Source organism: Bacillus sp. 7_6_55CFAA_CT2, assembly GCF_000238655.1.
Classification (GTDB): Bacteria; Bacillota; Bacilli; order Bacillales; family Bacillaceae_G; genus Bacillus_A; species Bacillus_A cereus.
This window is the reverse complement of the sequence record NZ_JH414710.1, coordinates 1-57,671: the sequence shown is the minus strand read 5'-3', so window position 1 is coordinate 57,671 and position 57,671 is coordinate 1. Positions and strand designations below refer to the sequence as shown.

Sequence of the window (57,671 nt, the reverse complement as noted above, 5' to 3'; positions counted from 1 at the left end):
CATGTCGTTACACAACCACCATACTTTACTGTTTTTAAAGCTGTTTCTAACATACGTCCACCTACAGTATCAATAACTCCGGCGTATATCCCTTTTAACATCGGTCTTCCTGATTCATCATTCAATTCCGCGCGATGAATCACTTTTTTCGCTCCTAGACGTAGTAGCATATCTTTCTCTTCCATTTTCCCTGTCGCTCCTACTACGTTAAACCCTAACTTACTTAATATACTAACAGCTACACTGCCTACGCCGCCTGTAGCACCCGTTACTAAAACATCTCCCATATTAGGCTTGATTCCTGCCCCAATAAGCTTATATACCGACAACGCCGCAGTAAAACCTGCTGTCCCATACATCATACTTTCCTTTAATGACATTCCTTCTGGTAAAGGCACGACCCAAGATGATGGCACGCGAATATATTCTCCGAAACCACCAGAGGTATTCATACCTAAGTCATATCCCGTTACAATAACTTGATCTCCTGCTTTAATGGTAGCATCTTCACTACTCACAACTACTCCTGCAGCATCAATTCCTGGCGTATGAGGATATGTTCTCGTAACACCTTTATTACCAGTAGCTGAAAGAGCATCTTTATAATTTAATGAAGAATAATGAACTTGTATGAATACGTCTCCCTCAGGTAAACTACTTACTTCTCTCTCAACAACTTTTCTTACAAACTGATGATTTTCCTTTTCGTTCACAACGATTGCTCGGAATGATGTATGATTCATTATGCTCTCTCCTTTATCCGTCAAATTCTTCTTTATTATATAGAAGAAATAAGTAAGCTTACTCATTTCTTCTTGGCTATATTTCAACAAATCTTACTTCCCTATCACTTTCTCATAATATATATTTTCATTTCTACTAAAAGCCCTTATACTTATTCTACATCTGACAAATAATATATAGAAAATCTGACTTTTTATAAATATATTGAATTTTTACGAAATGTAAATGTTTTGTAATGTTTTTTTTCGCTAAATTTCATTATAATAAGTGGATATGAGTGTCGTATTTCAATCCAAATGAAGGAGTACAGGAAATGGAGCAAAACCCATCTTTGCAAGAAAATACACGCAATAAACCGAAAAAAAATAAGAAAAAAATAAAAATTATTATAAGCGCTATACTATTCGTTTTATTAATAGGCGGCGGTTATACTTGGTTTTTAGTAAATAAAGCATCTTCTGCTGTTCGAAATGCCGCACACGATTTAGCACGCGGTGATAAATCTGATTTACGTGATAAGGCTGTAAAACCTATTACAAACAATGTCTCTGTTTTAATAATGGGTGTCGATGAAAGCGATGTCCGTGGAAGAGAATATGGTGAAGCTATAAGAACAGACGCGCTTTTACTTGCAACATTTAATAAAGATAGCAAAACTGTTAAACTATTAAGTATCCCACGTGACACATATACTTATATTCCAATAGAAAAGAAAAAAGATAAAATTACACACGCTCATGCATTCGGTTCTGCTAAAAACGGAAAAAATGGTGGACCACAAGCAAGCATTGATGCAGTTGAAAAATTAATGAATGTTCCTGTCGATTATTTTGTAAAATTCAACTTTAAATCATTTATAAAAATCGTCGATGACTTGGGCGGTGTTGAAGTTGATGTACCAGTTGAATTTACTGAGCAAGATAGCAATGATAATGCTGAGGCTATTCATCTAGAAAAAGGTGTTCAAAAGCTAAATGGCGAAGAAGCTCTTGCTCTTGCTAGAACAAGGCACATCGATAGTGATGCAATGCGTGGACAACGTCAACAACTCGTTATCGAGGCTATTTTAAAGAAACTAACAAGTGTTGGTTCTGTAACAAAAGTTGGCAACATCATTGATGATATTAACGGACAATTCGTTACAAACTTAACATTTGATGATATGCTTTCATTCTATAAATATGGATCGGATTCGGAAATTGAGAAATTACAAATCCAAGGTGATGATTGCTACATGGCAAAAGGTGACGATACTTGTAGCAAATCTGCTGGTGGTGGTCGAACTTACTACTACAATCCAGATAAAAAAGAATTAGCTAATGTTACAAATGAACTTCGTACTCATCTTGGGCTACCTGCATATACAAAGTCTGACTCAAACTCTGATTCGAAAAAGACAAAAGAATCTAAGTCTGAAAATTCAAGTGAACGCGAATCAAATAACAATGAAGTGAAAAATAAGAACAAAAATAGCAGTGAAGATACAGAAACATCGTCTAATGACAATGAATAATATAGAAGCGGTTCTCTATGGAGGTAGAGAACCGCTTCTTTATATTCTTCCAAATACAAAAATCAGAACTTTCTAACTATCTTTTTTAATATTTTTAAATTATAATAAATAGTAGCAATCTATTCCAATTATCAGGGGGCTCATACATATGAAAGCTGCAGTAAAACATAACATCTCAGATTTTAAAGACTACTTAAAATCTAACGATATATACATGGAAGAAAATATAGATGAAAATGATGGCTCTGTTCATTTTTCAGTAGGATTAGAGACTGAAGCTGGCGCAAAGATTCAACTTATCGCTGCTTTCCAAAACGAACATCCTACGGTGGATATATACTGCTTCAATGTTGCTCACGTGCCTGATGCAACATCAACAAATGATATTTTACATGTCATCAATGAATTAAATACATCTTATCGCTTTGCAAAATTCACATTAAATAAGCAAAATGCAATTGATATTTCAACATCTCTTGCATTCTCAGAACCAAACTTTAATCCAGCACTTGTCTTTGAACATACGAGAATGCTATATAAATTAGCAAATGACGAATAATAAAAACTTAATGAAAGTTATTTGGACATAAAGTAAAACTATAATCCGTTAGGTTTACGGGCAATAAATAAAAGGATGGGCTGTAAGCAGCACCATCCTTTTATTTTGATATCATATCGATCCACATTTTAACAGCAGTGCCTACAATTAAAGTGGACAATACATATTGCAGTACTTTTTGATTTAGCCTCTTCCCGACTCGTGCTCCAAGTGGCGCAGCAAATATACTGGCAACCGCAATAATTAGAGCTGGAATGATAACTACTTGCCCAGTAACCATTTTTCCTGTAGTAATCCCTATTGAGGAAATAAACGTAATAGCGATAGATGTTGCGATCGTCATGCGCAGTGGTAATTTTAAAATAACTAGCATAATGGGAACTAAAAGGAACGAACCTCCAGCTCCTATAATGCCTGAAGCTCCCCCTACAACGAACGCTAACAAGCTTGCTAACCATTTATTATACTTCACATCTCCACTATTATTTTGTTTCGGTACAAACATCATAATAGCTGCAATTGTAGCTAATGCTGCATAAACAACATTGACTGTATGTTCCTCTAATATGTTAGCACCGAAACTCCCTATGAAGCTTCCTATTAATATACTAGCTCCCATATACATAACTAACGTTTTATTCATGTCATTACTTTTCCGGTATGCCCAAGCGCCTGCAAAAGTTGCAAAGAATACTTGTACCGCTGTAATACCGCTCACTTCATGTGATGTATAGCCAGAAAATCCCAGCAATACCGGAATGTATAAGATCATCGGATAATTAATAATCGCACCGCCAATTCCAACCATTCCTGATATAAACGATCCTATAAATCCAATTATAAAAAGTAATACGACTAAGCTCATCTTACATCCCCTCCCTTCTAGAAAGAAGATGAATTAAATGAATAAGTTTACATTCCCATCCGAAGCATCTGCTAAATAAGCTCCTACTCCTGCAAACTCTACCCCTTCCATAATCTCTTCCTCTTTTAACCCTAATAAATCTACTGTCATTTGACAAGCGACAAGTTTAATCCCCTGTTCTTTCGCCAAATCGATTAAATCTGGTAAAGGCATCGCATTATGTTTTTTCATAATACCTTTAATCATCTTTGGTCCCATACCTGCAAAATTCATTTTTGATAATCCCATCTTATCCGCACCGCGTGGCATCATTTTTCCAAACACTTTTTCTATAAAAGTTTTCTTTACCTTCACATGCTCATCTTTCCTTAAAGCATTTAATCCCCAAAAAGTATGAAAAATAGTTACCTCTTGATCATACGCCGCTGCACCATTTGCAATAATATAAGCAGCCATTGCTTTATCATAATCTCCGCTAAATAAAACGATTGTTGTTTTCTTCTGTTGTTCCATGTTGTTCTCCCTCCGATTACCTATAGGGGTATTTTATCATTTATAAAAAGGCTCAAATCATGTATCTCTGTACTATACGACTTTACCTTCCCATGCTAACATACCACCTACCATATTAATTGCTTGAAAACCGTAGCTCTCTAAAAACTGAACTGCTCGTGCACTTCTTCCGCCAGAACGACAAACGATAATATACTCTTTCTTTTTATCCAACTCATGCATACGAAACTCTAATAGTCCTAGTGGAATATTACACGCTTCTGGAATTTTCCCTTCGGCTACTTCTTCTACTTCACGTACGTCCACGATATTTACTGCTTCTTTACGTAACAATTTTTCTTCCAATTCTTTTACTGTCATTTCTTTCATTTTAAATTCCCTCCTCACAAACCATTCATACCGCCTGAAACATTGATAACGTGCTGAAATCCTAATTTCTTTAATACCTTTGCTGCTTGCTTACTTCTCATCCCGCTCTGACAAATAACAATTACTTCCTTATTTTTATCTAACTGATTTGCCTTACTCGCTAACTCATTTAGTGGGATATTTTGAAACCCTTTCATATGATTCCCTCTATACTCACCTACTGTACGTACATCGATAAATTGTTTATTCTTTTGCCCCATCATACGTTTTAAATCTTTTCCTGAAATATTTTTTACTCCTCTAACTGGTAAGAAGCGAGAAATAATAAACCACGATACAAGTACAATTAAGATTACATTCAATATTGTCTTTACATCCATAAAACTATTTAAACTCCTTCTATGCCTTTTTCCCGTCCAAATATATACTATAGCTTTGAATATGGAACCCTTTCTTTCTTAAAAAACGAACACTTAAATTCCGATCCACTTTATTATGAACAATAAGATGCAAAGGCTTATTTGGTATTTCATGATAATACCGTTTTAAATACGCATACGGTATACACATAATTCTAGAAGTGTTATCACTGTGACTCTCTGTATAATTGCGTACATCTACAACAACACTTTCCATTTTCCTTACTTGTTCTAACGAAATATATGCAACATTTAAAACCGGAATGTAACGTTTTACTAAACTTCCTAGCATCGATACTATTAGAGATATAACTATATAAGACATATATGATTATCCTCTTTACTTTCAATAATAAGCAGAGGATGTAATCTTCCACTTATTATTGAACCGCTATGCTTTCTTGATCCAGAACTTTAATTCACCAGATTCTTCCGTGTGTTTTAACACTTCATGACCGCCTTTTTGTGACCATGCTGGAATATCTTTAATCGCACCTTTATCTGTTAAGTGTACTTCTAACACTTCTCCTGATTGTAATGCTTCCATTGCTTTCTTTGTTTTTACAATTGGCATTGGACATGCTAATCCTTTTACATCTAATACTTCTTTCACTTTCATCTTATATACCTCCTATTTTTATTACATTTGAAATCGAATTAATTATGAATAGCACAACGGTTTGGACCAATCTCCATTTCACGCTCTTCGTCTTGACTTGGATTTAATCGCCCCATATTTGTTTGACGAATTTCTTGATATGCATTCGGTTGAGGTGGTAAATTCTCCGTTACAACTTTACGAAACTCTCCCTCATCCTCAATATTTAACCCTGCATTATACGCAAATAAATCTTTTAATTTAGCACTAACGATACCACTCTCGTCCATTTCACTTATTTTTGAATAATGAGCCGGTAACACAACTAAGTTTTGAGATAGTTCTTTATATCTGCTATACAAAGTAGTACGTAAATAACTTACCCAATCTTCAGCTTTCCCAGCAAGGTCTGGACGCCCAATTGAATCTACAAATAAAATATCACCTGATAATAAATAGGAATCATCTACAATAAATGACGTACTTCCAATCGTATGCCCCGGTGAGTATAATGCATCAATTTCAATTTTAGTACCCCCCACCGTAATAACAGATCCTTCAACAAGTGGTTTATATGAGAACACCACTTCCTCTGCATCTTTTGGCGGTAACCAATACGTACCACCTACTTTTTCCGCTAACTTACGTCCGCCAGAAATATGGTCTGCATGTAAATGTGTATCCATTACATTCGTAATCGTAACGCCATGCTCTTTCGCAAACTCTTCGTACGCTTCAACTGTTCTTACTGCATCAATAACTGCTGCTTCACCGTTTGAAATAACCATATATGATAAGCAACCTTTTCCAAGACGGTTAAACTGATACATACTTCCGCCATCTTTTAAATCTCCCACTTTTATAGGCTTTACATATTCACTCCAAGTCTTCATACCACCAGATAAATAGTAAATATTTTCTAATCCAGCCTCTGTTAATTGCTCTGCTACAAATATAGAAGACCCTTCTTTTGCACATACTACTAAAACATCTTTATCTTTAGGTAGTTCACTGACAATATGATCTACACCCTCTAATAAATCAAAGTACGGCACATTCATTGAAGTAACTTCTTTTCCTTCAATTTTCCAACCTTCATAATCCGCCTCATTACGAACATCTAAAATAAACAACTCTCCGAATAAAACTTTCTCTGCAACATCTTTTGCTTGTAATGCTTTAACATTCATCTCATTACCCCCGTAGGTATATTTTTATTTAAAAAATTTTATTTTTCCACATTCCCTTTCCACTCTAACATGCCTGGGATGACATTTTTCACATTTGCATAACCTTTCTCTTTCAACATGTGACAAGCTACATCACTACGGTTACCAGTTCGACAAACGACGTAAATTTGCTTCGTCTGATCTAATTCCGCACTACCAAGTTCGCCTAATGGAACTGAAATAGCCGATGGAATATGACCAAAAGCGAATTCCGCCGCTTCACGAACATCTACTATAATACACTCTTCACCACTTAATACTATCTCTTCCAATTCAGCATTCGTAATTGTATGAGGATATTTCACTATTTCATTCATTTCATGCTCATTTGCTTTTCTAACGTAATGCATCAATACATCACCTTCTTGTTTCGTCCCTATATATTGATGACCTACTTTACTCGCCCAACTTTGTATATCTACAGTAGATCCTTTATCTGTTGCCTGAACTTCAATCACTTGCCCTGACGTCAATCCTTCCATCGCCTTCTTCGTTTTCACAATCGGCATCGGACAAGCCAACCCTTTACAATCTAAACTCATATCCACTTTTATACTCATAATTGATTCCTCCACAACTTATATACATATACCTGTAGGGGTATAATAAAATGTTTTTGAAAATCTGTCAACAATTATGTCTGACAGATTATCGGCTTTTTACAAGTAATTGAACAGCTTCTTTAATTAACTCTTCATTTGAACCATTACCACTTTCAAACTGTTCACGCAAACATTGCTCTAAATTTGTCCCAACAACAAGTCCAATTGTACGATCAAGTGCAGAACGAGATGCCGTTAACTGTGTAATAACCTCTCGGCAATCTTTTCCTTCTTCCATCATACGAAGTACACCACGAACTTGACCTTCAATACGTTTCAATCTATTTTTCATATCTTGATTATATTCCATTCTATAATCACCTCATTACCATTATGTCACTATTTATAACCTATGACAATATATTATACCCTATAGGGTATTTTGTAAACCCCTATTTTTAATATTTATCTTATATGTTCACAAAACAAGAAGTGAAACCTTAGTATATAGGCTTTCATCTTCCACCAAATTTTGAAGTGGAAGATGAAAAAATATTAATATACAACACGTTCTGGTACTACTGTTCCGTATAATTTAAAGCCACCATCTAAGTTCTTTACCTTATATCCTTTTTCCATTAACATGCGCGCTGCAACATACCCTCTCATACCAAGTTGGCAAGTGATATATATTTCTTTGTCCATTGGCACTTCATCCAATCGATCACGTAATTCATCTAACGGAATATTAATAGAGCCTTTAATCATTCCTTGTTTTAGTTCATTCGGCTCCCGAACATCTATAAGATATCCACCATTGTCAACAATACGATCTATTTCATGCCATTGCACTGTGTCCACAAAACCATCTACTATATTACTTGCCACATACCCCACCATGTTTACTGGGTCTTTTGCAGAAGAATAGGGCGGGGCATATGATAATTCTAAATCCGGCAAATCGATTACAGTTAAGTTTGCCTTCATTGCCGTTGCGATAACATCAATACGCTTATCTACACCGTCACGCCCTAACGCCTGCGCTCCATAAATTTTTCCGCTTTCTTTATTAAAAATTAATTTTATTAGCACTGGCGTAGCATTCGGATAATATCCCGCATGCGAATTCGCCTGCACATGTACTACCTCATAGGGTATATTTAATCGTTTTAATATTTTCTCATTTACGCCCGTCGCAGCAACTGTTAAATCAAAAACTTTAGCCACAGAAGTTCCCATCGTACCTTTATATAAAGAATCTGTATGGCCATGAATAATATCTGCTAACATGCGACCTTGACGATTAGCTGGCCACGCTAAAGGAATCATCGTTTCTGTTTCTGTAACAAAATCTTTCACTTCAATCGCATCACCAATTGCATATATGTGCGGGTCCGACGTTTGAAAACGCTCATCTACCTTTATCGTTCCTTTAACTCCTAGTGCTAACCCTGCATCCTTCGCTAAACTACTCTCTGGTTGCACACCAATTGCTAAAATAATCATATCTGTCTTTATGATTGAACCACTTTTTAAACGTACAACAGTCCCGTGCTCTTCTAACGCATCTACACCGTCTTCTAAAACAAGCTCAACATTGTGATTTCTCATATGTTCATGTACGTATGCTGCCATTTCATAATCGATTGGTGGCATTACTTGATTCGCCATCTCTACAAGAGTAACATCAATTCCTCGTTCTCTTAAATTCTCAACCATTTCCACTCCAATAAATCCTCCACCAATAACCGTCGCATGACGTGGTTTCTTCTCATCAATATACGCTTTTATACGATCTGTATCAGATACATTTCGTAACGTAAACAACGCCTTCGCTTCTTCAATGCCCGGAATAGGTGGAACAATTGGTTTCGCCCCTGGTGAAAGAATCAAAACATCATATTCCTCGTTATATGTTTCATCTGTAGTTACATTCTTTATCGTAATTGTTTTCTCTTCTTTATTAATCTTTACAACTTCACTCAATACACGTATATCTAGATTAAAGCGCTTTGACATTCTTTCAACAGTTTGTACTAATAACTTTTGTCTTTCTGTAATAACACCGCCAATATAGTATGGTAAGCCACAATTTGCAAATGAAATATATTCACCGCGCTCCACCATAATAATTTCATCTTCTTCACTTAAACGACGAAGCCTTGCAGCTACTGATGCCCCGCCAGCAACTCCGCCTACTACAACTATCTTTCTGGACATATTTCAAACCTCCATGTTATTTATTATTTAATTTTTTCATGTATCACACAAAAACCTATACCTGTATGGGTATATAATAGAGTATGAAAAATTTAATTTCAATCAATATGTCTTTCTTTCACAAATTTGAAACAAAAAAGAACTTAGATATTTCCAAGTTCTTTTTCATATAGTTCTGTTCTATAACTTTCTTTACTATTACATCAATACCTAAAGATGGTGTAGTATGAGGGAATACTTGTTTTAGATAACTGAACTACACCTACATTTAAATTTCCAAACTCAATAGTTTCACTTGAAGTTGAATATATTTCGCTTAAAATTCTTAAATACCACAATCTAAGAAAATGAATCCAAATGGATTTACTATATTTATTCAGACCATCTTTTAATATTATTAAACACATTGTCTGTTATCCGATTTCCAAAATTCATATTTTTATTTCCTCTTGTATGAATGGCTATTATTTTGATACCTGTATCAAAATAATGATATACAGGTGATCCACTTTGCCCTTCATAAGTATCAATCTTGTATGTTAGTCTGCTAGGATTAACACCTTCAATTGGACCATAATCTCTCCACATTGTGTAACGTTCATTTCCTATTTTATCAGCTGGATATCCAGGAATCACCGCAAGTAAACCTTTTGGTGATTCTACATAGGTAGTTCTATATCCAAACCAACCCGTATAATCTCCTGGAGACCCATTTAATTTAATCGTTCCATAATCATAATTTGAATTTTCGTTATCAGTCCATCCACTTACCGAGTAAAGTTTTGTTCCTTTATAAGGTAAATACGGTGCTTGTCCTCCATTACGTCCTGGAGTTACAATAATATTTGTCGCCCATCCACCAATTTCTTTATTGTAAATACAATGTCCAGCTGTCAGCACTGTATCTTTACTAATTAGTGCTCCTGTACATCCATAAATTTCTCCACTATTATACTGAGTTGCTATATGGACTACAGCACTATACGGATATGAAGTTGTATCATTAACCCGTATTCGATCATCTATTCCTATAACAGAATAGGTAAGAATGTTAGGTGAATAATTTAACTTCGTATTTTCTAAGAAGGCTCCCCAATCTTCCCCACCATGTTTACGCCCTTCAAATGAAGGTGAAACAAGATCTTCTCCCCTTCGATCATTACTATACAAAGATTGTTCTTGAAAAAGTACACGTTCTCCCTCATTTGAAACTGATGTCCACGGTACATCTTCTGCATACACCTTCTGATTCACCAAAAATACTGTACAAAAAAGATAAAAAGAACACCAAAACTATAAAGAGCCAACCTACATCTTATAGAAATAAAGCTATCCAACATAACTTACCTCCTATACAAATGATAGCGAACAATTGAAGATCCCTTTATAAATTCTAGTTTTTCTTTTTTTAGAAGTCAATGTAATTAATAATGATTATCATTATTGATTACATTGACTTAACAAAATCAAACAATAAGTCATATTCTTTACTCTGCGTTCAAAAACCTGTCTCATTAAAGTTTCACCATATTACATAAATCCATAACCTTTTTCACAATCAACTCCGCAGTATTCTCTCCCGGTGGCATTAACAAATTTGTAACTGTTCCATACACAATAGGACTTAATTCTACTTCATATCCGCCATATGCATATTCGTCTTTTGTCGGTAAATAACCAAGATATCCGTTCATATATCCACCAAAGAAAGCCAATTCATTTTGAAGGCTCTCTTTCATTGCTAAGGCAGTTTCTGAAAAAGGTTCCATCGGTATACCTGAAAACATACCATCATTAACTTGAAACAGTTGAACTTCTAAATCTATACGTAACTTCCGAATACCTTGCCTATATTTCTCTAATACGATAGCAAGCCATTCATCCGTATTCACGCCCCACTGCTTCTCGGCTAATCGAGCCATGCTTCGTATCTCATCAATTTCAGGAATATCCTTCAACTTCATTTGCATCATACTTGAAACTGTCCTTAATTTTACAATTGGACTATATGTAACTGTTGGTAACATCGTTAATACATGTCCACTAAGTATGTAAGCCATTTGTTTTAACGCTTCCCTTGAACCGCGATATTTCGCATTCACATTTCCAGCGGCACCTTGAACAATAATAACAAGGCAGTTCACTATCTGCTCTAGAATCTCTCTCGTTATTCCAGGATAATCTGCTGATAATTCATCGCTATCACCTTTTAAAACATTCGGATGCGCAGTACAAAATACTATAATCCCAGATAGCTCCTTCGTTTCAGCATTTCTGATTGCTAACATACCAATTCGCTTATCTACAACACCATCTATATTTGTTCCCATCTTCGCTCTTCCATCAGATGTTCTCTCTCTTCGATTTACCCCAATATCACCTGTCGTAACACCCCAGCCAACTTCACATAGCTTCAAATTGTTATTCGCAGTAACAGCACCATGTACTACATTATTTGCTAAAATCATTTTATACGACTGCACTAGCGGATCATCACCGACTGTCTCTGGACCGGAATGCGTATGAGTATAAACAACCGTTATTCGCTCAAATGGAACATGAAGCCTACTTGCTACTCGCTCACGAATCATATTCGTATCTTCTACTAACATTCCAATATTATCAATACTTATAAACACAGTTTTCATTTCATCTTTTTCAAATACAAAAACTGTCCCATAAATACGCTCTTCAATATTATTTATTCCTGTCTCTCTATGATATCCGACAAAATCAATACCGACTGGCGGCGTAATATCAACCTTACATACCCCTACTTTGCTCATTTTAATCGCTCCATTTCTCTATATAACTCCCTTTTTTCAAGAATAGCATATTTGACCTTGTTCCAAATAAAAAAGAACGGACACAGTATCCTATGTCCGTTCTTCCCCTCACACATACTTCCGATGCACCATCTTTCCATCATAAGAAAACACAACACCCTTACTCTCCACAATTGACTCCATATGCACCGTTCTTCCCCATAGTTGATGAAGATATGGTAATACTTTTTCTAAGTATTTTAAATCGAGCTCGATTCCTTCGTAGCTATGTTTAATATATAATTCTCCGTTCTTTAAGTAGTCTCCATCTTCTACTACTAAATACGGGAACCCACCATTTGTCCGCATATTTACGAGTTGATCACGCACATTTTCCCATTCTTTATCTATTACTTTATATTCTTTTCCTTGGCGCTGGAATAAGTACATATCTTCTCGCATAACAAGATCTTTATTTAAGTAGTTTCTTAGGAACGATACGTCCCATTCAATTTCGCGTACTTCAAACATTTTGTCACGGCCAGATCCTGGTTTTACGCCCCGTCGCTTCATTTCTTCAGTCGGATTGTTGTACCGTTCTTCAATATCTTCAAAGATTTTAATACCGAGGTAGTATGGATTAATACTTGTTTTTGATGGCTGTACAACACCTGCATTTAATTTCGCAAATTCAATTGCTTCATCAGAGGTTAAGTCCATTTCACGAAGTATGCGTTGATGCCAGTAGGACGCCCAGCCTTCGTTCATGATTTTCGTTTCAAGCTGCGGCCAAAAATATAACATTTCTTCGCGCATCATCGTTAATATATCACGCTGCCAATCTTCTAACTCACGGCTATATTCTTCAATAAAGAGAAGTAAATCCTTCTCTGGTTGCGGTGGGATTTTCTTCTTTTTACGTATATTAGAGCGCTCTTGTTTTTTATTTCGGTTATCTAAATTCCATAAATCATCGTATTGCGATACCTTTTTCTTTTCTACTTCTTCCTCTTCTAAATCATCAATACTCCATGCGAGCTTCGGACGCATAAGCGACGGATCAATATGCTCTTGAATGGCAAGTACTGCATCTAAAAATGTTTCTACCTCTGCTTTTCCGTACTTATGCTCATACGCTTTCACACGGTCCGCTGTTGCGGCCATACTCTCTACCATATCTCGCTTCGTATTTGAAAAACGAATATTATTTTTGAAGAAGTCACAGTGTGCTAAAACGTGCGCTACAATTAATTTGTTTTGAATTAAAGAGTTCGTATCTAATAAAAAGGCGTAACATGGATCAGAGTTAATAACGAGTTCGTATATTTTACTAAGTCCTAAATCGTATTGTAATTTCATTCTGAAAAATTGTTTTCCAAAACTCCAATGTGAAAACCTTGTCGGCATCCCATATGCACCAAATGTATAAATAATTTCCGCTGGACATATTTCATAACGCATCGGATAAAAATCAAGCCCAAATCCAGTCGCAATTTCCGTAATTTCCGCAATCGCATATTGCAGTGCTTTATCGTCACTTGCTCTCATTATTTTCCCTCCTTACACTTTCCCTTAAGAAAGTGTATGATGAAGAACAAGCTTTCATGAGGATTGATTGCATAATAAAAAGACACCCCCGCAAAAACGAGAATGTCTCATCTATTAACCTTCAATAATCTCCATCTTCTCCGTAATCGGTGTACGAGCTTTTCCTTCTGGTGCTTTATCGAAATAGCCAAGGTGAAGAATTCCAACGATGCGTTGACCTCTTGTTAAACCAAGTCCTTCTATAAATAATGGATTGTAGTTTAATCCGCCTGATTTCCAAACACAACCTAATCCGCGTTCCCAAGCAAGAAGTTGGAAGTTTTGCATGAATGCACATGTTGCAGCATAATCTTCGTCACGCTGAATTTGACGCGGATCTTCATTTATATATACAACGATTTGTGCAGGCGTGCTTAAAAAACGATCTGATAAAATTTTACCGCGTTTCGCTCTTTCTTCTTCCGTGAAAGAGTTTAATACTGCATCTACTAATTTCTTGCGGCCTTCTCCGATGTATAGTTTACAATTCCATGGTTCACGGTGCTTATGATTTGGTGCCCATGTTGCATCGTTTAATAGTTCAATTAATAAATCTTTTTCTACTGCTTTGTCTGTAAATGTACGAACAGAGCGTCTTTCTTTAATCACATTAGCGATGGAAGTATATGTAGTCATATTTTTCTCTCCCTTATTTTTATCTATATGTATAAGTTTATCGTCATCATTGATATTGATTTTCAATTTCGATTATACCTTAGTTTTTTACTATTAATCAATGTTTTATGTTGGAAAACTTCTAAAAACGTCATTTCATACTGTGAATAAAAAAACTTGATTTGTTCACAAGTATTTCACATTTTATGGAAATGATATGTGTACAGTTTTCTACATTATCCATCTAGGAGGAGTTTACATGTACAAAAAAATCGCTGTTTGTATGACTATGGCAGCATTATTATGCGGGATATCTACTTTCCCCGCTTCCGCTGCCACACCAAAAGAAGTAACAATGCATCACCATAACCCAATTTTAGAAGAAGAAATGCAATCGCTAGAAAAACTCGGCTATAACAAACATGAAATTTGGAAAGCTGCTCATATTGCAAGAATTAGTAATAAAGAAATAAAAGATGTTTTAGCTTACTATAAGCAAAATAAATCTTGGGAGAAAACAGCCGAGCATTTCGGTGTAGATCCAAGTAAGCTGAAAAAGCATCATATGAATAAAGAAACAAAGCAAGCACTGCTACAACAGTTAGCAACTATGCAAAAATCTACACCGGATCAGCTAAAGCAAAAAATGAAAGAATATAACATCAAATTGCGTCATCTTACTGTGTTAACAATCATCTCTCAAAAAAGCAATACCCCTCTTGATGATGTATTAAAGATGAAAAAAGATGGAATGGACATTAAACAAATTGCCGAAAAATTAAATGTAAAAAGAGAAGATATACGAGCGGAAATGATGAAATTAGTGAAGTCTATTAAAGAACAAAAAACAAATTAAACAGCTAAAAAGGAAGAGACATTCACTACTCTTCCTTTTCTTTATGAACTTTCAATTTTTAAGTATAAATTCCCGTCTTTCCCAAAAACTAACACAAGTAAATGATGTAAGTTAGGGGTGAGAAAATGTTCGGTTTATCATCTAAGAAATCAAAAAAGACTAATACAAAAACACTTTGTTCTATTCCAGAATTTATACAAACCATGAAAGAATCAAGCGATTTTGTCTCTTATAACATACTTAAAGATGAAACGTTGTGCTTGTTTTATTATAAATCTGTCGTGGAAGCACTTATTATTAAACAATTCATTTTAACTCCTATAAAAAAGGAATCGGAACAAATCCAAAACATCTCTGATTTATGTAATATTATCTCTATTGAAGACATTATTACCTCCCCTTCTATTGATGATATTCGTGAAAAATTATTAGGTGGATATATTTTAATACGCTTAAAAAACAATTCGAATCCTGATCAATATGCTTTAATTCGTGCCGAAAGTACTGTTTTAGGAAAACGATTATATAACGATACAGAAAATGAGTATAGCGTAATCGGGCCTAAAATCGGTTTCGTTGAAAACCTTGATACAAATATCCACTTATTACGCCGAAATATCGTAACGGAGCAACTCATTTTTAAAGAAGTTACCGTCGGATCTATATCAAAAACGAAAGTAGCAGTTGCTTATATAGAAGGAATTACAAATGAACAATTTGTCAACACCGCAATTCAACGGTTAGAAAACATTGACTTTGATGTCCCATTTGATGCAACTATGATTGAGCAATTTATTAGCGATAATAGCAATTCACCTTTTCCTGTTCTATTACCTACAGAACGATTAGATCGAGCTGTATTTGCATTAATTAACGGGGAAGTTTTAATTTTAACAGATGGCTCTCCATATGCTTTATCAGGACCAACAACGTTACTGGATTTTTTCATTTCACCAGAAGATTATTATTTACCGTGGATGATTGGATCGTTCTTTCGTATTATTCGTTTTTTCGGAGCTATATTTTCTCTTTTTTCCTCCGCTATTTATACAGCGGCTTTAACATATCATTATCAAATGATTCCTGCTGATTTACTAGGTCCTATTATTTTCTCGAGAGCTAACGTACCTTTCCCTCCTATTCTAGAAGCACTCTTTTTAGAAATTACAATTGAATTGCTTCGTGAAGCAGGAGCACGTTTACCAACGAAAGTCGGACAAACGATTGGGATTGTTGGGGGGATTGTAATTGGACAAGCATCTGTTGAAGCAGCTTTAACAAGTACAATTTTATTAATTGCAGTTGCTTTATCCGCCCTTGCATCTTTCACAACACCGACCGTAAAGATGTCTTCTACTATCCGGTTGTTACGCTTTCCGCTTATTCTCTTAGCCGGTGCATTCGGAGGATTAGGCCTCGCTGTCGGATTTGTATTTATTTTAGCTCATTTAATTAAATTAAAATCACTTGGATCACCTTATTTATTACCTTTATATCCATTTCGTGGTTTAGGTACAGCAGAAGGTTTTCTTCGATTACCATTTAGCCAAACGGCTCAAAGACCTTCTTTTCTTAGACCAAAATCAAAATGGCGCTACAATCCAAACAAATCGAAGCAAAAACGTGATGGTGAGAATGAATGAAGAAAATTTTATTGCACCTTATCATTATCTTCTTCGTTTTACAAACTGGCTGTACACAAACGTATATAGTAGATGCACAGCGTATTATTCATATTGCTGGATTTGACATCACAAAAAACAAAAAATTCCAAGGAACTATTCTATTCCCAGAGTACACACATGGTGTAAAGTCTAAGCCAGAGACTCAAACAACATCTGCCCGTTCACTTGAAACAATTGCTTCACGATTGAATGCGAAATCTCCTCACAATGTTGTTGTAGGTCAAATGCGTGTCGTCCTATTTGGAAAGGCTCTAGGAGAACGCGGAATGAGAGAGATTATTACTAACTTACAACGTGACCCAAATATCGGGCGTGATGTACAACTAGCCATTGTAGATGGATCTGCTGAAGAGCTTTTAAATTACGGGAAAAAAATGGGTCTTTATATATTGCTGATTTACTCGAGCAAAATATAAGAAATGAGAACATTCCACAAACTGAATTAAACATTTTTTTATATAATTATTACTCTTCTGTATGTGATGCCTATGTTCCTTATATTAAAATGGACGATAATCATTCTGTCGCTGTCAAAGGACTTGCCTTTTTAAAAGGCGATAAAGTCGTCATGTATACGGATAAAAGACATTCTGTTTTAGCAAAATTACTTATTAATCCTACGAAAAATGGACGTTACGAAGCAGCAATAAAAAAGGATAAACATAAAGGTATGGTTGTGATACAAAACTTAGCTGGGGAAAATAAGTATGATATAGATCAAACTGGTGACATACCAAAAGTAAAAATCCATTTAAAATTAAATGGATTAATTAAAAACTCTCCTAATTGGATTGATTTAAGAAAAGAAACAAATATCAACTATATAAAAAAACAAATTGAACGAAATGTCGAAAAAGACTGTGAAGATTTAATAAAACAATTTCAAGAAAAAGAAATTGACCCGTTAGGAATACGGGATGAAATTAGAAGCCATACGAGAAAATGGAATATAAAACAAATTCGAAATATGTATAAAAATGTAGCGGTGGATATAAATTTAGATCTTAATATTGTACAATCTGGAATCGGAGAATAGTGAGGTGAAATAAGCAATGAATACAATGAATAAAACAAAGACAGTATCTCCATATTTTGCATTTATTTTATTGCATTCTCTCCAGATTGGTATAGGAATTCTCGGATATCAACGTGTAATTTTGAAAAATGCAGGTTATGATGCTTGGATTTCTCTTATTATTGCGGGGATTGCAACTCATATTGTACTGTTTTGTATGTTAAAAATGCTTGAAAAAGACGGAGATTTAATTAGCATTCATACAACAACCTTCGGAAAATGGGTTGGCTCTATATTTTCTGTAATTTTCACTCTTTATTGCTTATTATTTTGCCTTACTGTTCTTCGTACATATATGGAAGTGATACAAGTTTGGATTTTCCCTACCATTAAGTTATGGAAACTTACGCTTATGTTTTTATTAGTCACTTACTACATTATAAAAGGTGGCTTCCGTTCTGTGACAGGGATATGTTTTTGGGGTATTGTTCTTCCTATTTTCGTTGTATTCTTTTTAATCTATCCAATGAAATATGCTCATTTCCGTAATATTTTACCTATTTTTACACATTCACCTTTTGACATGCTTATATCTGCAAAACACTCTGCATTGGAATTTCTAGGGTTTGAAACAATTCTTATCTTTTATCCCTTTATTGAAAAAGGAAAATCTTTAAAGCGATGGGCCCATGCTGGAATTGCTTTTAGCACCTTAATTTATGTAGTTTTAGCTATCGTATCTTTTATGTATTACAGCGAGGGACAATTAAACCGTACTATTTGGCCTACTTTAACGATGTTAAAAATAATTAAAGTTCCTTTTATTCAGCGCTTTGAATATATTATTATTTTCGTTTGGTTTTTAATTATTTTACCAAACCTTTGCTTAACCATTTGGTCATCATGTCAAACGATGAAGCGTTCCTTTCATATTTCATTTAAATTTACATTACCGTTTTTTATTTTCATCATATTTTCAGCTTCTCTACTTTTCACAAACCGTGAAAGTATCAACACATTAAATACCGTACTATCTCAAGCGGGTTTATATATTGTATACGCTTATATCCCGATTTTATTTTTGTTTCATTCACTAAGATGGCACTTCAAAAATCGTTCAAAAAAAACTTCTCCCTAGGTGTCCCTTAGTCTGATACAATTTGATTAATACATTTGTAAAGGGGACAAGCGAATGAAAAAGTATGTATTTTCTTTACTTGCAGTACTAAGCTTAATTCTTGCTGGATGCGGAAGTACAGGTACAAATGACCAAAAATCTTCTGAATCAAAAAAAGAAGAACATGACCACGCATCGCACACTCAGCAAGCTGACATTCAAGAGAAAACAAAAGGAGTCGACACACTTCCAACCTTCCTAGATAAGCTTGATCCACAAATGAAAGATATCTACACCGTCGCTGGACAAAATGCAGAGCTATTAGATTGGATTCCATGCTATTGTGGTTGCGGTGAAAGTGTAGGACATAAAAATAATAAAAACTGCTTTATTCGTGAAATTAAAAAGAATGGTGAAGTTGTTTGGGACTCCCATGCAACGACTTGCGTCAATTGCCTAGAAATCGCAGTTGAATCTGCTTCCATGAAACAAAAAGGAAAATCAACGCTTGAAATTCGCAACTATATCGATAATAAATACAAGGAAGGCTATGGCAAACCAACACCTACGCCAATGCCAAAAGCTTAAAAACGAGGAAACTCCTCGTTTTTTCTTTTCATTCACTTTTTTTCTTAACAAATTCTTTCAAGTGTATTTCCCCTTACTTATCACACACTATATATAACTCTCGGTAAGGAGGGTACACAGTGCAAACATATAACGACTATGATAAAGCTCTCTATTACACGTATTGCTGTAATTGGGATAAATTACTCGTTCTCATGGTTCAAACGAACGATCAATTATTTTCTAAGCGTATTGAGCATTTTTTACACGCTTATCAATACAGCAAGGAACTGCCAGAAGTTGATAAACAATTGCAGCTCCTATTTCAATATATTGACCACGCATCCCAAAAGTCGCATGTAGAAGAAGTAGAACAAATTCAAATGTAAACTATAGCGCTATTCTCTTCCGGAGAATGGCGCTTTTTTTAAATTTTTATATCAATAAAAGTTTCTCCTCATAAAACTTTTATTGATAAACATATTTTTTCTTTCTTTTCCATACCACTTCATACTATAATTTAGTATGTAACTATTATAAGAGAGGTATAAAATATGGGACGAGAAAAAAAGCAAGAATATGCTTTACTTACCGCATGGGGAGCTTCTTTTATCGCTACACTGGGAAGTCTTTATTTTTCCGAAATCATGAAATTTGAGCCTTGTGTACTTTGTTGGTATCAACGTATTTTTATGTATCCATTCGTTTTATGGCTCGGTATCGCTGTAGCAAAAAAAGATTATCGCATCGCAAGTTATTCTTTACCAATTGCAAGTATTGGTGCTTGTATTTCTTTATATCACTATGCAATTCAAAAAGTCCCAGCGTTTTCAGCTGCTGGAGCAGCTTGCGGTCGTGTACCCTGCACCGGAGAATTTATAAACTGGTTTGGTTTTATTACAATCCCGTTTTTAGCACTTATCGGCTTTATTACAATCGCTGTTTGTAGCTTTATTGTCATCAAAAACAAATAAGGAGATGAAAGAATGAAAAAAATGCTTATATTTGGTGGTATTATTATCGCCTTGTTTGCGGCAATTTTCGCTGTAACACAAATGGAAGAAAAAAACGCTTCAACTAGCCAAAAGATTGATAATCCTACTGAAAGTAAGACAAACGGTCCTGACTACTACACAAATAAAATCTCTCTTTCAGATCTTCAAAAGAACTTAAAAGAGAAAAAAGAAGAAACAGTATACTTTTATCAAACATCTTGCGTTCATTGCCAAAAATTATCTCCTGTCCTAGTGCCAATGGCTAAAGACTTAAACGTTGATATGAAAGTTATGGATATTGAAAAATTAGATGCTCCTTGGGATGAATATAAAATTCAAGGAACACCAACAATCATTCATTTTAAAGATGGCAAAGAAGTGAGCCGTATTAGCGGTGAACAGCCGAAAGATAAATTAAAAGAATGGCTTGAGCAAACGAAAAAGTAACGAGAAAAGGAAACTCCTTCTACACATGAAATGGGTGTAAAATCCCACACTAATGTATAAGGAGGGGGTTTTATGCCAGAAGTAAGATGTTCTGTTTCCAACTGTTCTTTTTGGGGACAAGGTAACTTTTGTCAAGCAAGTGCGATCATCGTTCAGCCTGATGCAGATGAAACTGGTCAAACTGAAAATGATTCATATACAGCTGCTGTTTTAACAAACGAGACGCTAGAAAGTTCTGTAGCAACGAGTGTAGAAACTTGTTGTCATACATTTAAGCCTAGATATTAACAATTATTCCACCTCATATACGTGAGGTGGTTTTTTCTTTCTCTCTTCTTGTTTACGTCATCTCTAATTCTCCCTATAATAAAGTTAACTTTTATGAATACGAAGGTGAAATACTATGGCTAAAACAATTGCAGATATCGCCAAATTGGCTGGCGTTGCAAAAAGCACAGTCTCTCGTTACTTAAACGGCGGATATGTAAGTGATAAAACAAAACTTAAAATCGAAGGTATTATTCAGGAAACAAATTTCTCTCCCAATACATTTGCTCAAAGTTTAAAAGCAAAAACAACAAATTTAATTGGTGTCATCATCCCCCGATTAGACTCCTTCGCTACAATGAAAACACTTATCGGGATCGATAAAACATTACAGGAAAATAACTATCAAATGCTTGTAGCAAATGCAAATCAAACAACCGAAACTGAAATACAAGCAATTGAAAACTTTATAAAACAAAAGGTAGCTGGCATTATTTTATTAACAAAAACATTAACGAATGAACATCAAAAAATTATGGCTAATTCAAACATCCCTATTTTATTCGTCGGGCAAGAATATAAAGATCAATATTGCCTCGTTCACGATGATTATGATGCAGCTTATGAGTTAGGGGCATACGTTTTATCCCAAGGCCATCGACATATTGCCTATTTAGGGATAGAAAAAGATGATATTTCTGTTGGAATACATCGAAAAAATGGTTTTCAAAAAGCAATTGAAAATTTAGAACCGACTTGCAACGTTTCATATTACGAAACAACTTTCCGCATAGAAGATGCCATGAAACAAGTACAACATATTTTAGATAATAATCGCCCAACTCTTATCGTATGTGCTACAGATAACATCGCTCTTGGCGCAATGAAAGTCATTCACTCCCACTCCCTTTCTGTACCAGGTGATATTTCTGTAACAGGATTCGGTGGATATGATATTTCAGAAATGGTACACCCTAGTTTAACGACAATTGCGTTTGACTATGAGTATGCTGGAAAGCTTGCTGCCACTTCTCTTTCACAGCTTGTTGAAAACAAAACTATACCAAAAATATTACACTCTCGTTATACATTAAAAATCCAAGAAAGCGTTGACAAAATATAAAGGCGCTCTATAATAAAATTAAAACCGGTTCCACATTTTAAAAACAGGATTTTCAACATCATTTCCCTGTTTTTTATTTTAACTCGTTACGGAACCGGTTCCATAAAAGAGAATTTATAGTAAGGGGGAATTTTTATGGATATGAAGCAAATTGCAACTCAAGTAATACAGAACATTGGTGGAAAGGAAAACATTGTTCGTGCCACACATTGCGCGACTCGCCTTCGTCTTATATTAAAGGATGATACGAAAATAAACTCTGCAGAAATCGAAAGCATCGATGGAGTAAAAGGTGCTTTCGCAACGACCGAGCAATATCAAATTATTTTTGGAACTGGCATAGTAAACAAAGTATATGATGAATTCTCAAAACTAATTGGAATAGCCGAACTAGATTCTACAACATCAAACGATATACCTAAGAAAAAAATGAACCCTATCGCCCGCCTAGCAAAGACACTATCTAATATTTTTGTTCCAATTATTCCAGCTATCGTCGCAAGCGGTTTACTTATGGGTCTACTCGGAATGTTGAAAGCGTTTAAATTAGTTCCTGGAGATCACTCACTTATCCAATTACTTGATATGTTCTCAAGTGCAGCTTTCATTATTTTACCTATTTTAATTGGAGTTAGTGCCGCTAAAGAATTTGGTGGTAACATTTTCTTAGGTGCAGTTGTTGGTGGTATATTAACTCACCCAAGCTTAACAAATCCTTGGACTCTTTCAAATGCAAAACCAACTGTTTTACATTTCTTTGGTATGGATATTGATATGATTGGCTATCAAGGTACTGTTTTACCTATTTTATTATGCGTATATGTTATGAGTACAATTGAAAAAGAACTTCGAAAACGTGTTCCGAACTCTTTAGATTTATTAGTTACACCATTCTTAACAATTATTATAACTGGCTTTTTATCACTTATTATTATCGGACCAATTGGATATAAAATCGGTGACGGCATTACGTACCTTTTAAATACAATCTATCAATTTGCAGGACCAGTAGCTGGACTTATATTCGGCGGATTGTATTCAACAATCGTTCTTACTGGCTTACACCATAGCTTCCACGCTATTGAAGCAGGCTTACTCGCAAATAAAGATATCGGTGTCAATTTCTTACTCCCTATTTGGTCAATGGCGAACGTTGCACAGGGCGGTGCTACTTTAGCTGTCTATTTCAAAACAAAAAACAAAAAAACGAAAGAAATTGCAATTCCGGCCGCAGCTTCAGCATTTTTAGGAATTACAGAACCAGCTATTTTTGGTGTCAATTTAAAACTTGGTAAACCATTTATTGCAGCAGCTATTGGCGGCGCAAGTGGCGGCGCTTACGTTGTTTGGATGCAAGTGGCGGCTAATGCATACGGTTTAACAGGTATTCCGATGCTTACAATTGTTGCACCTCTTGGCATGATGAACATGATTCACTATATAATTGGTTTCGCTATTGCAGTTATCACTGCTTTTGTTGCCACATTCATTTTATATAAAGAAAGTAAATAATAACGGGGTGAAAACCTATGTCAAAATATAAAACAATACTGCAATCTAATAAAGACGAATTACATTCTTTATATGAAATTGCAAACCAAGATTCATGGAAACCAATTTATCATATCCACCCACCATTTGGATTAATGAATGATCCTAACGGTGTATCCTACTACAATGATGAATATCACGTTTTTTATCAGTGGTATCCATTTGGTCCCATTCATGGAATAAAGCATTGGGGGCATGTGAAGTCAAAAGACCTTATTAACTGGGAGCGTATGCCTGTAGCCATCATCCCTACTGAAAGCTATGAATCACACGGTGCATATTCTGGTAGTGCTATCGTAAAAGATGGCCTTCTTCATTTACTTTATACAGGGAATATAAAAAAGCCTAATGATTCCCGTGATGCAAAACAATGTATGGCAACAATGGATTCACAATATACGGTGACGAAATATAGTAATAATCCTGTTATTGATATAATTCCTGACGGATATACAAAACATGTACGTGATCCAAAAGTCTGGAAACATAATGATATGTACTATATGTTACTCGGTGCCCAACGTGAAAATAAAACAGGAACTCTATTACTATACAAATCACAAGACCTATACAATTGGCATTTCCAAGGTGAAATTACAACAAATTTAAAAGAATTCGGATTTATGTGGGAATGCCCCGATTACTTCCAATTATCAGGGAAAGATGTACTTCTCTTTTCACCGCAAGGAATTGAAAAAGACGGCGAAAACTTTCACAATATATACAATGTCGTTTATGCCATAGGCCATTTCGATATTAAAAATTTATATTTCCATGTTGATTCCTATTACGAAGCTGATAAAGGATTCGATTTTTATGCCCCTCAAACTTTAGAAGACTCTACTAGTCGTCGCCTATTGTTTGCTTGGGCAGGATCAAGTGAAATCACATATCCTTCTGATGATTATATGTGGGCTCATTGCCTAACACTTCCACGTGAATTAACATTAGAAGATAACATCTTAAAACAAAAACCAGTTTCAGAATTAACAAAACTACGAACAACAAAAAAAGAAATTTCAGGAGATATAACAGCTGGATTAAATGTATTATCAACGCTTGATGATAAAGGCTCCTATGAATTAATTGTTACACTTAAAACAGAAGATGCAAAGCGTTTTGGGCTTTCTCTCTTCCACAATGAGGAGGAATGTTTCCCCATTACATTTAATCGGGCACAAGGTACTATTTCTATAGACAGGGGCAACTTCTACCATCAATTTGGCGGAGAATATGGATTTGAACGCTGTAAAAAAATCGATATTCAAGATACGATAGAACTACAAATATTTGTAGATAAAAGCATCGTGGAAATTTTCTTATACGATGGTTCAACAGTCTTTACGTCCCGAGTTTTTCCTCGAAAAGACATGAAACATCATATCGCAATCTTTTCAGATGCAAAACTAAACTTTATCATCACACAATATAAGCTGAAAAGAGGGATTGTATGAGAAATGTCTTTTGTATAGGTGAACTATTAATTGATTTTGTGTGCCGAAATACTAACGTTTCTTTAGTAAACGGTTCAGATTTCGAAAAAAAAGCTGGTGGAGCACCCGCTAACGTTGCTGCTGCGATTACAAAATTAGGTGGACACGCTACATTTATGGGGCAAGTAGGAAATGACCCATTTGGTGAGTTTCTTGAACAAACTTTACAGCGTGCGCAAGTCGATACATCCATGCTCATAAAAGATAAACAAACAACACTTGCATTCGTATCCATCGATCAAGATGGGGAACGTGATTTTACTTTTATGCGTGGTGCAGATGGTGAATATCAATTCAATAGCATTGATTTATCAAAAATACAAACGAATGATTTAATACATTTCGGTTCAGCGACAGCTTTACTATCAAGCCCATTAAAAGAAACGTATTTTCAGTTGTTACAATATGCGAAAGATAACGGCCATTTTATTTCTTTTGATCCAAATTATCGAAGTGCACTCATTACAAATACAGAACAATTCTCTCAAGATTGTCTAACCTTTATAAAACATGCACACTTCGTAAAAGTAAGTCAAGAGGAAGCTACTATGCTCTCTAAAGAGAGTGATTTACAACAAGCTGCACTCAAATTATTAAATTATGGCGCAAAAGTAGTAGCTATTACACTTGGAAAAGACGGTACACTTCTTGCGACAAATGAAGGTCAAACCATTGTCTCTTCTATTTCCATTCAACAAGTCGATACAACTGGTGCTGGTGATGCTTTCGTTGGAGCAATGTTATATCAGATTGCCCAAAGTGAACATACACTTTCATATCATTTCAAAGACTTAACAGCGTTTATCTCCTTTGCAAATAAAGTAGGTGCTATCACATGTACAAATTACGGTGCAATTGCCTCTCTTCCATCATTAACAGATATAAAAGCATACGATTAATCGTATGCTTTTTTACATTCCCCTCCAAAAATCATGCATAATAAAAAAGTACAAAATAACGAGAACGGCCGTCCCGCATAAGGTAATGCGCCGATATATACTCTTCTCTCCTTCCCTCGCTTTCACAAACGCCCAAATAAATCCGAAGAACAATATTAAATCAACATATGGAACATAAAAAGAAAAGACGAGAAACGCATATAAATACACGATAAATAAACAGGTCGTTACTAAAAAAACTTTAAACGCAAATTCACTTTTCATAATATAACCGCCCCCTATCTGTACTGTATTATATTCAGCAAAATACAATAGTTGCAGTTAAACTCCAAGTATAAATAAGCTACCGTCTATAATACGGTAGCCATTACGGAACATTGTATTTTCGTTGATATATATTACTTAAAATCGAAGAAGGAATTTGCTCGTAACGAATTTTCTCTCCTGTTTCATCTATAATATACGAATTGTTTCCTATATAATATATTCCATCTTTTCGTTTTGAGTACACTGGATATCTTTCATTTGGCAATACCGTTTTCACTTTCGTTAACTGTCCATTTGGTTCTTGCCAATATATATCCGCGCGGTCTACTAGCGTTAGTACTCCAATTTGTTCTTCTTCTATTTTTCGACCATTCCAGCTCACAACGCGATAACCAAGCTTATTCGCTTCATATTCGGGGCTCGTATGAAAACGAGAAATGATTACTTTTGTTTGTAATTGTACTCTGTCATATAACCATTGTATATCCCTGTCATGCATGCGAATACAACCATTTGATTCCCTACTTCCAATCGTCCATTCCCGATTTGTCCCGTGAATCGCATATTCATTCTTATCTAGTCCAAGCCACCTCGTACCGAGAGGATTATTCGGTGCACCCCCAGGTATTTTTTTTCGATGGTATTCTTTATTTTTAAATTTAGTTATAATACAAAAGTTACCTTCAGGCGTAGGTGTACGATCTCTTCCAGTCGTTACTGGAAATGTTTTTGTATAATTTCCATTCTCAAAAAAAGACAACTGATTTGTCGTAAGATTCACTAATATTAAATGATCTGTATTAGCAAAAGCACTAACCGGTAGGATGAAAAATAATAGTATGACGAAACATAACTTTTTCAGCTATATCCCCCCCTAGCGCTCACTATAATAAGTGGAGTTAATATTACTTTGCTCTTATAAATGAAAACTATCCATTTACAATAACGCCCCCATTTACATGTATCATTTGTCCAGTAACATAAGAAGAATCACCAGACGCTAAATATACGTATGCCGGCGCTAACTCATATGGTTGACCAGGCCTTTGCATTGGGACATTGCTCCCAAACTGAGAGACTTTCTTCTCATCAAAGCTCGATGGAATAAGCGGTGTCCAAATCGGTCCTGGTGCAACACCATTTACCCGAATCCCTTTTTGCACTAACGATTGAGAAAGTGATCTTGTAAAAGCTACGATTGCTCCTTTCGTTGCGGAATAATCAATTAACGTTTCATTTCCTTCATATGCAACGATAGATGCCGTATTTATAATGACATCCCCTTTCTTCAAATGAGAAAGGGCTGCTTTCGTAACGTGAAAATAAGAAAAAATATTAATACGAAATGTTTTTTCTAGCTGTTCTGCTGTAATATACTCTAGCCCTTGCTGCGGATATTGCTGTGCAACGTTATTCACTAAAATATTTAAACTACCTAACTGCCGGGCGGTCTCTTCCACAATATCTTTACAATGCTGTTCATTACTCAAATCCCCCGGCAACAATACACACTTTACACCTTCTTTTTCAACACGTTGTTTCGTCTCTTTTGCATCTTCTTCCCCATCTAAATAAGCAATCGCAACATTTGCTCCTTCTTTTGCAAAAGCGATGGAAACTGCTCGTCCAATTCCGCTATCTCCTCCCGTAATTAACACATTCTTCCCTTTTAACTTTTCACTTCCTTTATAATTTGGATCTTCAAACTGTGGTAGAGGATTCATTAATGATTCAATACCAGGCTGCTTATTTTGATGTTGCGCAGGCATTGTTATAAAGTTTTTTTGCTGTGGCATAGCTGCTTTCAACTCCTTTTCCTTAGCATGTGCACAATAAAAAGCTGAAATTCACACATCGGTTTACGATTAATATTCGAATTTAAGACACAAAATATGAATTGTTATAAACTTTTTATGCAAAACTATTGCAAAATAGATAAAAAACGAATATTATATATAACTGTTGTGAAAATTATTCGTAAACAGAAAGGATGTTTATATGTTTAACCTTTCAAAACATAAAACTTCTATTAAAACTGAAATTATGGCAGGTATTATTACCTTCTTAACAATGGCATATATCATTGTCGTAAACCCTGTTATCCTTGGAGATGCAGGTGTTCCATTTGAACAAGCATTTACAGCAACAATTATTGCTGCTGTTGTCGGAACATTATTTATGGCAATCTTTACAAACTTACCAATCGCAATCGCGCCAGGTATGGGATTAAATGCTTACTTCTCTTACTCTGTTGTAAAAGCACATGAAGGCATGACTTTCGCAATTGCATTCTCTGCTGTATTCGTAGCAGGTATGATTTTAATTTTGCTATCATTTACATCTTTCCGTACAAAATTAATGGAAGCAATTCCTGAAAACTTAAAACATGCAATTACTGCTGGTATCGGGTTATTTATCGCCTTTATCGGTTTACGATTAACTGGTATCGTTACAAAAAATGATGCAAACTTAGTTGGACTTGGTGATCTTCACTCTGCTCCAGTTCTACTAGCATTAGCTGGACTTGGAATTACTATTATCCTTATGTCTTTAAATGTAAATGGCGCACTATTTATCGGTATGCTATTAACTGGTATTATCGCTTTCCTCACAGGACAATTAACATTCTCAAACGGTGTTACATCAATGCCTGGATTACCAGAAGGAATTATCGTTTCAAATCCAATTACTGCTGTATCTGACGTAATTAACTATGGATTATACGGCGTTGTATTTTCATTCTTCCTTGTTACATTATTTGATACAACAGGTACATTACTTGGGGTAGCTCAACAAGGTGGATTTATGAAAGACGGAAAACTCCCAAAAGCTGGACGAGCTCTTCTATCTGACTCATTCTCAGCAACTATTGGTTCTATGTTCGGAACGACACCATCAACAGCTTACATTGAATCATCTGCTGGTGTTGCAGCTGGTGGTCGTACTGGTTTAACAACTGTTACAGTAGCTGTTCTATTCGCACTAGCAGCATTCTTCGGACCATTAGTAAGTGCTGTCTCTGGTGTATCAGCTATTACTGCTCCATCATTAATTATCGTTGGTAGTCTTATGATGGGTTCAGTTCGCCACATTGATTGGGACGCATTTGATGAAGCATTCCCAGCATTTTTAGTAATCTTAAGCATGCCTCTTACATCAAGTATCGCAACAGGTATCGCACTTGGATTTATTTCATATCCACTTATGAAAGTGGCAAAAGGTAAATTCCGTGCTGTTCACCCACTTGTATATGTATTTGGAATTTTGTTTGCTTATCAATTGATATTCTTACCACATTAAAAAAGTAGAGCATCGAAATCCGATGCTCTACTTTTCTTTTACAACAATTATTCAAAATATGAAGAAGGTTATAACCTTTTAATACTTCTCTTCTACCTTTAATTCTTTACTATACTTTTGAATGAAAACTGATGAAATAACCATTACTATGCCCACACTAAAACCAATAAGTTGATCTATTAACATTTCATCATGAATAAACCAGCGAAGTAAAAATACGCTACCAAAAATAAACATCATAATAAACCCAATATGCCTAAGTCCTTTATAGACATTTTCCATATGTATCACCTCTTCACATAACATTATCCATATTATACCATACAACCATCAAGTAACCGTATCGTCCTCTGACAATATGCAGCTACCTTTTGATCATGTGTAACAACTAGCACTGTTTTTCCTTCTTTATTAATCTCTTGTAAAATACTCATAATTTTCTCCCCATTTTCTTGATCAAGAGCACCAGTCGGTTCATCAGCAAGTATAATTTTTGTATCTTGTGCTAAAGCCCTTGCTATTGCTGTTCTTTGCTGTTCTCCTCCTGATAACTCGTAAGGATATTTGTTAATATGCCTCTCAAGCCCTACCATTTTCAGCATTTTTTTTGATATTTGCATACGTTTCTTATGAGAAATTCTTCTATATATAAGCGGAAGCATTACATTGTCAACAACTGTATAATCATCTAATAGCGAAAAGTTCTGAAACACAAATCCAACTTCCGTGTTTCTATACTTATGATAATTTGACTTGAATGTACTCGTATCCATTCCATCTAAAAAATACTTTCCAGTAGAGGGGCTATCAATTAAACCAATAATGTTAAGCAAGGTTGATTTCCCAGAACCAGATGGTCCCATAATGGCTATCATTTCGCCTTTTTCTATTGTAAGATTAATATCTTGTAAAGCACTAAAATTACTCTTTCCATATCCCTTAGCCACATTTGCGAGCTGAATCATTTATAACACCTCTTTCATATATGTATTTTTTATTTTTAGTACATTGAAATAAATGATTGCATATATAACGAGGATCATTACAAGTGATAAAGCACCTATAACAACCAATGATTCTATAGAGACTTTTAACGTTCCAAAGAAAGATACTATACTATTTTCTAGCCCTTTCTGAATTTCAATTACTCCGCTATTCTCCCATTGAAAATACATTATGCCTATACATATCGCTAAAACGAATAGCAACATATACTCAATAATAAATGGAAGACATATTTGAAAAGTGCTTGCACCTAACGCTGATTTAATAGAAATACTTTTACGCTCCATATAAAGTGCTGCCATTGATGTTAATACAATAGATAGAAATGAAAAAAATAAGACTGTACCGCTTAATAATAAGGGGTATGACATATTATCAATACCTTGTTTTTCGTTTTCTAACAATTTATTCGGATTTGTAACATAATACGAATAACCCTTACCTTCTGTTACCTTTAATACTTTCTTTTGAAGTTCATTTATATTTATCTTCTCATTTGTTTCTATAATTAACCCATTGTATAAAAGTTCTACACTATAGAACTCTATTTCTTCTGTTCCAATTGGTAAAATCGCCATGTCATCTAATAATGTAATACGATTATCCGATATTTCACCACTTCGAGGATATGTAAATGGTGAATTTTTTTCTAAAAAGCCAATTACTTTTAGCTTCATTTTTCCAGATGGTATAACATCACCAATAGATACCTTTTCTATATAATTAGCCCCTAATATAACAGGTCTAATATCAAATACTGATTTATGAAATTCCGATTCCTCAAAATATCTTCCTTGTGAAATTCGTATACGAAAGTACTTATTAATATCCTTATCAACAATAAGAGTCTTTATCGTTCCATTTTCTTTTTTTAAACTAAGTGAATAGTTACGGAACAGATAATTAGTTTTATTTGTTATTGGTATCATATTAGATAACCCTTGCATGAAATATTGATAATCATTTTTCGCTTTTTCTTCGCTAAACAAGGTTATATCTTGCGTCGCATAAAGTTCATAGAAATTTTTATGAGTCGATAAATTATTTGCTACCGTCATCATTTTTCGATATCCCGAAAGATTACTAACAAATTCTATTGCTGAAGAAAATGCAATAATTAAAGAAATTACTATAATCAAACTTGGTAACAACCGTTTTTTCACAGACCGTATAGAATCAAATATAAAAAACATGAAGACCTCCTACGTTCTTAAATGTTTTCCGGGATATATATTTATAATGTGCTTGATTGGAATTACAGTAACAAAAATTGTAAGAAAAATTATAAAAACAACATTGTATATCAATACATATAGTGTTAACGGTTTTACTAAGTATGTCTGAAAATAAGTATGAATTGTTCCCGAAAATATTTCTAACGTAATAAAAACTAAGAACATCGCTGCTAGAGAAATAAACAAAATTTGAATATATAGTTCGCAGTAAATAGATATATTAGAGGCACCTACTGCTTTTTTTAATGAAATCTCTCTTTCTTTTTTATAAATCCAAAATAAAACCGCAGAAATGCCAGAAACAATTGCAACAAGAATAAATTTATAATAATACTTATTTGCTGGATCTATATGTGTCACATGTAGTTCTTGAAGATCTCGTTCATTCAGTATTTGAACATCTCCCGAAAGCACTTCTTTACTCCTACCCATAAACTTTTTTATTTCGTTATGAATAGATGATGTAGGATTAACAACTGTTAATTGTAATTGTTTACTCGCGATAATACCTTTTTTAGATATAGTAGGTAAGTTTTGAAGTGGAACGTATATGCCTGCTACACCGACGTCACTGTCTTTTCTTGATATAGTTCCTATTTTTTTATATGTATCATCAAATTCATATAACTCCTCTACATTCGTTTGATCGCCAACAACCATATCGTTTACATTTTCACGATGAAAATATTGTCCTTCAGAAATATATGGCTTCCAATAATAATCATCTTTTAAATTCACAGCTATGATCTTTGTTGCCCCTGAACTATTTAATGCTTTTAAATGCTCTACATAAATATCACTTTTAACGAAAGTATCTTGTATGAAAGGAATTATCTCTTCCAATTCAGTTGCATTCGCTATCGGAATAGTTAAAACTTGGTTCTTCTCTGGAAAACCGATTTGAAAAGCAGATATAAAGTTTCGTTTAGACTCTGTTAAAAGTGCGGCTATTGATATAGAAAGAAAAGAAATAAAAAATGACATAAGGAGAATTAAGAAAAACAGTTTATTGCTTTTTATATTTTTAAAAGCTAGGTACATGTCTGTGCTCCTTTTAAATAAGAAGGAGATGATGAACATCCCCTTCTCCTTATCTAAATATTTATAAAGACAACTGTTTAATGCTTTTTACCACTGTAATCGTAAGTTACCATTACTATCAAAAGTACCTTTGTGTGTATCTTCTTGATAGTCATTATTCTCATTTGCATAATGCTCCGAGTATAGTCCTTTTGCACCAAAGGCGTTATATGCTGCACCATTACTCACAGTTGCGTTTAATGCTCTTCCAGATTCATGGGATCCTAATTTGTCTGAAGCGCTTTCAATATATGAATTATTTCCATTTGATTTAATAAAAGAAATTGCTACTGAACAACGAGATGCATTTTGATTCGTAGTAGTTTGAGCTCTGTAAGATAGTAGGTTACCGCTTTTGTGACCGCTTAGAGTTGGATAGAATGCACTTGTTGAGATTGATGTTGCTAATAATACTAAAGTCGTAATTGAAAAAACTTTTCCTTTCATTAACAATCACCTCATAAATTTAATAGTTTAGTAGCGCTACATCATTATAATATCCTTCAAATAAATTCTCCTCAACAAGAAACCCCGATGTTTTACAAACTCTTTAAACACTTAAACATTCATACATTTTTAAAAAGTAACGTATAAATAGCAATATAAAAAAGCTGCGGAGAAACTCTTCTCCGCAGCCTAATACTTATTTTTGCAAGAACGCCTTTAAATCTGCAAACTGTCTCTTTGCATCTTCATAGCCTTGCTCGTATAAATTTTGTAGTTTTGCTTTATCTTTTTCCATACGATCTACTTGAAGCGGCACTTCTGGGCGAATAACAAATAAATTACCAGCTTGCTCTTCTTTTTCAATATAGTGAAGTGTTTCATTATACACTTCATAACGATTGAGCATCGTGTTAACAAGATTCGGATATTTTTTATAAGCTTTTCCTGCAATCCATCCGAATTTTGATTTTTTCTTCGCGTAACCATGATTTCTCGTTAAAATAACGACTGATTTTTCAAATCCATCTTCCTGTGCTTTACGAACTGGAATTGGATCAGAAATCCCGCCATCTAATAACTGCTTACCACGATAATTTACTACCGGTGCAATGAAAGGCAATGAACTAGACGCTTGTAATAAATTTAGCGCATCATCATTCGTTCCTTCTTTTTCAAAATAAACTGATTGTCCTGTTTCACAATCCGTCGTTCCTACAAGGAAACGTTCCGGGCTATTAAAGTATGTTTCAAAATCAAACGGAACATGCTTTTCTGGGATTTCATGAAAAATGAAATCCATATCAAATAACTGCCGTTTTCTCCATAAGTTTTTATACGATAAATATTTCGGATGTGATGCATAATCAATATTGACCGTTTTATTTCTATTTCTTTGTCTGGAAAGATACGACGCTGCATGACAAGCACCAGCTGATACACCGATTACATATGGAAAATATAAATCTTGTTCCATAAAGTATTCTAATATCCCGCCCGTGTACACACCACGCATACCGCCGCCTTCTAATACTAACCCCGTATTTTCAAGCATGTTACTCTCTCCTCTATATATATTGACTCTTTAATTATTCACCATGTTAAGTATCTTTTTCTATTATATATGAGTTCTTTCAGAAATTATATTTAAAAGACTTGAGAAAAAGGAGTTTTTTCTTCCAATTATATTTCCAAATGATCGGAGACATCCTTTATAAACCTTTGAATAAAGTCTTGCTCTTCTTTCGTATATCCATCTAAAAGTAACAACCACTTTTCTTCAGCTTGCTTATGCAATTTTTCATGAGCTTTATATATTTCATTCCCACTTTCCGTTAAGCGGAAGAAGATTTCTTTTTGATTATCTAACATTTGCATCTTCTCAACGAATTGCTTTTGAAACAACTTTGTACAAATTTTAGAGATTGCTCCCTTCGTCATGCCCATTTCTGTCGTAATTGCCGTTACATTCATCAAACCATTTTTTCCGATACATTCGATTACATGTAACTCAGATAAAGACATACTACTTACACCTGTCTCACGAAGAAACTTCTCGTTTTGTCGTTTTAAATGTTCTTCTTTTTTATGCAAAAGTGTACGAATGTCCGACAGTATTTCCATTTGCTTCGTTGCATGCTTCAATCCGTTCGCCTCCTAAGTTTCCGAAGAAACAATTTAACTATATACCATTTTAAAATTATTTTTTCATCTTTACAAGTGAGAAAATCATGTTAAAATAAATTTAGTTTCCTAGGAAACTAAATTACAAGGGGGTTAACAAGATGAAAAAATCTAAACTAAATTTCATTTTATATGTTATCTGTATTAGTGCCTTATTCGGTTCCTTCGCTCAAAATATTTACACACCTATCTTACCGATGATTCAAAATTCTTTTCATACTTCTCTTTATCTTGTAAATGTAACAGTTTCACTTTTTACATTCGTTCTTGCGATTATGCAGCTCATATATGGCCCTTTAATTGATACAAAAGGGAGAAAATCTGTCCTTATTCCTAGTTTAATTATTAGTACGATTGCTTCAATCGGATGTGCTTTTTCGGCAAACATTTATTTATTTCTCTTTTTTAGAGCTGTTCAAGCTATAGGAATAGCGGCTATACCTGTAGTTTCAGCAACGATTATCGGCGATTTATTTGAAGGAAAAGAACGCGGAGAAGCGATGAGCCTATACCAAATGTTACTTGCCCTCGCACCTGCAATGGCTCCTCTCATAGGTGGTTATCTTGGCAGTATAAATGGTCACTTATCTGTATTTCTCTTTTTATCTACACTTGGCATTATCTTATTAATGATAAACATTTCACTACTTCCAGAAACAAAGCCAAATGTAATTAAGCAGTCTAAAGCACAAAAGAATTACTCTCTTATCTTAAAAAATAAAACTGGATTTTCTATTACTCTTATTGGCTTCATTCAATTTTGTATTTACTTTTGCTTTCTCGTTTTTTTACCGAGTATTTTAACAAATTCATTTCATTTAACTGTAAATAAAATTGGTCTTATGTTTGTACCAATGTCTCTTTCTATCATGCTAGGAAGTTTTTGCTACAAGTTTTTGCAAAAACGCCTCACAACAAAGCAAGCTTTATTTATTACGAGTTTCTTCAATATTATATGTGTCGTTTTATTCTCTTTCACATATAGCATCAATATCCCCTTCATCATTATCGTTACATCTTTGTACGGTTTTAGTATGGGACTTTCTATGCCAACTCACACTACTTTATTAACAGAAGAATTCATACAAGAGCGTGCAACAGCTATCGGTATATACAACTTCATCCGCTATCTTGGTATGGGTACAGGGCCACTTATAGGTGGATTTCTTTTATTTAACCAAAATTACTTTTGGATTTTCTTCCTAGGCGCAATTATGTTTTTACTTGTAATCTTATATGCAATGAAAATGCTAAGTTTTCATGCTGTACAAAAATTAAAATAGAGCCCCCAAAATGTCGGCTCTATTTTACCCTCTTTGATCCGCAACAATATGAATATCAATATACTTTGTTTGTCTCATAATTTCATTTACAATAGAGCCTTTTCGTATTTCTTCCCACCTTGTTCTTGCAGATTGTCCAAGTAAAATTTGCGTCACTTGTAATCTTCTTGCGACTTCAATAATAACATCCGCTGGTTTTCTCCCTTTCGCCTCTTCTAATACAAAACTCGCATCAAATTGATTGGTTAACGATTTCCACTCTTCAATCGTCTGCTTTTTTCCAGCTGAAATAGAATCTATATTTTCCCTCTCAACGTTTAATACGTACAATTCAGCATTTAACCGATCAGCCATGCGCCATCCCCGTCTTATTAATTTCTCCGCTGTTGAACTGTATTGTACACAAACGAGAATTTTTTCTTTTACGCCAATTGGTTCTATTACTGTTTGGCTAATTTTCTCGTCCATATCATCAGCAACTTCTCGAAGTGATAATTCCCTAAGTGCTCCTAAATTATTAAGTGTAAAGAAGTTTTGTAAGCTTTGCTGAATTTTTTCTTCTTTATATATCTTTCCGTCTATTAGTCTCTTCCTTAATACCTCAGGCGTTGCATCAACGAGCTGAATTTCATTTGCTTTTTGTAAAATAAAATCTGGAATTCGTTCTCTTACTTTTACATTCGTAATTTGAGCTACAATATCATGAACACTTTCTAAATGTTGAATATTAAAAGCTGATAATACCGATATACCAGCCTCTAACAATTCCTGCACATCCATATAACGTTTCTTATATTTAGAACCAGGAACATTACTATGAGCAAGTTCATCCACTACGACTACTTGCGGCGCGCGTTTTTTTATTCCTTCCACATCAAGCTCATAAAATACCTTTCCTTTATACTGTATTTCTTTTAAAGGAACTTTTTCTAAATCAGCAATTGCTTCTTCCGTCTCTTTTCTTCCATGCGTTTCAATTAAACCAATTACAATATCAATTCCATCTTTTTTCATTTCTCTTGCATCAAAGAGCATTTTATAACTTTTTCCTACGCCTGGAGCTGCTCCGACATATAGCTTTAACTTTCCGCGATTTTGCTGACGAATATATTCTAAATATTCCTCTGGCGTTCGCCTTTGAAACTTCGGTTCATAATCATCTGCATACAAAATAAACACTACCTTTCATTCGAAACAACGTTACCTCAATCCATTAGATTGAGGTAGCACTGTTACTATTTCAGTAGTTTCTGTAATTCTAAATTTAACTTTAAAACGTTCACGCGATCTTCTCCAAATAAACCAAGTGCTGCACCTTCTGTTTGATCTTTAATCAACTGATCCAGCGATTCTTTCGGGATTCTCGTTAATTTCGAGATGCGCTCTACCTGTACGGAAGCCGCCTTTGGACTAATATCCGGATCTAGCCCTGAACCTGAATTTGTCATTAAATCTATCGGTACTTCTGTGACTGGAACAGTGGGATTTTTTTCCTTCCAGTCCGCAATACTTTTCTCTACTCGCTTTGCTAAATCTGGATTAGATGGTGCATAGTTATTTGAACCAGATGCTTCAGCCTTATATTCAATACTAGAAACACGCCCTTGAAAATAACGTGGATCCGTGAAGTTTTGACCAATTAATTTAGAACCAATCACTTCATTTTTATCATTATATATTAGACTTCCATCCGCATTATCCTTCATCACTGCTTGTGCAATACCAGTAACAATAAGTGGGTATACAAGTCCACACAATACTAGAAATGTAAAAGTAATACGGATAATTGGTGATAGTATACTTTGTTTCTTCTCCATCTTTTTCCCCTCTTCCTTATATAAACAAGCCGACAATCATATCAATTACCTTAATTCCAATGAACGGAACGATAACTCCACCAAGCCCATAAATAAGTAAGTTTCGGCTAAGCAATGCATTAGAACTCATCGGTTTATATGCAATACCTTTCATCGCTAACGGAATGAGTAATGGAATAATAACAGCGTTAAATATTAATGCTGATAAAATCGCTGACAGTGGTGATGTTAATTTCATAATGTTCAATGCTTCCATTTGCGGAATCGCAAGTGTAAACATTGCTGGAATGATTGCAAAATATTTCGCTATATCATTCGCAATACTAAACGTCGTTAAAGCACCTCGCGTCATTAATAATTGCTTACCGATTCCTACAACCTCAATAATTTTCGTTGGATTCGAGTCTAGATCAATCATGTTGGCCGCTTCTTTCGCTGCTGTCGTACCACTGTTCATCGCTAATCCAACGTCGGCCTGCGCTAATGCCGGAGCATCATTTGTACCATCACCTGTCATCGCTACAAGTTTCCCTTTATCTTGCTCTGCTTTAATAACAGCAATTTTATCTTCCGGTTTACACTCAGCAACGAATTCATCTACTCCAGCTTCTTTTGCAATCGTTGCTGCCGTTAACGGATTATCACCTGTACACATAACCGTTTTAATCCCCATTTGGCGTAACTGTTCAAAACGCTCACGCATACCCGGTTTTACTGTATCCTTTAAATAAATTAAACCGTAAATACGATTATCTACTGCAACTACAAGTGGTGTTCCGCCCTCTTTTGAAATTAAGTCTGCTTTTTGATTTACATCTTTCGGAATTATTCCGCCTTGTGACTCAACCCATTCAATAACGGCACCTACAGCACCTTTTCTCACTTTCGTTCCGTCTTGTAAATCAACACCACTCATTCTCGTTTCTGCTTTAAACGGAACAAACTCACCTTGTTCTGCAAGTTCTCTATTATATGATATAGATTTTCCCTGCACATACTCGATAACAGATCGACCTTCTGGTGTTTCATCTAAAACAGAACTAATAGCGGCCCACTTTCCAACTTGCTCAATCGTTTCATTTCCTACAGGTAATAATGTATGAGCCATTCGATTCCCAAAAGTAATCGTACCTGTTTTATCTAAAATAATTGTATTAATATCGCCCGCAGCTTCTACTGCTTTCCCTGACATCGCTAACACGTTAAATTTTGTCACCCGGTCCATCCCAGCAATACCAATCGCTGATAGCAAACCACCAATTGTCGTTGGAATTAAACAAACTAATAATGCAACTAGCACAGCAGTATCAATTTGAAACCCTAAATAATTTGTAAAAATCGGCAACGTCACAACGACGATCAAGAAAATAAGAGTTAAGCTCGTTAATACTGTATTTAAAGCAATCTCATTCGGCGTTTTTTGACGAGCAGCTCCTTCTACTAAAGAAATCATTTTGTCGATAAATGATTCACCAGGATTACTCGTAATGACAATTGTAATTTCATCACTTACGACCATCGTTCCACCTGTTACGGAACAAAAATCACCGCCTGCTTCTTTTATAACAGGAGCTGATTCCCCTGTAATTGCAGATTCATCTACAGATGCTAATCCTTTGATTACTTCGCCATCATTCGGAATCATTTCTCCTTGTTTTACGATAACAACGTCACCTTTTGTAAGATCAGTTGCTGAAACTTGGACAATGTCTCCATTTTCTTTTACAATATTTGCAAACACATCTTTCTTCGACTGCTTTAAAGAATCGGCTTGCGCTTTACCACGACCTTCTGCTAATGCTTCTGCAAAATTCGCAAATAAAACTGTAAATAATAGAATGAGAGAAACTGTTATATTAAACCAACCTGGTATACTACTAGAACTACTTGGAAGAAAAGATAAAATGAACGTAATGATAAATCCAATTTCCACAACGAACATAATCGGATTCTTTATCATGACTTTCGGATTCAATTTCGCAACGGATTGCTTCATCGCATGTGTTACGATATCACGATCCATCGTTTTCGCTTGTCTAACTTCATCTTCTACAGCATGTATTTGTGACTCATTTAATTGTTTTTCTTTTACTACTACCGGTCTCATCATTTACCCTCCATTACTTCAATGTAAGAAATTCTGCAATTGGACCGAGTACTAACATCGGGAAGAATGTTAATGCACCGACAATTACAATTGTTCCGATGAAGATGCCACCAAATAAACTATTATCTGTACGGAACGTTCCGACTGTTTCTGGCACTACCGTTTTTTCTTTCAGCGAAGCTGCCACTGCTAGCATCGTAATTAAACTGAAGTAGCGTCCTAAAAACATAACTAAACCAGTCGTAATATTCCAAAACGGTGTATTATCTCCTAATCCTTCAAATCCAGATCCGTTATTCGCAGCTGACGATGTATATTCATATACAACTTGCGTTAAACCATGAAAACCGGAATGAGAGATAGCATCCGTCCCTAAATTTGTTGAAAGAGCTAATGCCGAAAATCCTAAAATGAGCAATGGATGAAATAAAATCGTGACCGCGATTAATTTCATTTCCTTACCTTCAATCTTTTTACCTAAAAACTCTGGTGTCCGTCCAACCATTAACCCAGATATAAACACCGCGATAATTGCATACATAATAATGTTTACAAAGCCTGCTCCAACGCCGCCATACACTGTATTTAACATCATATTTACAAGTGGAACTAGACCGCCAATTGGTGTTAACGTATCATGCATCGTATTAACAGCCCCAGTTTCAGCAGCTGTCGTTACTGTTGCGTATAGTGAAGAAAATACTGTTCCAAATCGTACTTCTTTCCCTTCTGTACTTCCTTGTACATGTTCGATACTCATTCCATTTAATGCCGGGTTCCCGTTTAGTTCAGATGTCGTAATCGTTATAAACCCTAGTAAAAATACCATAAATAGTGACACGAAAAGGATGCGACCTTGTTTTTTATTTCCTACCATTCGTCCGTACGTAAATGGAAGTGCTGTTGGTAATAACATCATAAGCATCATTTGCAAAATATTACTCATTTGTCCTGGATTTTCAAAAGGATGCGTAGAGTTTGCTCCGAAAAATCCACCGCCGTTATTTCCAAGTTCCTTAATGGAAACAAATGATGCAACTGGTCCACGTAATATACTTTGCTTTGCACCTTCAATCGTTTGTGCTGTAACCGCTCCATCTAACGTTTGCGGTACGCCAAGTGCGACAAAAACTAGTGCCGCAATAAATGCGATAGGAAGAAACACTCTCGTTAACGCTCTCGTAAAATCAACGAAAAAGTTACCAAGTTCTTTTCCAGCAAGTCCTCTTATAAAAGCCATAACGAGCGCCAATGTCGTTGCTGGTGCCGCAAACATTAAAAATGTAATCCCGATTAATTGTGATAAATAGGATAAACCATTTTCACCGCTATAATGCTGTAAGTTTGTATCAGCCATAAAACTAATCGCTGTATTAAAAGCGAGCGTAGGCTCCATCCCTTCAATATGCGCTGGATTTAGCGGCAACACACCTTGTAATCTGAAAATGAAATATACAATAACAATCATAAATCCGTTGAGTAAAACTAATGATAATGCGTACTGTTTCCACGTTTGATTGTATTCTTTTACACCCGTAATTTTAAAAATAAGTTTTTCAAAAGGCCCGAATACTTTATCTAGCATTTTGCTACCTTGAAAAGCTTTTTCTAAATAAATCCCCATTGGCTTTGCTACTAAAATAAACAAGAGCATTGTAATAATGACTGCAACCCAAATCATAATGAATGATTCCCCCCTAATTAAAACTTCTCTGGATTTAATAATGCATACACTAAATACACTGTAATTGCTGCGACAATAACTGATAAGACAATCATCATGATTGCTTTCCTTCTTTCACAACTTTATCTGACCAACTTGCAAGACTTGCCATTGATGCAACTAATAAAATAAAAATCCCGACCATTACAACATCTAACATAGCTATCCCTCGCTTTGTTTTTGTTAAAATTTACCATCTGAATATTAAAAAAGAACACTGAGCTCTACTCAGTGTTCAAAAAATGAACAACAAAAAGTAAACCTCCTCTCTAAACGCTTACGAGGTTAGCTGTCGGATTCGGGCCTAAAGAGTAGCCCTACTTTCAAAACTGAAAGATTCACCCCAAGTGACGATGCACAAAATTGGTTCCCCCGCTCCATTTCTGGAACTCAGCGATTTTAGGTTTTTTTGGAAATTTTATGAATGATTTATGAGAGTAAATATACTCCTCTATATTTCACTTGTAAAGGGGTAAATTACTGAAAATAATAATATTTACATTCATTTAAACGCTTACATTGAAGATTATTACTATTATTTCATCTATTTTCTTTATTTCTCTTCTCTTTTCTTAAAAATGACCTTTTAAATATGAAATAAAAAGAGCGAATGAGATGAAGTGCATAGCTTGTTGCACTCAGCATTCGCTCTTTTTATTCAACCTTTATTCTCCTCGTAAAAATGCACGTAAATTTCTCCCGCGAATATAAACTTGTGTCAATTCTGCATGTAGCTGCTCATACTCGGTAATATCCACCTCTAAATACAAAGCATCTTTTGATGGTAATATAATATACGGCCCTGGAAAAAGGGGATCGATCTGAACCAATTCTTGAACTCGCTCTACCGATACTGCCCAACGATTTGCTATATCTCCAAGTAATAATACCTTCATCATTTCTCCCCCCGCCCTATTACAAAAAATAAAAAAGAAATATTATCACAATTTGTAAACACGACAAACTTAGCTCCAATTGTTTCATAGAGCCTCGCTGGATATCGTTTATTCCTTGTAACAACAGTAATAGGTGCTTGAAAAGAAAAGCGAATGTGTTCTGTAGAAAAAACTAACGATTGGAAGCTCATCCCCTAGTAAAATCACCTTCTTAATACACTCACAAATACTAGTAAAGTCCTGCTCCTTACTGCAGCTATAAGTCCAATCAAACCCACAATTCCTAACTTCAGCCGCTATCTCTTCATTTGCTGTAAAAATAATTAACTCATGTTGAAATGATACTAGATCTCTTAAACTATCTACCTTACTTTCTTCTCCAACACAAATAAGTGTTAGTTCCATGTACCTCATCCTCCTTAGTATAAAAGAAATCAAACATAGATTGATATTCTCCTATACTAATCAGATCGATGAAGTGATGTATCCATCATGGCACCGTCCTCTCTCAAGACGCTTACGAAGTTAGCTGTCGGATTCGGACTTTGAGAGTAGCCCTACTTTCAAACTTGAAAGATTCACCCCTAGTGCCTACGCACAAATTGGTTCCTCCGCTCCATAATTGGACTCAGCGTTTACAAAAAATGTATTCTGGCTGATATATTACTCCTGTATTTTGAAAAAGTAAACAGAAAAAAAGCCAGTTATAAAACTGGCTTTTCACTTACCTATGCACGCGTTCTATTCACTTTATATGCAAAATGATTCGTCGGTCCATGGCCACTACCAATATTCAATGGCTCTTCAATTGCTATACTAATAAATCGTTTTGCTTCTTGAACAGCATCTTGAATTGAGTATCCTTTCGCAAGTCCTGCTGTAACCGCTGAAGCAAATGTACACCCACTTCCATGCGTTTGCTTTGAAGGAATTCGCTCGCTTCTAAACTCAATAAATTCTTCTCCATCAAAGAGGAAATCAATTACTTCATTACCTTGATATTCTGCATGTCCGCCCTTCATAAGCACATATTTAGCACCTAATTCGTGCAATACTTTTGCAGCTTCCTTACTATCTTCAACATTATGAATCTCCATCCCAGTTAACACTTCTGCTTCTGGGACATTCGGTGTTATAACAGTTGCTACTGGTAATAAATATTCTTTTAATGCTTGAACTGCTTCTTGCTGTAATAATGATGCACCGCCTTTTGCAATCATAACGGGATCTAACACAATATTATTCCAGCCAAACTTTTTAATTTGTTCTGCAACAATTTGAATTATTTCACTACTAAATAACATTCCTAGTTTCACTGCATCTGGTGTTAAATCCGTACCAATTGAATTCAACTGTTCTGTAATACCTTCTAACGGAACAGGATATACCCCTTGAACGCCAAGCGTGTTTTGAGCAGTAATCGCCGTAATAGCCGTCATTCCGTATACACCAAGCTCTTGGAATGTTTTTAAATCTGCCTGAATTCCAGCACCGCCGCCGCTATCAGACCCTGCAATTGTTAAAGCTTTATTCACTTTCATCCCACTCATCCTTTTCTATCCAAAATAGCGATGATAAATCGTTTTTGCTTCGCTTATATCTTTCGTTCCATGTACGAGCACACGGCCATCTTTAAAGGCGACTAACCTCTTGTCTTCAATAGAAAATGATAGTAAATATGGATTTATATTTAAATCATTCACACGACCTTCCAACAACTCTTTATATTGTTCAAAATTTATTTCATCTTTATGAGGTGGTCTAATTTGAACTGTATTTCGCCCGCATAAAACTACTGTTTTTGATATGTTCTCTTTATTTAAATACGGATATAATGCATTCTCTCCGCATGAAGGACAATTATGCTGGCGAAGCTTTTGCACATTCATACATGAATACTCATTCTTCCACATATCAAACGATACAAGCCCATCTCGAAGTGATTCGTAATCTTCTACTAACAGTTTAAGAGCTTCTGTTACTTGATGAGAAACGACAAGAGATACAGCAGGTGATATAATACCCGCTGTATCACATGTTGCCCCGCCAAGCGGAATCGACTGTAATAAACATGATAAACATGGTGTTTTACTAGGAAGGATTGTGTAAGAAAGACCGTAACTACCTACACATGCACCGTAAATCCATGGAATAGAATATTTTTGTGCTATATCATTCACAATAAAGCGTGTTTCAAAATTATCAGTCGCATCAATAATTACATCAACATTTGTAACAAGTTCTTCTAGCTCTTCAGCTGTTACATCTTGAACGAGAGCTTCTATTGTTACATCACTATTAATCTCTTCTAAACGTTTTTTAGCCGCTATAGCTTTTGGAAGATTATTCTTTACGTCGCTCTCTGCATACAATTGTTGTCTTTGTAAATTACTCCAATCTACATAATCACGGTCAACAATTGTTATCTTGCCAACACCTGCTCTTACAAACATCTCTGCATTTGCACTACCTAATGCACCTGCACCGATAATAAGCACATGCTTTTCTCTTATCTTTTGCTGTCCTTCTTCTCCAATTGGAGAAAATAGTTCTTGGCGAGAATATCGATTATTCAACTACGCTCATTCCTTCTAAAGGACTACTTGCAGTTGCACAACGCTTGCGTGCAATACGACCTGCTTCAAATCCTAAACGGCCTGCTTCAATACTTAATTTCATTGCTTGTGCCATTTTAATAGGATCTTTTGCTCCTGATACAGCTGTATTTAATAACACGCCATCTGCTCCTAATTCCATTGCAAATGCTGCATCAGCTGGGCTACCAATACCGGCATCAACGATAACTGGTACTGTTGCTTGTTCAATAATGAAGCTCAAATTTAATGGATTTACAATACCAAGTCCTGATCCGATTGGAGATGCTCCTGGCATAATCGCATGCACGCCAAGCTCTTGTAATTTACGTGCTAATACAACATCATCAGATGTATACGGAAGTACGATAAATCCTTCTTCCAGTAACATTTCAGATGCCTTTAACGTTTCTACCGGATCAGGTAATAACGTTCTATCATCACCAATAACTTCTACCTTTATCATGTCACAAAGCCCAGAGGCTTTTGCTAATTTTGCAATACGAACAGCCTCTTCAGCGTTTTTTGCTCCTGCTGTATTTGGTAATAACGTATATTTTTTCACATCAAGTTTCTCTAATAAATTAGGTTGCTTTGCATCAAAGATATCCATACGACGTACTGCAAACGTTAAAATTTCAGCTTCAGAAACGTCAATTGCCTTTTGCTGTACGTCAAAATCAGGGAATTTACCTGTTCCTAATAAAAGTCTAGAATGAAATGAAAATGGTCCAATGTTTAACATAATCAACCGCCTCCTACGAAAGTTACAATCTCAATTTGGTCTCCATCAAAAACAGATGTATCTGTATGATCATCTTTTTGTAAAATATCTTTATTACGCTCTACTACAACAATTCTGTTATCTAACTCTAAATGTGTAAGTAGCTCAGCTACTGTTTTTACACTCGCTGGCACTTCAATTTGGTTACCATTAATTTTTAAATTCAAACTTCCATCCCCTTTCTAAACGCTTCTAGAAAGCAATGAATCTAGCAAATGATTCTCTTGCTTTCCTTCTATTAAATCGGCCATATATTGACCAGAAATAGGACTTAATAAAATACCGTTTCGATAATGGCCCGTGCAAGCATATAAACCTTTTATTTCTTCATGCTCTCCCATATAAGGAGCTTCATGATTCGATTGTGGTCGTAATCCTGCCCACGTGCTTTCCCATTCTGCTTCTTTTAAAGCTGGCAATATTGTATAAGCACGCTCTAATATAGAAGTTATACTTTCTGGCTGCACAGTTTTATTGAACGTATGTGGCTTCATTGTTGCCCCAATTACGTAACGTCCACCGCGCTTTGGAGTAATGTAAAATCTTTCTTGAAAAATAGGTGCTTTTAAAAGTTGTTTTCTACTTCTTACCGCAACCACTTCTCCTTTAACTGGATATGTACCCCAATCACGGTGAAAATAACCTAGTAACTTCGTGCTCCATGAACCACCTGCAATAACGACTTTCTCACATGTGACAATACCTTCACTTGTAATAACTCCAGTCACTTTATTATTTTCAATACGGATATCAAATACTTCTGCCTGTTCATATATATCAGCACCGGAAATTGCCGCAGAATGTGCGAATGCTTTCGTAAGCTCTGGTGCAATAACATGACCGTCTTTCGGATAATATACTGCTCCTATAATAGATTCGGATAGATATGGCTCTTTTTCCCGCACATGGTCTCCCGTTAGAAAATAAGAATCTTCACCTGTTTTCTGCTGCCAATCCATAATGTGAAGAATTCTTTCCTTCTCATCTGCATTTTGAGCAATACGATAAATTCCTTTTTCTTCATATCCAATATCAATACCCGTCTTTTCACGTAAAACTGCTGCAAGTTGTGGAAATATAGCACGGCTTTCTCTAGCAAGTTCAAATAGCGGATCATACGCATCCCATTCTGCCTGAACACCAAGTAAACCAGCAGCTGCTTTGGAAGCTTCCGATGCAATACTTCGCTTCTCCACAATCGCTACTTTATGTCCTCTTTCTGCTAGAAAATGTGCAACTGAACTGCCAATTACACCACCACCAATAATCGCTACATCATACTTCTCACACATGTTTTTCCGCCCACTTTCTTATTGATTCCTTATAAGATTTCGCTTTGCTATACGGGTTACTACTACTTACAATTCCAGACATAACTGCTATACCACTTACACCGTTAGTAAGAACATCCACTGTGTTTTCTGGGGTAATTCCTCCAATTGCTGTAATCGGTATAGATAAACACCTTGCAATGTCTGAAATTTCTTCAAGCCCTCTCGCTGGCACACCTTTTTTACAATCTGTCGGAAATACATGGCCATAAACGAGTGAATCCGCTCCATTTTTAAAAGCTACTATTGCTTCATCTAGCGAATGCACAGAATAACCGACATGCAAATACGAAAACTTTTCTTTCACTGACTTTACATCTGTACTTCGATATCCTAGTTGAACACGAGGTATATTTAATAAAATTGCAATATCAATTCGATCGTTTATGACAATTTTAGAAGCCGGAAAGCCCTCCATTAATAGACTTTCCACACCTTCATATAATTCCTTCGTACTCTTCTCACGCTCACGAATATGCAAATAATCAATCTCACTCTCAATTTGCATCGCTACATCCACTAACTCTTCGAATGGCATATGGCCATTTGAGATTACGTGGAGCTCATTTTTCATATTCATTCGCCTACTTTAAAATATTTTCGAATAGTTCATCGGCTGGGACGGTTTCTTTCGTCATTCCTTTGTCCTTCAGCCACTTATTTTGTTTCTCCCAAGATTCTTTTGAATCTGATAAGAATGGCTCATCTTTCGTTTCCATCTTCTCTAATAAAATTTTCATACTTTCCTTTTCAACTTCTGGCACAAGTGGGAAGTTTTCTTTTTCTTGATGATTTAATAAAATATTCAATGCTTCATCGGGGTTTTTCTTCATGAAATCATAGCCCTTTTTCGTACCACGTAAGAAAGCTTGCAACGCTTCTTTATCTTTTTTCAACGTTTTATCACCTGTTACAAACACAAGCTCATGGTAGTTTGGTACTCCGTAATCAGCTGGATTAAAGTACGCTGGTTCATGGCCTTCATGACGCATAACAGGTACTTCATGGTTAATGTATGCCCCTGTTACCGCATCTACTTTCTTCGTAATTAATGCTGGTACTAAATCAAATCCAACATCAACTACTTTCACTGTATCAGGATTACCACCAGCTTCTTTTACCATCGTTTTTAAATACATCTCACTTAAAGGTGTTCCAGAGTATCCTACTGTTTTTCCTTCTAAATCTTTCGGTGATTGAATGCCCGCTGATTTCAGTGATACAACATGATTTAATGGTGAACGTACGACAGCTCCAATTGATTTCACTGGAATTTGCTCATTCGCTCTCGCCATAACAACATCTGGCTGATAATACAAGCCAACTGTTACCTTCCCTGCTGCTGCCAGCGTTAATGGATCAGTCGGATTAGAAGGGAATTTAATATTTACCTTTACACCTTCTTCTTTAAAGTATCCTTTTTCAATTGCTGCATAGATAAAGCTATGTACCGCATTTGGATACCAATCTAACATGACTGTTATTTCTTTCTCTTTTTTACTTTTGTCTGATGCTGAATTACTCGAACATCCTGCAATTATTGCAATTAATAATGTAAACACAAAGATGCGCTTTAAAAATTTCATGAATACTTCCTCCAACTAATGAATTTCTTTTCTAATATGGAAATAATTACGACGAAGAAAATAGCTAATAATGATAACAATACAATAGGTGCAAATACGCCAGCTCCATCTAACTGCGTCATCATTCTCTTACTGAAATATCCAAGCCCAGCTTGTGCACCGAGCCATTCTCCAATTGCTGCTCCGATAACACTAAGCGGAACTGCAATTTTTAAAGCTGAGAAAAAATAAGGAAGAGCAGACGGCAACTTTAATTTAAGAAAAATATCTCTTTTTGTTGCTCCATATGTAACTAAGAGCTCCTCCCATTCTTTTTTCGTACTACGCAGTCCATCATACGTATTGACCGCAATTGGGAAAAACGTAATTAAAACTGTGACAACAACCTTACTCCAAATTGTGTATCCAAACCATAAAACAAATAGCGGAGCAAGCGCAGTAATCGGAATCGTTTGTGAAGCAACTAATAATGGATAAAATGCTCTTTCCATCCATGTACTCGCATTCATTAACATCGCTAGCCCTACACCTAATACGATAGAAATAACAACACCTATTAAAACGACGTATAACGTTGCAGGTAAATGAACCGTAAATAATATGTCTTTTAGTTTCCATATCTTCATTACAATCGCAGACGGTGACGGTAAAATGTACATCTCATCTACAATTCTTGCTCCTATTTCCCACACAGCTAGTAAAATACTAGAAAGTGTAATAGCAGGAACTAATTCTTTCAATCGGTTCATCACACAAGTACCTGCCTTTGTAACATACTAAGAAGCTCATCTTTCAGCGCTAATACTTCCGGTTTATATAAATCTTTTCGTGTTCTGTTATGATCAAGTGGTACAATCCGCTCAGTCAAAGTCGTTATCGGCTGCTGTTCCACTACTAAAACTCGGTTCGAAAGAAATAACGCTTCTTCAACATCATGAGTAATGAATAAAATTGTTTTTTCCCACTCTTGCCATTGTTCAAACAGCCATTCTTGCAAAGAGGCCTTCGTTAAAGCATCTAACGCACTAAATGGTTCATCTAACAGCAATATTTCCCCGCCTGTTAATAATGTTCGAATAAAAGATACGCGTTGCCTCATACCACCAGATAAATCTTTCGGATGTTTTGTCTCATATCCTTGTAAACCAAATTTATATAACAGTTCCTTTGCCTTTACTTGTGCTTCTTTCTTTTGTACACCTTGGCACTCTAGCGGCAGAGCAGCATTCTCAATAATTGTTCTCCACGGCAAAAGCATATCTTTTTGCGGCATATATCCTACAGGATGGTGCTTTGTTTCTGTCAGTTCTATCTTTCCAATACTTACCTTCTCTAGGCCTGTAATAAGGCGAAATAAAGTACTTTTCCCACATCCACTCGGTCCGATAATACTGACAAACTCTTTCTCATGTATAGAAGCATTTAATTCATGGATGATTGGTTTCTCATCGTAATGAAAAGAAACATTATGAAACTGTAGTATGTTCTTGCTCCTCAAATCCCCACATCTCCTTACGATAGGACATATCCCAGAATAAATATTCAAATCGACTGGAATATAAGAAAATCTCCTCTAATCTTTCTAGTTCTGTCTCAGACTTTCCAACTGCCATTTTATTTAATAAATCTATTAACCAAATACACAGATTACCGTATTCTTCCGAACTATATCCTTGAATCCACTCACCAAAAAACTCATGATCTCTTGCTCCAGGAATATCATTTAAACGCTTTCCAATTTCCCAATAGCTCCACATACATGGAAGAAGCGCTGCTATTAATTCCGCAAGTGTGCCATTTTGAGATACAGACATCATGTAATTTGTATAAGCTAAATTTTTAGCAGATGGTTTCGCAGACTCTATCTCCTCTATAGAAATTCCAAGTCTTTTTGCATATTGTTTATGGATTGTCATTTCGCCATTTAATATTCCATCAATTTGTTCAGCGAACTTTCCCATTACTTGTGGATTCGTTGCTTTTACAACACCAATCGCATATAACTTTGCATAATCTAGCAGATATAAATAATCTTGAATAATATAATACTGGAATTTATCTTTTTCTAACGTGCCATCTCCCATACCCACTACAAACGGATGATTATGACTCATCTCCCAAACCGGTTGCACAGTTTCTAATAATCTATCGCAAAATTTCATTTCTCTATCCCCTTTCAATATATGTATCTAAATAAAAAACCACTTCTATATATAAGAAGTGGTTACAGCAAATAAAGTTATACATTTATTCGATGTTCCACTTCCCTTCGCTAGTATTACCTAGATCAGGTGTTGTAAGGGTTAAGGATTATTCCTCTCTCAGCAAATCAAGCACCCCTAGTGGTTTCAATATGAAATTTTTAAATAAAAAAGCCCCGTTTCTATACGCAAAGAAACGGGGACTCATTGTTAGTGTCCGAATTGCTTCCCTACGCTAGCATAATCTAGATCAGGTAATAAAAAGGATCAAAGGCTTACGGCCTACTCTCAGCTGGCAACACCAGCTCTCCTAGCAAACTATAAAATTATCACTGTCAGTATAACACCCTAATAAGACATCATCAACTTTTTTAATTTTCTTAATTATCAACATAATATCAAAGTTATACAATACATACATTCTATTTTAGAAAATAAAACCCCAATTAATTGCATAAGAAGGAATCATTATCCTCAAAAAATTTATTTTTATATTGATTTCATATTACATTTATGTGAATACACCCACTATATTATATCTTTATACTATAATAAAATTACAACTATACAACTAGAGGAGGTCTCTATTCCATGAATATGAAAGCTACTGCTTTAACAGCAACTACTGTAGCGATTGCTTCTTTACTTCCTTCTATGGGTGAAACAAATGTACAAAAAGCAAACGCTGAACAATTATCTAATATTAAAACTGGGTATGTCAAAGTCGATCAAGTAGCATTACATACAGAAGATAACGTAAAAAGCACATCAATTGATACAATTCGCTTTAATACAAAAGTGAACATCCTTGAAACAACTAATGAGTGGTATAAAGTATCTGTTCATAATAAAGTAGGTTATGTACAAAAAGATGCTATTTTACTAAAAAACAAACTTCATTCTAATGATCAATACATCGTTAATGCTAATGCATTAAACGTTCGCTCTGAACCTAATTTAGAATCTTCCATTTTAGATGTATTACCAAATGGCAAGTTTATTACCGTTCAAGAAGATCAAGGCGAATGGTATAAAATATCGCATAATGGCCAAACAGGTTACGTACAAAAAGCATTCATCTCTAATGGTTCACAACCCTTAGTAAAAGGAATCACCGTTCAAAGTAATACAAAATATACTGTTGCAACACCTAATCTAAATGTACGTAGCAACGCTAGTACAAGTAGCGCTCTACTCGGTTCATTACAAAACGGTACACAAGTACAAGTAGTAGAAACTGTAGGAACTTGGTATAAAATTCGTTTTGGCACAGGATACGGATATGTAGCAAAACACTATGTAGTACAAAATCAACCACAAGCTAAAACAGATCAACCTTCATCAATTCCAGCTGCTTTCAAATTCCCTGCTCAAGGAAGAATTAGCTCAACCTTTGATATACGCTGGGAACAAATGCATTATGGTATAGATATTGCCGCTCCAGGAAACGTCTCTATCCAAGCTGCTGCTGCAGGTAAAGTTGTGAAATCTTATTATTCAGCTAGCTATGGCAATGTTGTTTTCATTGCGCATCAAATCAATGGGAAATTATATACAACTGTTTATGCTCATATGAAGGATCGCACTGTACAAGCTGGTGATCAAGTACAAACTGGACAATTAATAGGTCATATGGGAAACACAGGTCATTCATACGGGCAACATCTTCATTTTGAATTACATAATGGAGAATGGAATTTTGAAAAAACAAATGCAGTAAATCCACTGCCATATTTAGTTAGGTAAATTGTATGCCACGCAATATACCTCTTATAATTGAATACGTAGCCTTTTTAGGTTTAATCTGCTGTTTAATCATTTACAATACAAACATTGTATTTTTATCTATTATTATTGCTTTTGTTGCATTAGAAATTATGATGGAATCATTTCAAGTGCAACTAAAACAAAAAATTGCCCATATTTATAATGCTATTTTTCTTTTGAGTGCTCTCATAACAAATATAATTAGTAATGGCTTTTATTTATCTACTGTATTTCCAGTATTCTTTATGGCTGTTTTATTATTTGTAGCTAGATATATTAATGTCCCTTATAAACAAAAACAAGAACAAGAAGCTTAGAAAGAGGAGACACTGTGTACCAATCTTTCAAAGATACTCCAATAAAATACATATTGAATTTGTATAAGAAAGCCAATACTTTTTTTGGTATACAAGGAAGTTATACTGAACAACTTCTCCTATATGGAATGTTGTTTCTTGTCTTAATCACTTTCTCCTTGTTTTACTAACAAAAAAGGATCTCACATAAACTGGAGATCCTTTTTAATTTATATTAATTTTTCATATCGAAAATATTGTTTATCCACAAGCATATTTTTCATAAATAAAGCTCAGATTATATTTTTTCTCTAAGCTCATTCGTTGTTCGTCATCGCACCAATAGAAAAGAATATCATGAATCGTTGCGTAACGCTTATTTTTAAGAAATAGCCTAAAGAATGATGGTAAACAATCATGTAATTGTATAAATATATAATTGCGTAGTGTTTCTTCTTTATATTCAATTCCCTTACAAATATACAGTAATTCTTCACAATAATATGCATGCTGTGGAACTTGTATCATTTCGAAAAATGGCACATAAGATAGTAGCTTTCCAATAAAATGACCGTATCGATCCATTACTCCTATCGTCATATGCTCCATCATTTCTTTCATCACATATAAATAATCATCTACATGCGTTGTCTTTAATGGGTCTAAGCGATCGGAAATTTGAGATAATACAGCTCTTTGACATGCTAAAACTGCCTGACTAGGTCCATAATATGATAGGAAATCTGTACACTTACGATATTTACGTAATAAATCATGTGTATACAAATCATATACAAAAGTATTACAATACATTGCTAAACTCATCATATCACTATTTAATTGCTCTTTTGATAATGATTTCGCTCTCTTGCACATATAAAAGAATGTAAATTCCAATACTTCTTTATGAGATAATAAATGTTTACAATCGGTTATACACTTCTCATTAAATTTAACTCTATCCCAAATTTCAATATCCCTATCTGTCAATTCACCTATACGATATTTAATAATTAAATAATTTAAAGCAACTGATTGCGTCAAAAGATCCCATGTTTCATATTCCAATGAAGTATGAACAAACTCAGCTAATCCTTGCGCTATCATAAAATCATTTGCCTCTTCATACCAACCAATCTCTTGGCATAAGCGAAGAATACGCACTAAAGTTGGAATTTCATCTTTATGAAACTGCGGTAATTTCTTTGCTTTATTCATGCCATATACGATAAATGCCGCTAAATTTTCTTCTTTATAAAATTCTTTTTCTTTCCATACTAATATAGTTCGTTCTTTCCCCTCACCTTTTGGGTGACAAGGTACAAGCAAAGAAAATAATTCAGCGAAATTATTTGGTTCTATATATGTATCTGTAACCAAATTCCAATTTGGATCGCCCTGTACAGCCTTCATATAATTCCCCTTCCCTTTTCATCTATGTAGGAAATATTAATTTATTATCGCACCACTAAAAATTAATATTGTTATATTCAAAATCTCTCATAATACTTATATCTATCAGTATATCATCTTTTCTCTTATTAAAAATGAAGAATAACAAATTAAAAAAAACTGTCGAAATTATTAACCGTATCCTTATTATATAATGTCTCAGATACATCACGCTAACATATTAGTTTAATCCATATATGCTAGAATAATGTATCTGAACTTTATATATAATTTAGCTCTTTATGAGTGACCATTAGACTCTCGGTTAATAAAAGTTTCAATTTACTCTGTATGCTCTGAGATTTCGCTCAAGGCAAATCCAGCTTGATCATCTGCTGATTCCCTTATAGCTAAATCTCCTAGTGCTAACATGCCAATAAGTTGACCACTATCAACTACTGGTAATCGTCTAATTTGATGCTGTGCCATTAGCTCTGTAGCTTTTTCAATAGAATCATCTGGAGAAACTGAGATAATATTTGTTGTCATTACATTTGTAATTTTATTAGATCCAGGATGTTTTTCAGCAATCCCTCGAACGACTAAATCACGATCAGTAACAAGCCCAACAACTTGCTCATTTTCAACAACAGGAATTAATCCAACTGATTCTTCCTTCATTTTAACAGCTGCCTCATATACATTGTCTAGCGGTGTACAATGTACAATATGGGTACTCATTAAGTCTCTAACTCGTGTCATTATTTATTTCCTCCTTTTTATACATACCATAGCTTTTCCAAAATTCCTTTATTTATTTCTGGAAAGTAACGTAATAAAAAGGATTAACAAAATAAAAAAGAGCCAGCATAATGCTGACTCTTTTTTGTATGACCCGTACGGGATTCGAACCCGTGTTACCGCCGTGAAAGGGCGGTGTCTTAACCACTTGACCAACGGGCCATGGCTCCGCAGGTAGGACTCGAACCTACGACCGATCGGTTAACAGCCGATAGCTCTACCACTGAGCTACTGCGGAATAATATATGGTGGGCCTAAATGGACTCGAACCATCGACCTCACGCTTATCAGGCGTGCGCTCTAACCAGCTGAGCTATAGGCCCATATACTTTACAGGGGCAGTAGGAATCGAACCCACACTGGAGGTTTTGGAGACCTCAGTTCTACCTTTAAACTATGCCCCTAAATGATGCCGGCTAGAGGACTTGAACCCCCAACCTACTGATTACAAGTCAGTTGCTCTACCAATTGAGCTAAGCCGGCATAAAAAAAATGGTGGCTCGGGACGGAATCGAACCGCCGACACGAGGATTTTCAGTCCTCTGCTCTACCGACTGAGCTACCGAGCCAACATAAATGGCGGTCCCGACCGGGGTCGAACCGGCGATCTCCTGCGTGACAGGCAGGCATGTTAACCACTACACCACGGGACCATTTGGTTGCGGGGACAGGATTTGAACCTGCGACCTTCGGGTTATGAGCCCGACGAGCTACCGTGCTGCTCCACCCCGCGACAATATAAAGTTTTAAAAAATGGAGGAGGTAGAGGGATTCGAACCCCCGCGCGACTCTCGCCGCCTGTCGGTTTTCAAGACCGATCCCTTCAGCCGAACTTGGGTATACCTCCATGAAGGAAAAACAAATATTTTATTATTATATGTCTAAACCATTAAAGAAAAAATGGAGGAGGTAGAGGGATTCGAACCCCCGCGCGATTCTCACCGCCTGTCGGTTTTCAAGACCGATCCCTTCAGCCGAACTTGGGTATACCTCCGAGACATATATTAAATAAAGTGGAGCCTAGCGGGATCGAACCGCTGACCTCCTGCGTGCAAGGCAGGCGCTCTCCCAGCTGAGCTAAGGCCCCATGTTTTTTGGGAATATCGGGAAGACAGGATTTGAACCTGCGACCCCCTGGTCCCAAACCAGGTGCTCTACCAAGCTGAGCCACTTCCCGTTAATAAAAGCGCGCCCGAGAGGAGTCGAACCCCTAACCTCTTGATCCGTAGTCAAACGCTCTATCCAATTGAGCTACGGGCGCATATGGTGCCGAGGGCGGGGGTCGAACCCGCACGGTGGTCACCCACCGCAGGATTTTAAGTCCTGTGCGTCTGCCTGTTCCGCCACCCCGGCATGTCATATTGAAAATTGGAGCGGAAGACGGGATTCGAACCCGCGACCCCAACCTTGGCAAGGTTGTATTCTACCACTGAACTACTTCCGCAAGACATGTATGAGTTTATTTATTAAAGTGCGGGTGAAGGGAGTCGAACCCCACGCCAAAGGCGCTAGATCCTAAGTCTAGT

General features: G+C 35.5%; 60 protein-coding genes, 15 tRNA genes, 4 pseudogenes and 4 riboswitches (1 of these 83 running past the window's edge). Of the genes and pseudogenes, 19 read left to right on the top strand and 60 right to left on the bottom strand.

The window, feature by feature from the left end:
• Positions 1-743, bottom strand: partial view of a YhdH/YhfP family quinone oxidoreductase gene (locus HMPREF1014_RS15915; protein ID WP_001016957.1) — the 5' portion only. Its footprint begins 253 nt before the window's first position; only the first 743 of its 996 coding nucleotides appear in the window; its start codon is at positions 741-743; the stop codon falls past the left edge of the window.
• 314 nt (positions 744-1,057) lie between these two features.
• On the opposite strand from HMPREF1014_RS15915, the gene HMPREF1014_RS15910 reads away from it, so the two are divergent.
• The gene (locus tag HMPREF1014_RS15910; RefSeq protein ID WP_000437395.1) at positions 1,058-2,257 is read left to right on the top strand and encodes an LCP family protein; all 1,200 of its coding nucleotides are present in this window, start codon (positions 1,058-1,060) and stop codon (positions 2,255-2,257) included.
• 148 nt (positions 2,258-2,405) lie between these two features.
• A pseudogene (locus HMPREF1014_RS15905) lies at positions 2,406-2,847 on the top strand (hypothetical protein).
• A 69-nt stretch (positions 2,848-2,916) separates the two neighbouring features.
• Here HMPREF1014_RS15905 and HMPREF1014_RS15900 read toward each other — a convergent pair.
• From HMPREF1014_RS15900 to HMPREF1014_RS15835, 14 genes and pseudogenes are all read right to left on the bottom strand, one after another.
• Positions 2,917-3,681, bottom strand: coding sequence for a sulfite exporter TauE/SafE family protein (locus HMPREF1014_RS15900; protein WP_000060715.1), 765 nt, complete (start codon positions 3,679-3,681; stop codon positions 2,917-2,919).
• A gap of 33 nt (positions 3,682-3,714) precedes the next feature.
• Complete coding sequence (locus HMPREF1014_RS15895; protein WP_000437728.1) at positions 3,715-4,194, bottom strand: DsrE/DsrF/DrsH-like family protein; 480 nt, start codon at positions 4,192-4,194, stop codon at positions 3,715-3,717.
• Between the two features lie 72 nt (positions 4,195-4,266).
• Entirely contained in the window at positions 4,267-4,563 is a 297-nt protein-coding gene (locus HMPREF1014_RS15890; RefSeq protein ID WP_000661816.1) for a rhodanese-like domain-containing protein, read from the bottom strand.
• A gap of 14 nt (positions 4,564-4,577) precedes the next feature.
• Positions 4,578-4,943 carry a rhodanese-like domain-containing protein gene (locus tag HMPREF1014_RS15885; RefSeq protein ID WP_000382694.1) on the bottom strand — a complete coding sequence of 122 codons (366 nt, stop codon included), beginning with the start codon at positions 4,941-4,943 and terminating at the stop codon, positions 4,578-4,580.
• A 19-nt stretch (positions 4,944-4,962) separates the two neighbouring features.
• Positions 4,963-5,307 carry a hypothetical protein gene (locus tag HMPREF1014_RS15880; protein ID WP_000120509.1) on the bottom strand — a complete coding sequence of 115 codons (345 nt, stop codon included), beginning with the start codon at positions 5,305-5,307 and terminating at the stop codon, positions 4,963-4,965.
• Between the two features lie 66 nt (positions 5,308-5,373).
• Entirely contained in the window at positions 5,374-5,601 is a 228-nt protein-coding gene (locus HMPREF1014_RS15875; RefSeq protein WP_000864996.1) for a sulfurtransferase TusA family protein, read from the bottom strand.
• Positions 5,602-5,639: 38 nt separating this feature from the next.
• A complete protein-coding gene (locus tag HMPREF1014_RS15870; protein ID WP_001101018.1) occupies positions 5,640-6,770 on the bottom strand; it encodes an MBL fold metallo-hydrolase in 1,131 nt (376 codons plus the stop codon).
• Between the two features lie 38 nt (positions 6,771-6,808).
• Positions 6,809-7,369 (bottom strand): sulfurtransferase TusA family protein, encoded by a 561-nt coding sequence (locus HMPREF1014_RS15865; RefSeq protein ID WP_000023990.1) that lies wholly within the window; start codon positions 7,367-7,369, stop codon positions 6,809-6,811.
• Between the two features lie 88 nt (positions 7,370-7,457).
• Entirely contained in the window at positions 7,458-7,721 is a 264-nt protein-coding gene (locus HMPREF1014_RS15860; protein ID WP_000456206.1) for a metal-sensitive transcriptional regulator, read from the bottom strand.
• A 185-nt stretch (positions 7,722-7,906) separates the two neighbouring features.
• Positions 7,907-9,571 (bottom strand): CoA-disulfide reductase, encoded by a 1,665-nt coding sequence (cdr, locus tag HMPREF1014_RS15855; RefSeq protein WP_000087588.1) that lies wholly within the window; start codon positions 9,569-9,571, stop codon positions 7,907-7,909.
• A gap of 372 nt (positions 9,572-9,943) precedes the next feature.
• Positions 9,944-10,911, bottom strand: a pseudogene (locus HMPREF1014_RS15850) (trypsin-like serine peptidase).
• A gap of 174 nt (positions 10,912-11,085) precedes the next feature.
• Positions 11,086-12,357 carry a neutral/alkaline non-lysosomal ceramidase N-terminal domain-containing protein gene (locus HMPREF1014_RS15845; RefSeq protein ID WP_000048707.1) on the bottom strand — a complete coding sequence of 424 codons (1,272 nt, stop codon included), beginning with the start codon at positions 12,355-12,357 and terminating at the stop codon, positions 11,086-11,088.
• Between the two features lie 108 nt (positions 12,358-12,465).
• On the bottom strand, positions 12,466-13,884 hold the full coding sequence (gene spoVR / locus HMPREF1014_RS15840; RefSeq protein WP_001202701.1) for a stage V sporulation protein SpoVR: 1,419 nt from the start codon (positions 13,882-13,884) through the stop codon (positions 12,466-12,468).
• A 114-nt stretch (positions 13,885-13,998) separates the two neighbouring features.
• A complete protein-coding gene (locus tag HMPREF1014_RS15835; RefSeq protein ID WP_000214820.1) occupies positions 13,999-14,559 on the bottom strand; it encodes a nitroreductase family protein in 561 nt (186 codons plus the stop codon).
• A 238-nt stretch (positions 14,560-14,797) separates the two neighbouring features.
• Between HMPREF1014_RS15835 and HMPREF1014_RS15830 the strand changes: the two genes are divergently transcribed.
• The 13 genes and pseudogenes from HMPREF1014_RS15830 to HMPREF1014_RS15770 all read left to right on the top strand — a co-directional run bounded on the left by HMPREF1014_RS15830 (position 14,798) and on the right by HMPREF1014_RS15770 (position 26,553).
• Positions 14,798-15,394 (top strand): hypothetical protein, encoded by a 597-nt coding sequence (locus HMPREF1014_RS15830; RefSeq protein WP_000276961.1) that lies wholly within the window; start codon positions 14,798-14,800, stop codon positions 15,392-15,394.
• Between the two features lie 125 nt (positions 15,395-15,519).
• Entirely contained in the window at positions 15,520-17,037 is a 1,518-nt protein-coding gene (locus tag HMPREF1014_RS15825) for a spore germination protein (RefSeq protein WP_000467492.1), read from the top strand.
• Positions 17,034-18,115, top strand: a pseudogene (locus HMPREF1014_RS15820) (Ger(x)C family spore germination protein). The gene HMPREF1014_RS15825 and the pseudogene HMPREF1014_RS15820 overlap by 4 nt, the downstream one beginning before the upstream one ends.
• A gap of 16 nt (positions 18,116-18,131) precedes the next feature.
• Positions 18,132-19,232 (top strand): GerAB/ArcD/ProY family transporter, encoded by a 1,101-nt coding sequence (locus tag HMPREF1014_RS15815; RefSeq protein ID WP_001095037.1) that lies wholly within the window; start codon positions 18,132-18,134, stop codon positions 19,230-19,232.
• 54 nt (positions 19,233-19,286) lie between these two features.
• Complete coding sequence (locus HMPREF1014_RS15810) at positions 19,287-19,799, top strand: PCYCGC domain-containing protein (RefSeq protein WP_000761026.1); 513 nt, start codon at positions 19,287-19,289, stop codon at positions 19,797-19,799.
• A 119-nt stretch (positions 19,800-19,918) separates the two neighbouring features.
• Positions 19,919-20,167 (top strand): YhdB family protein, encoded by a 249-nt coding sequence (locus HMPREF1014_RS15805; protein WP_001195459.1) that lies wholly within the window; start codon positions 19,919-19,921, stop codon positions 20,165-20,167.
• A 165-nt stretch (positions 20,168-20,332) separates the two neighbouring features.
• On the top strand, positions 20,333-20,752 hold the full coding sequence (locus HMPREF1014_RS15800) for a disulfide formation protein C (protein WP_000532264.1): 420 nt from the start codon (positions 20,333-20,335) through the stop codon (positions 20,750-20,752).
• Between the two features lie 12 nt (positions 20,753-20,764).
• Positions 20,765-21,220 carry a thioredoxin family protein gene (locus HMPREF1014_RS15795; RefSeq protein ID WP_000738440.1) on the top strand — a complete coding sequence of 152 codons (456 nt, stop codon included), beginning with the start codon at positions 20,765-20,767 and terminating at the stop codon, positions 21,218-21,220.
• Between the two features lie 72 nt (positions 21,221-21,292).
• Entirely contained in the window at positions 21,293-21,508 is a 216-nt protein-coding gene (locus HMPREF1014_RS15790; RefSeq protein WP_001115482.1) for a DUF1540 domain-containing protein, read from the top strand.
• A gap of 115 nt (positions 21,509-21,623) precedes the next feature.
• Positions 21,624-22,610 carry a LacI family DNA-binding transcriptional regulator gene (locus tag HMPREF1014_RS15785; protein WP_001140396.1) on the top strand — a complete coding sequence of 329 codons (987 nt, stop codon included), beginning with the start codon at positions 21,624-21,626 and terminating at the stop codon, positions 22,608-22,610.
• Between the two features lie 135 nt (positions 22,611-22,745).
• Entirely contained in the window at positions 22,746-24,122 is a 1,377-nt protein-coding gene (locus HMPREF1014_RS15780) for a sucrose-specific PTS transporter subunit IIBC (protein WP_000367324.1), read from the top strand.
• A 17-nt stretch (positions 24,123-24,139) separates the two neighbouring features.
• Positions 24,140-25,615: a beta-fructofuranosidase gene (gene scrB, locus HMPREF1014_RS15775; protein WP_000049734.1), complete on the top strand. Its 1,476-nt coding sequence runs from the start codon at positions 24,140-24,142 to the stop codon at positions 25,613-25,615.
• A complete protein-coding gene (locus HMPREF1014_RS15770) occupies positions 25,612-26,553 on the top strand; it encodes a carbohydrate kinase family protein (protein ID WP_001246642.1) in 942 nt (313 codons plus the stop codon). The genes scrB and HMPREF1014_RS15770 overlap by 4 nt, the downstream gene beginning before the upstream one ends.
• A gap of 12 nt (positions 26,554-26,565) precedes the next feature.
• On the opposite strand, the gene HMPREF1014_RS15765 is transcribed toward HMPREF1014_RS15770, so the two are convergent.
• From HMPREF1014_RS15765 to HMPREF1014_RS15755, 3 genes are all read right to left on the bottom strand, one after another.
• Complete coding sequence (locus tag HMPREF1014_RS15765; protein ID WP_000834195.1) at positions 26,566-26,817, bottom strand: hypothetical protein; 252 nt, start codon at positions 26,815-26,817, stop codon at positions 26,566-26,568.
• Positions 26,818-26,920: 103 nt separating this feature from the next.
• Positions 26,921-27,682, bottom strand: coding sequence for a L,D-transpeptidase (locus tag HMPREF1014_RS15760; RefSeq protein ID WP_025966895.1), 762 nt, complete (start codon positions 27,680-27,682; stop codon positions 26,921-26,923).
• A 67-nt stretch (positions 27,683-27,749) separates the two neighbouring features.
• The gene (locus HMPREF1014_RS15755) at positions 27,750-28,616 is read right to left on the bottom strand and encodes an SDR family oxidoreductase (RefSeq protein WP_001136260.1); all 867 of its coding nucleotides are present in this window, start codon (positions 28,614-28,616) and stop codon (positions 27,750-27,752) included.
• 202 nt (positions 28,617-28,818) lie between these two features.
• Between HMPREF1014_RS15755 and HMPREF1014_RS15750 the strand changes: the two genes are divergently transcribed.
• The gene (locus HMPREF1014_RS15750; protein ID WP_000482712.1) at positions 28,819-30,120 is read left to right on the top strand and encodes an NCS2 family permease; all 1,302 of its coding nucleotides are present in this window, start codon (positions 28,819-28,821) and stop codon (positions 30,118-30,120) included.
• A 78-nt stretch (positions 30,121-30,198) separates the two neighbouring features.
• Here the strand turns inward: HMPREF1014_RS15750 and HMPREF1014_RS15745 are convergent, their stop codons facing one another.
• From HMPREF1014_RS15745 to HMPREF1014_RS15715, 7 genes are all read right to left on the bottom strand, one after another.
• Positions 30,199-30,402 carry a hypothetical protein gene (locus tag HMPREF1014_RS15745; RefSeq protein WP_000432804.1) on the bottom strand — a complete coding sequence of 68 codons (204 nt, stop codon included), beginning with the start codon at positions 30,400-30,402 and terminating at the stop codon, positions 30,199-30,201.
• Positions 30,403-30,434: 32 nt separating this feature from the next.
• Positions 30,435-31,085 (bottom strand): ABC transporter ATP-binding protein, encoded by a 651-nt coding sequence (locus tag HMPREF1014_RS15740; protein ID WP_000615294.1) that lies wholly within the window; start codon positions 31,083-31,085, stop codon positions 30,435-30,437.
• On the bottom strand, positions 31,086-32,318 hold the full coding sequence (locus tag HMPREF1014_RS15735) for an ABC transporter permease (RefSeq protein WP_000465076.1): 1,233 nt from the start codon (positions 32,316-32,318) through the stop codon (positions 31,086-31,088).
• 9 nt (positions 32,319-32,327) lie between these two features.
• The gene (locus HMPREF1014_RS15730; RefSeq protein WP_000280226.1) at positions 32,328-33,401 is read right to left on the bottom strand and encodes an ABC transporter permease; all 1,074 of its coding nucleotides are present in this window, start codon (positions 33,399-33,401) and stop codon (positions 32,328-32,330) included.
• Between the two features lie 87 nt (positions 33,402-33,488).
• A complete protein-coding gene (locus HMPREF1014_RS15725; protein WP_000676981.1) occupies positions 33,489-33,887 on the bottom strand; it encodes a hypothetical protein in 399 nt (132 codons plus the stop codon).
• 196 nt (positions 33,888-34,083) lie between these two features.
• On the bottom strand, positions 34,084-34,938 hold the full coding sequence (locus HMPREF1014_RS15720; protein ID WP_000892673.1) for a patatin-like phospholipase family protein: 855 nt from the start codon (positions 34,936-34,938) through the stop codon (positions 34,084-34,086).
• A gap of 128 nt (positions 34,939-35,066) precedes the next feature.
• Positions 35,067-35,528, bottom strand: a complete 462-nt coding sequence (locus HMPREF1014_RS15715; protein ID WP_000679678.1) for a MarR family transcriptional regulator — start codon at positions 35,526-35,528, stop codon at positions 35,067-35,069.
• 140 nt (positions 35,529-35,668) lie between these two features.
• Between HMPREF1014_RS15715 and HMPREF1014_RS15710 the strand changes: the two genes are divergently transcribed.
• On the top strand, positions 35,669-36,850 hold the full coding sequence (locus HMPREF1014_RS15710; RefSeq protein WP_000748709.1) for an MFS transporter: 1,182 nt from the start codon (positions 35,669-35,671) through the stop codon (positions 36,848-36,850).
• Between the two features lie 24 nt (positions 36,851-36,874).
• Here HMPREF1014_RS15710 and kdpDN read toward each other — a convergent pair whose 3' ends face one another.
• From kdpDN to tenA, 18 genes and pseudogenes are all read right to left on the bottom strand, one after another.
• Positions 36,875-38,029, bottom strand: coding sequence for a KdpD-like non-kinase potassium sensor (gene kdpDN / locus HMPREF1014_RS15705; protein WP_001999108.1), 1,155 nt, complete (start codon positions 38,027-38,029; stop codon positions 36,875-36,877).
• Between the two features lie 56 nt (positions 38,030-38,085).
• Positions 38,086-38,667: a K(+)-transporting ATPase subunit C gene (gene kdpC, locus HMPREF1014_RS15700; protein ID WP_000412597.1), complete on the bottom strand. Its 582-nt coding sequence runs from the start codon at positions 38,665-38,667 to the stop codon at positions 38,086-38,088.
• Between the two features lie 16 nt (positions 38,668-38,683).
• Positions 38,684-40,774: a potassium-transporting ATPase subunit KdpB gene (gene kdpB / locus HMPREF1014_RS15695; RefSeq protein ID WP_001247998.1), complete on the bottom strand. Its 2,091-nt coding sequence runs from the start codon at positions 40,772-40,774 to the stop codon at positions 38,684-38,686.
• 13 nt (positions 40,775-40,787) lie between these two features.
• Positions 40,788-42,455 carry a potassium-transporting ATPase subunit KdpA gene (gene kdpA / locus HMPREF1014_RS15690; RefSeq protein ID WP_000638319.1) on the bottom strand — a complete coding sequence of 556 codons (1,668 nt, stop codon included), beginning with the start codon at positions 42,453-42,455 and terminating at the stop codon, positions 40,788-40,790.
• A 20-nt stretch (positions 42,456-42,475) separates the two neighbouring features.
• Entirely contained in the window at positions 42,476-42,553 is a 78-nt protein-coding gene (kdpF, locus tag HMPREF1014_RS15685) for a K(+)-transporting ATPase subunit F (protein ID WP_223153441.1), read from the bottom strand.
• A complete protein-coding gene (locus tag HMPREF1014_RS15680) occupies positions 42,553-42,657 on the bottom strand; it encodes a SipW-dependent-type signal peptide-containing protein (RefSeq protein WP_000887894.1) in 105 nt (34 codons plus the stop codon). The genes kdpF and HMPREF1014_RS15680 overlap by 1 nt, the downstream gene beginning before the upstream one ends.
• 100 nt (positions 42,658-42,757) lie before the next feature.
• A riboswitch (cyclic di-AMP (ydaO/yuaA leader) is annotated at positions 42,758-42,903 on the bottom strand.
• Between the two features lie 259 nt (positions 42,904-43,162).
• Positions 43,163-43,396 (bottom strand): hypothetical protein, encoded by a 234-nt coding sequence (locus HMPREF1014_RS15675; protein ID WP_001985933.1) that lies wholly within the window; start codon positions 43,394-43,396, stop codon positions 43,163-43,165.
• Positions 43,393-43,798, bottom strand: a pseudogene (locus tag HMPREF1014_RS15670) (hypothetical protein). Before HMPREF1014_RS15670 ends, HMPREF1014_RS15675 begins: the two are co-directional and overlap by 4 nt.
• A gap of 93 nt (positions 43,799-43,891) precedes the next feature.
• Positions 43,892-44,037, bottom strand: a riboswitch (cyclic di-AMP (ydaO/yuaA leader).
• An 84-nt stretch (positions 44,038-44,121) separates the two neighbouring features.
• Positions 44,122-44,934, bottom strand: a complete 813-nt coding sequence (gene thiD / locus HMPREF1014_RS15665) for a bifunctional hydroxymethylpyrimidine kinase/phosphomethylpyrimidine kinase (protein ID WP_000867377.1) — start codon at positions 44,932-44,934, stop codon at positions 44,122-44,124.
• A gap of 15 nt (positions 44,935-44,949) precedes the next feature.
• Positions 44,950-45,969, bottom strand: a complete 1,020-nt coding sequence (thiF, locus tag HMPREF1014_RS15660) for a thiazole biosynthesis adenylyltransferase ThiF (RefSeq protein WP_001065421.1) — start codon at positions 45,967-45,969, stop codon at positions 44,950-44,952.
• Positions 45,962-46,732, bottom strand: coding sequence for a thiazole synthase (gene thiG / locus HMPREF1014_RS15655; RefSeq protein WP_000931981.1), 771 nt, complete (start codon positions 46,730-46,732; stop codon positions 45,962-45,964). Before thiG ends, thiF begins: the two co-directional genes overlap by 8 nt.
• A 2-nt stretch (positions 46,733-46,734) precedes the next feature.
• Positions 46,735-46,938 (bottom strand): sulfur carrier protein ThiS, encoded by a 204-nt coding sequence (thiS, locus tag HMPREF1014_RS15650; RefSeq protein WP_001049502.1) that lies wholly within the window; start codon positions 46,936-46,938, stop codon positions 46,735-46,737.
• Positions 46,939-46,953: 15 nt separating this feature from the next.
• Positions 46,954-48,063: a glycine oxidase ThiO gene (gene thiO, locus HMPREF1014_RS15645; RefSeq protein WP_000333316.1), complete on the bottom strand. Its 1,110-nt coding sequence runs from the start codon at positions 48,061-48,063 to the stop codon at positions 46,954-46,956.
• Entirely contained in the window at positions 48,056-48,676 is a 621-nt protein-coding gene (gene tenI / locus HMPREF1014_RS15640; RefSeq protein ID WP_000787155.1) for a thiazole tautomerase TenI, read from the bottom strand. Before tenI ends, thiO begins: the two co-directional genes overlap by 8 nt.
• Positions 48,677-48,686: 10 nt before the next feature.
• Entirely contained in the window at positions 48,687-49,688 is a 1,002-nt protein-coding gene (locus HMPREF1014_RS15635; protein ID WP_000670416.1) for an ABC transporter substrate-binding protein, read from the bottom strand.
• Positions 49,685-50,437: an ABC transporter permease gene (locus tag HMPREF1014_RS15630; RefSeq protein WP_001080856.1), complete on the bottom strand. Its 753-nt coding sequence runs from the start codon at positions 50,435-50,437 to the stop codon at positions 49,685-49,687. The genes HMPREF1014_RS15635 and HMPREF1014_RS15630 overlap by 4 nt, the downstream gene beginning before the upstream one ends.
• Positions 50,437-51,186 (bottom strand): ABC transporter ATP-binding protein, encoded by a 750-nt coding sequence (locus HMPREF1014_RS15625; RefSeq protein ID WP_001256788.1) that lies wholly within the window; start codon positions 51,184-51,186, stop codon positions 50,437-50,439. The genes HMPREF1014_RS15630 and HMPREF1014_RS15625 overlap by 1 nt, the downstream gene beginning before the upstream one ends.
• Positions 51,155-51,850 carry a thiaminase II gene (gene tenA, locus HMPREF1014_RS15620; RefSeq protein ID WP_000666830.1) on the bottom strand — a complete coding sequence of 232 codons (696 nt, stop codon included), beginning with the start codon at positions 51,848-51,850 and terminating at the stop codon, positions 51,155-51,157. Before tenA ends, HMPREF1014_RS15625 begins: the two co-directional genes overlap by 32 nt.
• An 85-nt stretch (positions 51,851-51,935) precedes the next feature.
• A riboswitch (TPP riboswitch) is annotated at positions 51,936-52,039 on the bottom strand.
• A 60-nt stretch (positions 52,040-52,099) separates the two neighbouring features.
• Positions 52,100-52,211, bottom strand: a riboswitch (TPP riboswitch).
• 269 nt (positions 52,212-52,480) lie between these two features.
• Here tenA and HMPREF1014_RS15615 point away from each other — a divergent pair.
• On the top strand, positions 52,481-53,635 hold the full coding sequence (locus tag HMPREF1014_RS15615) for an SH3 domain-containing protein (protein WP_001056032.1): 1,155 nt from the start codon (positions 52,481-52,483) through the stop codon (positions 53,633-53,635).
• Positions 53,636-53,640: 5 nt separating this feature from the next.
• A complete protein-coding gene (locus tag HMPREF1014_RS15610; protein WP_001137821.1) occupies positions 53,641-53,973 on the top strand; it encodes a hypothetical protein in 333 nt (110 codons plus the stop codon).
• 240 nt (positions 53,974-54,213) lie between these two features.
• Here HMPREF1014_RS15610 and HMPREF1014_RS15600 read toward each other — a convergent pair whose 3' ends face one another.
• The 17 genes from HMPREF1014_RS15600 to HMPREF1014_RS15520 form a co-directional block, all read right to left on the bottom strand.
• On the bottom strand, positions 54,214-55,365 hold the full coding sequence (locus tag HMPREF1014_RS15600; RefSeq protein WP_000648912.1) for a DUF3965 domain-containing protein: 1,152 nt from the start codon (positions 55,363-55,365) through the stop codon (positions 54,214-54,216).
• A gap of 321 nt (positions 55,366-55,686) precedes the next feature.
• Positions 55,687-56,106, bottom strand: coding sequence for a CBS domain-containing protein (locus HMPREF1014_RS15595; protein WP_000199009.1), 420 nt, complete (start codon positions 56,104-56,106; stop codon positions 55,687-55,689).
• A 129-nt stretch (positions 56,107-56,235) separates the two neighbouring features.
• Positions 56,236-56,307 (bottom strand) — tRNA-Glu (locus tag HMPREF1014_RS15590).
• A 1-nt stretch (position 56,308) separates the two neighbouring features.
• A tRNA-Asn gene (locus tag HMPREF1014_RS15585) sits at positions 56,309-56,383 on the bottom strand.
• Between the two features lie 8 nt (positions 56,384-56,391).
• Positions 56,392-56,468, bottom strand: a tRNA-Ile gene (locus HMPREF1014_RS15580).
• Between the two features lie 10 nt (positions 56,469-56,478).
• Positions 56,479-56,549 (bottom strand) — tRNA-Trp (locus HMPREF1014_RS15575).
• Positions 56,550-56,555: 6 nt separating this feature from the next.
• Positions 56,556-56,628, bottom strand: a tRNA-Thr gene (locus tag HMPREF1014_RS15570).
• A gap of 10 nt (positions 56,629-56,638) precedes the next feature.
• A tRNA-Phe gene (locus HMPREF1014_RS15565) sits at positions 56,639-56,714 on the bottom strand.
• Between the two features lie 8 nt (positions 56,715-56,722).
• Positions 56,723-56,798 (bottom strand) — tRNA-Asp (locus HMPREF1014_RS15560).
• Positions 56,799-56,801: 3 nt separating this feature from the next.
• Positions 56,802-56,878, bottom strand: a tRNA-Met gene (locus HMPREF1014_RS15555).
• A 21-nt stretch (positions 56,879-56,899) separates the two neighbouring features.
• Positions 56,900-56,992 (bottom strand) — tRNA-Ser (locus tag HMPREF1014_RS15550).
• 54 nt (positions 56,993-57,046) lie between these two features.
• A tRNA-Ser gene (locus tag HMPREF1014_RS15545) sits at positions 57,047-57,139 on the bottom strand.
• Between the two features lie 20 nt (positions 57,140-57,159).
• Positions 57,160-57,232: transfer RNA gene (locus HMPREF1014_RS15540), tRNA-Ala, on the bottom strand.
• Between the two features lie 16 nt (positions 57,233-57,248).
• Positions 57,249-57,322: transfer RNA gene (locus HMPREF1014_RS15535), tRNA-Pro, on the bottom strand.
• A 10-nt stretch (positions 57,323-57,332) separates the two neighbouring features.
• Positions 57,333-57,406, bottom strand: a tRNA-Arg gene (locus HMPREF1014_RS15530).
• Between the two features lie 3 nt (positions 57,407-57,409).
• A tRNA-Leu gene (locus HMPREF1014_RS15525) sits at positions 57,410-57,498 on the bottom strand.
• Positions 57,499-57,514: 16 nt separating this feature from the next.
• Positions 57,515-57,589 (bottom strand) — tRNA-Gly (locus tag HMPREF1014_RS15520).
• Positions 57,590-57,671 lie beyond the last annotated feature (82 nt).

Bases quoted from the DNA above. Each gene is read 5' to 3' on its own strand.
- thiG (WP_000931981.1), bottom strand. From the start codon at position 46,732: ATGTTAAACATTGGACCATTTTCATTTCATTCTAGACTTTTATTAGGA.
- HMPREF1014_RS15895 (WP_000437728.1), bottom strand. From the start codon at position 4,194: ATGGAACAACAGAAGAAAACAACAATCGTTTTATTTAGCGGAGATTAT.
- HMPREF1014_RS15750 (WP_000482712.1), top strand. From the start codon at position 28,819: ATGTTTAACCTTTCAAAACATAAAACTTCTATTAAAACTGAAATTATG.
- HMPREF1014_RS15675 (WP_001985933.1), bottom strand. From the start codon at position 43,396: ATGATGAAGGTATTATTACTTGGAGATATAGCAAATCGTTGGGCAGTA.
- HMPREF1014_RS15910 (WP_000437395.1), top strand. From the start codon at position 1,058: ATGGAGCAAAACCCATCTTTGCAAGAAAATACACGCAATAAACCGAAA.
- HMPREF1014_RS15815 (WP_001095037.1), top strand. From the start codon at position 18,132: ATGAATACAATGAATAAAACAAAGACAGTATCTCCATATTTTGCATTT.
- kdpA (WP_000638319.1), bottom strand. From the start codon at position 42,455: ATGATTTGGGTTGCAGTCATTATTACAATGCTCTTGTTTATTTTAGTA.
- HMPREF1014_RS15740 (WP_000615294.1), bottom strand. From the start codon at position 31,085: ATGATTCAGCTCGCAAATGTGGCTAAGGGATATGGAAAGAGTAATTTT.
- HMPREF1014_RS15880 (WP_000120509.1), bottom strand. From the start codon at position 5,307: ATGTCTTATATAGTTATATCTCTAATAGTATCGATGCTAGGAAGTTTA.
- HMPREF1014_RS15745 (WP_000432804.1), bottom strand. From the start codon at position 30,402: ATGGAAAATGTCTATAAAGGACTTAGGCATATTGGGTTTATTATGATG.
- HMPREF1014_RS15800 (WP_000532264.1), top strand. From the start codon at position 20,333: ATGGGACGAGAAAAAAAGCAAGAATATGCTTTACTTACCGCATGGGGA.
- spoVR (WP_001202701.1), bottom strand. From the start codon at position 13,884: ATGAGAGCAAGTGACGATAAAGCACTGCAATATGCGATTGCGGAAATT.
- HMPREF1014_RS15610 (WP_001137821.1), top strand. From the start codon at position 53,641: ATGCCACGCAATATACCTCTTATAATTGAATACGTAGCCTTTTTAGGT.
- HMPREF1014_RS15725 (WP_000676981.1), bottom strand. From the start codon at position 33,887: ATGAAAGGAAAAGTTTTTTCAATTACGACTTTAGTATTATTAGCAACA.
- HMPREF1014_RS15680 (WP_000887894.1), bottom strand. From the start codon at position 42,657: ATGTTAGATGTTGTAATGGTCGGGATTTTTATTTTATTAGTTGCATCA.
- HMPREF1014_RS15845 (WP_000048707.1), bottom strand. From the start codon at position 12,357: ATGAGCAAAGTAGGGGTATGTAAGGTTGATATTACGCCGCCAGTCGGT.
- HMPREF1014_RS15830 (WP_000276961.1), top strand. From the start codon at position 14,798: ATGTACAAAAAAATCGCTGTTTGTATGACTATGGCAGCATTATTATGC.
- HMPREF1014_RS15730 (WP_000280226.1), bottom strand. From the start codon at position 33,401: ATGTACCTAGCTTTTAAAAATATAAAAAGCAATAAACTGTTTTTCTTA.
- HMPREF1014_RS15770 (WP_001246642.1), top strand. From the start codon at position 25,612: ATGAGAAATGTCTTTTGTATAGGTGAACTATTAATTGATTTTGTGTGC.
- HMPREF1014_RS15860 (WP_000456206.1), bottom strand. From the start codon at position 7,721: ATGGAATATAATCAAGATATGAAAAATAGATTGAAACGTATTGAAGGT.
- HMPREF1014_RS15780 (WP_000367324.1), top strand. From the start codon at position 22,746: ATGGATATGAAGCAAATTGCAACTCAAGTAATACAGAACATTGGTGGA.
- HMPREF1014_RS15755 (WP_001136260.1), bottom strand. From the start codon at position 28,616: ATGCCACAGCAAAAAAACTTTATAACAATGCCTGCGCAACATCAAAAT.
- HMPREF1014_RS15790 (WP_001115482.1), top strand. From the start codon at position 21,293: ATGCCAGAAGTAAGATGTTCTGTTTCCAACTGTTCTTTTTGGGGACAA.
- kdpF (WP_223153441.1), bottom strand. From the start codon at position 42,553: ATGATTGTCTTATCAGTTATTGTCGCAGCAATTACAGTGTATTTAGTG.
- HMPREF1014_RS15870 (WP_001101018.1), bottom strand. From the start codon at position 6,770: ATGAATGTTAAAGCATTACAAGCAAAAGATGTTGCAGAGAAAGTTTTA.
- thiO (WP_000333316.1), bottom strand. From the start codon at position 48,063: ATGTGTGAGAAGTATGATGTAGCGATTATTGGTGGTGGTGTAATTGGC.
- tenA (WP_000666830.1), bottom strand. From the start codon at position 51,850: ATGAAATTTTGCGATAGATTATTAGAAACTGTGCAACCGGTTTGGGAG.
- HMPREF1014_RS15720 (WP_000892673.1), bottom strand. From the start codon at position 34,938: ATGCTTGAAAATACGGGGTTAGTATTAGAAGGCGGCGGTATGCGTGGT.
- HMPREF1014_RS15795 (WP_000738440.1), top strand. From the start codon at position 20,765: ATGAAAAAAATGCTTATATTTGGTGGTATTATTATCGCCTTGTTTGCG.
- HMPREF1014_RS15875 (WP_000864996.1), bottom strand. From the start codon at position 5,601: ATGAAAGTGAAAGAAGTATTAGATGTAAAAGGATTAGCATGTCCAATG.
- kdpB (WP_001247998.1), bottom strand. From the start codon at position 40,774: ATGAGACCGGTAGTAGTAAAAGAAAAACAATTAAATGAGTCACAAATA.
- HMPREF1014_RS15615 (WP_001056032.1), top strand. From the start codon at position 52,481: ATGAATATGAAAGCTACTGCTTTAACAGCAACTACTGTAGCGATTGCT.
- cdr (WP_000087588.1), bottom strand. From the start codon at position 9,571: ATGTCCAGAAAGATAGTTGTAGTAGGCGGAGTTGCTGGCGGGGCATCA.
- tenI (WP_000787155.1), bottom strand. From the start codon at position 48,676: ATGAAAAATGAGCTCCACGTAATCTCAAATGGCCATATGCCATTCGAA.
- kdpC (WP_000412597.1), bottom strand. From the start codon at position 38,667: ATGGAGAAGAAACAAAGTATACTATCACCAATTATCCGTATTACTTTT.
- HMPREF1014_RS15890 (WP_000661816.1), bottom strand. From the start codon at position 4,563: ATGAAAGAAATGACAGTAAAAGAATTGGAAGAAAAATTGTTACGTAAA.
- HMPREF1014_RS15865 (WP_000023990.1), bottom strand. From the start codon at position 7,369: ATGAGTATAAAAGTGGATATGAGTTTAGATTGTAAAGGGTTGGCTTGT.
- HMPREF1014_RS15765 (WP_000834195.1), bottom strand. From the start codon at position 26,817: ATGAAAAGTGAATTTGCGTTTAAAGTTTTTTTAGTAACGACCTGTTTA.
- HMPREF1014_RS15825 (WP_000467492.1), top strand. From the start codon at position 15,520: ATGTTCGGTTTATCATCTAAGAAATCAAAAAAGACTAATACAAAAACA.
- HMPREF1014_RS15630 (WP_001080856.1), bottom strand. From the start codon at position 50,437: ATGAACCGATTGAAAGAATTAGTTCCTGCTATTACACTTTCTAGTATT.
- HMPREF1014_RS15900 (WP_000060715.1), bottom strand. From the start codon at position 3,681: ATGAGCTTAGTCGTATTACTTTTTATAATTGGATTTATAGGATCGTTT.
- HMPREF1014_RS15710 (WP_000748709.1), top strand. From the start codon at position 35,669: ATGAAAAAATCTAAACTAAATTTCATTTTATATGTTATCTGTATTAGT.
- scrB (WP_000049734.1), top strand. From the start codon at position 24,140: ATGTCAAAATATAAAACAATACTGCAATCTAATAAAGACGAATTACAT.
- HMPREF1014_RS15835 (WP_000214820.1), bottom strand. From the start codon at position 14,559: ATGACTACATATACTTCCATCGCTAATGTGATTAAAGAAAGACGCTCT.
- HMPREF1014_RS15735 (WP_000465076.1), bottom strand. From the start codon at position 32,318: ATGTTTTTTATATTTGATTCTATACGGTCTGTGAAAAAACGGTTGTTA.
- HMPREF1014_RS15885 (WP_000382694.1), bottom strand. From the start codon at position 4,943: ATGGATGTAAAGACAATATTGAATGTAATCTTAATTGTACTTGTATCG.
- HMPREF1014_RS15595 (WP_000199009.1), bottom strand. From the start codon at position 56,106: ATGACACGAGTTAGAGACTTAATGAGTACCCATATTGTACATTGTACA.
- HMPREF1014_RS15600 (WP_000648912.1), bottom strand. From the start codon at position 55,365: ATGAAGGCTGTACAGGGCGATCCAAATTGGAATTTGGTTACAGATACA.
- HMPREF1014_RS15785 (WP_001140396.1), top strand. From the start codon at position 21,624: ATGGCTAAAACAATTGCAGATATCGCCAAATTGGCTGGCGTTGCAAAA.
- thiD (WP_000867377.1), bottom strand. From the start codon at position 44,934: ATGAAAGTGAATAAAGCTTTAACAATTGCAGGGTCTGATAGCGGCGGC.
- HMPREF1014_RS15635 (WP_000670416.1), bottom strand. From the start codon at position 49,688: ATGAAATTTTTAAAGCGCATCTTTGTGTTTACATTATTAATTGCAATA.
- HMPREF1014_RS15810 (WP_000761026.1), top strand. From the start codon at position 19,287: ATGAAAAAGTATGTATTTTCTTTACTTGCAGTACTAAGCTTAATTCTT.